The following is a 43,488-nucleotide window of genomic DNA, read 5'->3' as shown; positions in this document are numbered from 1 at the left end:
GCCTGCTGCGTCGCCCGCTGGCGCGGGTTCGGTCTCATGCGTGGCTCCACGTCCTGCCACCGGGCCACTCCCGGCGGGACTCTGTTCACCCCAGTTGGGTTCGCCGAGTCGGGCGAGGTTGATCGCAGCACCCAGATCACGATCGATCCGCGTGCCGCAGTGCTCGCAGTCGAAGACTCGGTCGGCCAGCGTGAGGTTTGGCTTTCGCCTCCCACAACCCGTGCAGGTCTTCGATGACGGAAAATACCGGTCGGCTTCCTCCAGANGGGAACCGTACCAACGAGTTTTGTAGCCGAGCATGCGCCGCACCTCGGCCAGGGCGGCATCAGCCAGGGCACGGTTGAGGCCACGCTTGCGGGCCCCACCAGCGCTACGCATACCGGCGGCGTTCAATGTCTCGACGACTATCACCTGGTGTTGTTGGGCCAGGGCGGTGGTGGCCTTGTGCAGCACGTCACGGCGCACCGCGGCGGCATGAGCATGGGTGCNGCCGATGCGGGCCTGAGTCGTGCGCCACCGCCGCGACGGCTGCCGGCGCGTGCCGGTCTGAAAGTCATACGGGCCGTGTTGGCGGGCCGCGCGGCGCTGCAACGCCCGCAGCCGCGACTGCGCGGCGGTCAACGACTTCGGCGCCGGGATGCGGTCGACCTCCACCCCGTCCGGGGACGCCACCACCAGCAGAGCATCGGCTTTGACCCCGACATCGACACCAACCACCGCATGCGGTGACCGGCGTGCGTGGGCGGGCCGCGTCTTGGNNTCNACGATCACCTGCAGGGCGCAGTGCCAGCGCCCGGCGCTATCTTGACGCACCGTGGCCGACAGGATTCTGGCTGTGCCGGCCTCGATGCGGCGGGCCAGCTTACGGGTCGACTCATGGGTGCGAATCGCGCCCAGCCGCGGCAGGGTGACATGGCGGCGGTCAGCCTCAATCCTGATGGTCCCGGTGGTGAACCGCACCGACTTGCCCGCTCGGGCGGTCTTGAACCGTGGGAAGCCGACCGCGCGCCCTTTGCGCTGCCCTCTGCGGGATGTCGACCACGCCTCCAGGCCGCGGGCCAGCGCGTCCAGGCCGGTGTTGTAGGCCTCNTTNGAGTTCTCACCCCACCACGGCGCACACCNNGCNTTGNGCTGATTCCACACCCGCCGCAGCGCCGGCAGCGACCACCCCAACACCGGCGTCAACTCAGACTCGGGCACCCCGTAGCTGCGCTCAGCGGCCCGCTGATCCATGGTCGCTTTCACCAACGCCAGCATGTGATTATGGGCGAACCGTGCCGCACCAGCATGAGACGCCAACCCGCGCAGCTGTGTTGGTGTCGGATCCAAGGCGAACCGATACGCCTGCGCCNTCCACCCCTCGGGCACCTCGAACCTAGCCACCCGCAACCACCCCGACAGGCTCAGCCTGTTTGGCCGCGGTCACCGCTCGCATCGCCCGGTTGCGCGCTCCACGCCGGCCGTACAAACGTGCACACATCGAAGTCAGCACCTCGATCATGTCGCGCACCANATCATCGACAGTCTCGCCCCGGTCGGCCACCACGATCCGGCGGCCCTGCGCCGACAACGCCGCTTCCAGGTGCTCCACCCCGAAGCGAGCCAACCGNTCACGGTGCTCCACGATCACCACTGAAACAGACGGGTCCGACAAAATCCNGCGCAGCTTGGGGCGCTTGCCGTTCAGGCCCGACCCGACCTCGGTCACCACCTCGCCGATCACGTGACCGTTCGAGGTCGCCCAATCCGCCAAGCGGGCGACCTGCCGGTCCAGATCGGCGCGCTGATCATGCGAGGACACCCGCGCATANGGCCCGACCCGACCTCGGTCACCACCTCGCCGATCACGTGACCGTTCGAGGTCGCCCAATCCGCCAAGCGGGCGACCTGCCGGTCCAGATCGGCGCGCTGATCATGCGAGGACACCCGCGCATANACNACNGTGTGGCCGGATTCCCCAGACGCTGGCGCATCGACCCAGATCGTCCCCGACTCCAACCGGCGAGCCGGCACCGGCATCCGGCCCTCACGAAACCACCGATACGCAGTCTGCGGATGCACACCATTCGCACGCGCCCACTCCGCCAACTTCACCCACTCACTAAAACACACATTCGATCACGTTTACTCACGAATCGCCGAACAGTTCGCAACCCCTTCCGTCGGCGCTGGATCTGATGCCCCACCAGTCCCCCTTGATGTCGAGAACGACGACAGGAAGGTGGGCGCGGTGCATTTGCTCGACGAGGCGGTGCGCGGTGGCGGATTTGCCTGAGCCTCGGTTGGCCAGGATGGCGAAGGTTTCTGTGATGCTGGACAGGGGGAGATGCAGGTTGTCGGCGAGCACGAGGTCGCCCGCGCTGGTGGATCCGCCGACATTCATAAACTCAAGGTTATGCTGCGGGTGTGCAGGGTCGCAGTGGTTGACACGCCGACGCGGCCGCCCAGCCACCGCATCCGCCGGGCAGAAACAACCGGTACACCGACGGACACACGGCGCCCCGCCGGCCGAGCTGGTCTCCCGAACTGGATTACCCCAAACGCGATTTCGTAGAGCCTCTTTCCGGAATCGAACCGGAGACCGGCTGTTTACGAGACAGCTGCTCTAAACCGACTGAGCTAAAGAGGCGTTCGAGAGGGTCATTAAGTGAGGAGATCATCTGTGGGCCAGCGGATCTGGCCGAAATGCTCTCCCGCGACCGCGCCGTCACACTCGCGTCGAGCCGCGGTCCGCCGCGAGGGAATCCGCTACGAGAGCTGGCGAGCTGACGGCGATGAGCACGGGCGACAGGACTTGAACCTGCAACATGCGGCTTTGGAGACCGCCGCTCTCCCAATTGAGCTACGCCCGCCTGACAGGCCGGCCCCATTCCATTGCGGGGGCCGGCCCGATGCGCGCCCTTGCGGGATTCGAAGCCGCACGGCCCACGGGTCCCGGATTCGAGCCCTTGGCCGCGACAACTGATTCCGCGAAGCGCGATCAGATCCACTCTGTAGTTAACAATCCAGCACGCCCTGAAAACGGGCAACGAGAGGTAGTAAACACCCCCGGCCACAGGCATGTCAATGGAACAAAACCCACTACGAACTGCGGCAATGGTGGGTTAAGGGTGTGCTGAATTCTAGGCGTGTCGCGGGACGCGCCTAGCAGCGGTGATATCCTGTAGCAAATTGTTGAAGAAATTTTTCAGGCCTTCCTCCCGACCCGGCCACACGCCTGTTGAAACGCAGACAGGTTGATTGGGTCGGGAGCGCGGCCACAGCTGCAGTTGTGTGACGCGCAGAATCCACGCCGAAGAAACCGATCCGAGGCTGCTCGGTTCGGTGCCGGCGTAGCGCGTCACGAACAAGGACATGCTCTAACGGTAACAGCCAGGGGCCGACATCGGCGGCGGCTCGTCCTGCCGCGCCGCCCGCGCGGGGGCAACTTCGCCGAGCGATTGGTCCCGAGCCGTCGCCGGCTGTAAGCCAGAATTGACTCGTAACGACACTGAAGCCCTTGGGAAATTTGGATGCCACGTGCCCTTTCGGTACTCACCGCAGCTACCGCTGTAGCTGTCATCACCATCTCGTTGGTGGCCTGCGCGAATCGCAAGCCGAACTCGCCTAGCGCACAAAGGGGTTCGCCCAACGCGACGCCCACTGCGTCGACAAGTACTCCCGCAGCGCCCAACGCCGGGCAATCGGGTGTCTCGAATGGCAAGACCTACAACATCACAATGGCCGCCATCGACGGCGCCACCCCTGACGGAGCGGGGCACTGGCACGCGGGAGCCGGGCAGCTTTCGGGCGGTGACCCAGCAGTGGCCGAGGCATTCAACAAAGCCAGCGACGCCTCCGCCCGCGCGCAGATCGACCAGGCCCGCTCCGACGCCGACGGGGTGCGCTCCTGGAACCTCGAGGTGAAATCGGCAGTGACATTCCGGCCAACCGCAATTGGGGAAGTCCTCACCGGTGTCTACTACGCCGACAGGGCTGCTCATCCTATCGATTACGTGAACACGGTCGTCATCGACAGCCGCAGCGCTTCTCCGATCACCTTGAAAGATCTGTTTGTCAACGAGCACGACGGCTTGAACCGGCTGTCCGAACAGACCAAGGCGATTTGGCCCAAGGTTTACGGCCACGGCGACGGGCCGATGCCGGACGAACCCGGGAACCGGCCGATAGAGGCGAATTTCGCTAACTGGATTCCAACCGCCGCAGGCATAGAACTCCACTTCCGTGATGGTCAGCTTGGGCACGGATCGCCCGTGATCACCGTGCCCTGGTCGGCACTGAGCGACGTGCTGGCCGCCGACATGAAGGCGCTCACGCAGGACTGATATCAAGCGGTGCGGCTGCGCGCGATGTCTCGGAGAATTTTCTTGCGTTCCTCATCGGGGAGCAGGCCGGCCATCGGCGTTACCTCACGCATTTCGATGCAGTCGCGGTCAAGTCCAGTCAGTGCCCGGCGAAGGCCGGCTATGTCGCCGTGCTCCACGATTGTTTGCCATCGGTCGATGTTGCGGCGGTGTGGCTGGCCGCGGACGCCGCTGCGCAAGCAATCCAGGTTAGCCAAGATGGTCGCCCGCCATTGCGGCAGCGTAGAGCGTGTGAGATGGGTGGCCAGCTGCCGGTGCAATAGCCAGGAGCGGCGCTCAGAAGGTGTCAGGTCAGCGGTTGTGGCGTGCCGGGTGACTTCCAGGCGGTATCCCATGCAGGAGAGGAGTCGGTCGAGCAGTTCGTCGGTGAAGTCGACTTTGGTGGAAAGGAATTGGCTGATGCTTGGCTGGTGGACTCCGCTGAGGCGTGCCAGTTCGGATTGGGTTGTGCCGGTGTCGGTCATGACCTTGCGCAGCAGGGCGCTTTTGGAGCTCACAACCGCCAGCCTATAGCATTCACTGCTATAGGCGCTGGGCGGGATGGGGCCGCCGCGAAATCACGGACCGGCGAGCGCCCGGCCAAGGTGTCCCGACGCACCTCGGGCTTAGCGCGTGGACGCGCTGTGATGGAGCGCCGTCGATACGCTTTTCTGGTGCCTCTCGTCGGTTGGCTGTCGTCGCGTCGGCGGCTGCGTCGGTCGACCGAACGAGCGCTGGCCGAGGCACGAATCGATCCGCCGCCGCACACCGTCCAGGACGCGCGCGATTGCCGAGCACAGGTATTGCAAGGTTTGTGGCCGCCTGAGTTTTCGGTCGCGAACCCGGGCACGGAGGCGCTGGCGGACCACCTGCGCTCGGACCTCGAGAAGATCGCCGAGAATGCCAACGAGCGGATCCGCAAGTTGCCCGCATCGGGTTGGCATGGGGAAGCCCTCAGGGCCGAGGAGGCCAGACTGGTTGAGGTGGCGCGCACGTTCGCGGTACAGCGCGTCGAATCCACGCTGCGTCAGCTACGTTCGCCAACCCGCTAAGTCCCGGCAAACCGTTGTTCCCGCGACCACGGTGGCGCCTGGCCACGCTGCAGGAATCGACCCGACCGGCGTCTAGCGAAAATTCGCAGGCCCGTCGACGTTGAAACCCGACGCATCGAAGCCGCGAGGACCCTGCGCACCGATCTCGCGGTTCTGGATCGCGCCAGACGCTCGGTGTTGGTCGCAGTGTGTCGCATCGGCGTGGCCACTGGGCAGCCGGCTGGTCGCCGTCGTTTTGATGCTCTGATGTGTCTGACCTAGGTGTTACCGTGAATGCATGACGATGTTCCGTCACGACGATTTGCTCGCCGGGATACCCGCTGGGTCCACGGTGGCTTTGTTGTGCGCGGAAACCATCAGCGTCAATGCCGCTGCCCGGACGATGAAAGAGCGCCTCGGCTTTAGTCAGCCAATGTGCTTCCGGTCATTTCGTCAACCTTCCGCCCCACCAGTGGGTGTGCGCCCCGGCCGGAAGCAAGGGCCTGAAGAAAACTCTCATAAATATCTCAGTCTCAGTGTTTGCGCTGACAGGAACGTCGCCTGACATTCCTGTAGTTCGCTGCACCCAATTCCATTGGGCCACAACGAATCACCGCTGAATTATCGCCTTTACACGCCGCGTTGCATGCTGCACCATCGTTTGCAGCACCGCACCCGGCCAAACCGTGTGCACCGCGACAGTCCAGGCCGATATTGCCTGTGCTGTAAGACCTTTGAGAACTACACAGTGGTGGCATCCGCGCTCGTGGCGGAACAAATGGTAGACGCGCCCGGCTCAAACCCGGGTGCCCATTACGGGCGTGCAGGTTCAAGTCCTGCCGAGCGCACTTCGCGGTGTCAAGCGTCCGTGACGGAATTGTGGGAGACGTGCCGGATTCAGACTCCGGTGCCCGTAATAGGGCGTGCAGGTTCGACCCCTGCCGGGCGCACAGCAGACACATCGGGTCGTTGGTGAAATCGTGTATCACTCTTGGCTTTTACCCTTGAATTCCGGGTTCGAGTCCCGGGCGGCCCACCGATAACAGGACACACACGCGCGCGCCGTTAGCTGAGTTGGGATAGCACCAGACTCTTAATCTGGAGACGGGGGATCGAAACCCTCACGGCGCACGGCAGTTTCAAGTGCATAAGGCCGGTGAGGTGTAACAGGCTGCACATCAGTCTTCCAAACTGAAGGGGCGAGTTCGAGGCTCGTCACCGGCTCCATTGCGGTCGTGACCGAGAGGCTAGGTAGCGGCCTGCAAAGCCGCCGACGCGGGTTCGACTCCCGCCGACCGCTCAACACCGGCGCGGTGGGGCCATGTTTTGTCTCGCAAAGGGAGCCGTCAGGGCGGACGGATCATCCGCGCGCCGACGCGTCTGGCTCAACGAGTCGTACAGCGGGGGTGCAATCGCCCTGGGTGGGGCGATCGACTCCCTCCGTCGATGCCAACGGGATGTAGCGCAACTTGGAAGCGCACCTGGTTCGGGGCCAGGCGGTTGCACGTTCAAATCGTGCCATCCCGACCAAACAGCAAGATCGCAACGCCCCTGTAGCTCAACGGGAGAGCCCCTGCCTTACACGCAGGTCGTTGGGAGTTCGACTCTCTCCAGGGGTACGTCAAACACGCTGCGCGGTAGGACAGTTCGGAAGTCCGCCGGGCTCATAACCCGGAAGTCGCAGGTTCAAATCCTGCCCGCGCAACTAGTTCGCCGAGACCGAACAGACACGGAAAGGAGGTACGAGGCCATGGCGATCCTGATGCCCGATCTGACCGTCGAGGTCTACAACGCCGACTACCGCGTGCTGTCCCGCATTCCGTGGCAAGAGGCGGTCCGGCTGATCCTGCGGGGTGCGGTCTACGTCATCGACGTACACAGCCCCGCGGTGCATATACGCAGCCCGTCGCTGGTGATCGAGCTGCCGATATCGGTGGCACTGCACGAATACGTGCACATCCCGTACAAGCCCGACAACCGGGTCACCCGCGACGGGGTGCTTCGCCGCGATCGCAACATCTGCTGCTACTGCGGTGGACCGGCCGACACCGTGGACCACATTCTGCCTCGCTCGCGCGGCGGCGGGGACACCTGGTACAACCTGGTGGCGGCCTGCCAGGCCTGCAACGGTGTCAAAGACGACCTGACGCCACAGGAGGCTGGGATGCGGCTGATCCGCGAACCCTTCGAACCCAAGGAGCGCGACCGGGTCCGGTGGCGGCGGGTCCCGCAGCCAGCTTGATTCCATTGCGGGCGGGCGGCGCTCGTCAGCACCACTGAAGTGTGTGTGTAATCGCCGCCCGCCCGCACGATGCCGCGTCAATCCCCGGTCGGTTAACCGGTAAACCAGCGGACTGTTAATCCGTGACTGTAGGTTCGAGTCCTGCTCGGGGAGCTGTGATGCCAAGCGTGCGAGGCGAATACGGTTAGTCGCGGCTGCCTGTAAAGCAGTTGTCCTTGGGGCGCAGGGGGTTCGAATCCCCCCGCACGCACGCATGAGACCCATTGACCCGTGGTGTAATCGGTAGCATGGCTGATTCTGGATCAGTCGGTTTAGGTTCGAGTCCTGGCGGGTCAGCCCTTCTCAGATGCCTCGTGGGGTAATCGGTAGCCCACCGGATTTTGGTTCCGGACAGTTCAGGTTCGAGTCCTGACGAGGCAGCCAGGACTGCCGGGGGTCCGTTGGTGTATCGGCAGCACACCTGGTTCTCAGCCAGACGGAACGAGTTCGACTCTCGTACGGACTGCCAGCCGTTGTAGCTCAGCTCAGGCAGAGCGTCCGGTTGAAGCCCGGAAGGTCACAGGTTCAAATCCTGTCAGCGGCACCCATTGTCTCGGCCCGGCATGCTGTGCCCCGTTCGGATATGGGTTAGTCTCCCGCTCTTTCACAGCGGGGGAGCGGGTTCGAGTCCCGCACGGGGTGGCCGGTGTCCGGTAGCTCAGTCGGTTAAGAGCGCCGCTCTGATACAGCGGAGGCCGGAGGTTCAATCCCTCCCCGGACAACCACATAGGTCAGCGTCATTGGCCGTGTAGCTCAGTGGTAGAGCGCCCGCCTGTCGAGCGGGAGGACGCGGGTTCGAATCCCGTCATGGTCGCCCGCCGTCACCAGATCATGTGGGCTGGTGGGTATCAGGCCCATTCGCCTGCTCTGATGGCGCTTCAGGGGGAATTAGCTCAGTTGGGAGAGCGCCCGCCTTGCACGCGGGAGGCCAGTGGGTTCGAATCCCCTATTCTCCACGCGCACAGCCGAATTAGGGCCGCAGGTGCCCTGTTCAGTAAGTGTGCTTTTGGAGGCGTGGCAGAACGGTATTGCAGCTCGTCGCTAGCGAGTCGCCGCTTGACCCGCGGTTGGGGGTTCGAATCCCTCCGCCTCCGCACCTCCGCCTCCGCAACATCGTGCTCGCCGGCCCAATCATGGGCCACTGTGGGCGCGCGACGTCGAAGGCGGCGACCACGCATGGCGGTCGTGGTGTAACGGCAACACAGCGGTCTGTGACTCCGCAATCGATGGGTTCAACTCCCTCCGATCGCCCCAATGCCCTTGTAGCGCAACGGATAGCGCACCGGTTTCCGGGACCGGCGGTTGCAGGTTCGAGTCCTGCCAAGGGCGCTCACATTCCAAAGCCCCTGTAGCTCAACGGATAGAGCGCCAGTCTACGAAGCTGTGGGTGGGAGTTCGACTCTCTCCGGGGGCGCCAAAACGATGCCCCGCTTTCCCAACTGGCAGAGGCGCTGGGAGTGACCAGCTTTTCGGATCGATACCTGGAATGAACCACCGATATCAATGTCGCGGCGACAGAAAACAGGCAGTCAGCACGACTGCTCGCATTCGACACTCTGTAGTGTCCGGAATCCAGGAATTCGTTGAAGCCGCGAAACATTCGGAGGATACCCATGTCACGCATCGCGTCAGCGGCCGGTTCCGTGCCGTTGTCCAGTCGTAGCAGCTGGGGTCGGCGATGTGATTCAGTGATGACCGTGATCAGAAGAGATGATTACCCCGCGTCGAGAGCACAAATCCATGCTGCTCACCGGTTCTGGCGTTCTTGCCGGTGATGCACGCCGTCATCTGCGCATCCACCACGCATGTGAGATCGTAGCGAGAGAGTCGGCTACCGACAGGCAACACCCTGTAGTCTTCTGGCCCGAACCTCTTCTTGACTTCGGCCTCCTTCACCGAATCCCACACCGAGTAATCATCGAACGTCGACAGATCCTTACTGGCGACCTGCGCCGACGCCGCCTCCGACATGGACACGGCGTTGTCCGATGTCCCTGGCAAGCTGCCCCAACATTGTCCGAAATCCGCCGGATACTGCTTCGCCGCCGTGTACATCCGGCACCGATACCCCGCTGGTGCAGCGAACTGGTAACCGTGCGTATACCCCAGGAAATCCAGGGACACGGAATATGGCTCGACATCCACTGCGGCATAGGAGTTCACGTCAGGAAAGCCAGAGTCGGCATGCGCCGCCGGAACCGTGCTTGCGATGAGCACCATGGCCGCTACGGCAAACCTCCACACCCACCACACAAAGACCACATTAGTTGAGCAATGATCCGGTCCCCGTGGCCCAATCGGTAGAGGCGGCCAGCTTAAATCTGGCACATGTGCGGGTTCGAATCCTGTCGGGGACACTGTCGGTGGACACGGCGGCGATCGCGGATCAAGCGACCGCCCCGGAATTTCGGCGCCACCGCCGAGGCCGGCATACCGGTGTCGCTACCAACGGCCGGTGACCGGATTAGCCCGCGTAGCTCAATGGACAGAGCGCCGGTCTTCTAAACCGATGTGGTGTGGGTTCGAGTCCCGCCGTGGGCACCGCCGTGGGCGCTGATGTGCTGAGCCAGGTTGTCGCTGACGCCGTCGTCGGCGATCGCTCGTCCCTCATCGTCGGCTGGAGTCCTAGCGGTTCGACCGATCTCCTTGAACCAGACGAGCGCCATTCGACGCCCGGAGGTGTGTGCCCCGTGCCCACCCTCGTCGTCGCGAATCTGCACGTGGTGGTGTGCTGTGTGCCGTGCCCTGTCACCTGTGCGCGATGCTGGGCTGCGCCGTGAGATGGGAGTTGAACCCGTTGCACTGCCCTTCGTGCACCAGTAGAGCCGGCTTGGCCCGCCGGCGGGGCTTGTGCACGCCTTCGCGATAACTACCTGCGCCACCTCGGTTCGTCAGTCCAGCAGGTCGACCTCCCAGTTGGAGCGCTGGATCCGCACATCGAGCTCACGCAGCTCTCGGGCCAGATCATCGGCGCGTGCCCGCAATTCGGCAACAGGCAAGGCGGACAACATTTTCAGCTCAGAGCGCAGTTGGCGCGCATAGCCGGGCTGGCTTGCTCCTGCGGCCGCGTCTGCCGCAGAAGTCACCACCGAGTGACGCGCCCGCAATGCGTCTCTGCGAGCCAGCGCGTCGGTCAACGTGCCCTCCGCCCCGATGGACGTGGCGGCGTTGGTGCGGTTGATCCGCCGCATCAGGGTCTCATACTCGTCGAGCACCTCGTCGGCTTCGGCGAGCAGAGCCGCGGCATCCTCGGCAGGCTCCTCGCCCTCTTGAAACCGAGCATTGCTGACAATGCGACCGCGCAACCGCTCAATCCGGCGCACCGCATCCGCGCGCAACGATAGAGCTTCCGCCAGCTTCACAACCCTCACCCCCTGTTTCGATACTCGACCGGGCAGACCCTGCGCGCACACCTCGCGGGCTTGGCGGAACGAAACTGCGGGCAGACCCCCGGCGGCCTACTATAGCGGCTCTGATCAGGCCCGCAACGCATTAAATTGCCACCATCAGATGCGGCAGCAGCCTAACCGCGCGCGGGCTACGGATTGGGCCACGCAACGAAAGCGCATGCCGCGGCGATCGCGGCGACATGATCGCCGGCTGGCACGGATGACACGACCCTTCGCCTGTGTGGTGAACTGTCACGTCGCCGTGGGCTCACCACCCAGATGGATGTTCGCGCGCCGGGAGCACGGATTGGTATGTGCAGCACGCTTATAACGTGACGGTCGCGGGTTCGATCCCCGCTCGGCGCACCAAGGTGATCGATGCGGTCGGCCCCGCGCCGACTGCCGTGGCTACACATTGCTCCCACCGGTCCGAGTCCAAGGGTGGAGACGAACCAGGTTGCGGAGGAATGCGGCGGTGTTCGATGAAGCTGGCCTAGCGGTGGGACGCTTTGCGCTAGATGCGAACTCGCACACACTCGTTCGTCATATCGTTGCGGGTCGCGTTCGGTCGTGCGGTAGGCCGGGAGCGGCAGGACTGGATGTGTGGTTATTTGAAGTAGAACCAGCCTCCATGGGCCTTGACTCGATGTGAGCTGTCTGCGTACACGGCGATTTGTTCCGGCGTTGGCCAGTCAGCTTCGGCGAATCGTCGGACTATCTCGGTGCGCAGCTCCACCAACCACTGATAGTCGATTGGACAGGAGTCAGGCTGCTGTGCGGGCCCGGGTTGAACTGCGAGCCACTCGGGGAGCTGGTCATCATCCTTGCCGGACAACAGGATCCACACCACAAGGTGGCGCGGATCGATATCAACAGCGCCGTAGTGGAACACTGCGTCTACGCGAACACCCTCATGTTGTGAGCCGACGAGGAATTCTCGCGCCTCGCCGACAACGCGTCTCGCTATCTGCGGAAGGCTTTGCTTCCCCCTGGCGCACACGGAGTCACGCTATGTGGCGATCGCCGGCTCGTAGGAGCGAATGTGAGCGCCGCGAGTTCGGGCCGTATTCCTTGCTATGCGTCGCTGGTGGTTGTGGCGGCGGCAGCGTCTGTGGGGTGGGTGACGATTGCGGCCTGATCCAGCGACGCCGTGACTCGAGGGAAGTTCTTGCTTGAGAAGGTCTGGGCGATGGTGAGGGCTTCTTGCTCGCTGACGCCGCGAAAACCGGCGACGAGTGTTCCGATGACCACCGGCAGGTTTGGATCGGTGGCGCTGGCATCGTAGGTCAATCCGACCACCGATTCGTGGCCGTCTTTAATGACGAAGTCGGCTTTGCCGTCGAAGAATCCCTTGAGTTCGTTGCCCAGCGCTACGAGGGCCTCATCGACCACGGTGCCCGCGATGTCCTGGAATGGCATGAGTTCGGCAGTGAAGAACACTGGGATCGCCATGGTCTGTCCCCTCCGCAATAAGAGTCGATCCGTACGGTCAAGTTTGAGACTAACAGCGGGGGTGGCTTCGAAATTGGCCGCGACACACGCGCGCGCAGACAAGCAGAAAGCCCCCGGCCGCTTCACGCGATGTGCCGGGGGCTTTCGCCTCCTTGCAAGTCAGGGCTGCATTACAGGCCCATGAGGCCGGCCCAGTGCTGGTCCACACCCACCTGGTCGTCGGCGGCCTGCCGGACAGCGGTGTGGGCGCTTTGAAGGATCTCGGCGGCGTGGGCGCGGATCTGGTCGGCATGGGCGCCGAACTCGATACCGCGGTTGGTTGCCTGACCGGACGACACCTCGTCGAGGATCCGGTATTGCTGGGTCATTCCGTGGGCCAAGTCCTGGCCCTGCATGTTGAGCGACTGCATCGTAGCCAGGGCGCTTTCGATATGCGGAATGTTGTAGAGAACGGTGTCAGCCATGATGTGTTCCTTCTTTCAGGAAGTGTGTCGGATGGGCTTACAGCGACTGGATGCTGAAGATTCGGGACTGGCGTTCGTGCTCAGCCTCATCGGTGCGGTCGGCGAACCCGGACACGGCGAGGAATTTCTCCTTGGCGGTCTCCGAGTGCTGATGAACCTGCTGGCGCAACTCAGCGGCCTTGGCGGACAACGCCGGTCCGGCCATTCCCTGCATGCCCGACATCGCCAGATCGTCGGCGAGGTTGGCCACCTGGTTGTAGACGTTGCTGAAGTCGTCAGCCTGCGAATGACCGGTGGACGCGATATTGCGCATGTCACCAGTCGTCAACTTGATGATCACGTTGAGGACCCCTTCCATTTGGAAATGCGTGTGGGCCTCGAGCCATCCCGACACCCCCTGCGCGTGAGTCTAGGACCCATACACCCCCTCCGCAAAGGGAAACCTCATTTCGGCGCGGCGTGTCGAGAAGTGTTTTAAAGCAATGTTTATCGGGGTTTTCGGCGCGCGCGGCACTTATCGGCCAGCTACCTGCCTTAAGGTAAAGTTGATGAATCAGTGTGCGAGCTGGAGGGGGGCGTCGAGGTCGTGCATCCAACATTGCAGGAAGTCTTAGCAGGTATCGAGGACATCGAAGCGGTCGCCGACCAACGGCGTCGTGCCCTCGATCAAGCCGTCGGCATGTATCTCAACGACGTCGTCGCGCCAGAAGTTGGAGTCCTGGTGTGGCGAGGCAAGGTCGCCGAGATCCAGATTGTCGATCGGTTCTGCAAACGCGACACCGCCGATATTGAGGCGATCCTTAATGCTGTCATTATCAACGCTTTTGAAGCGTGGCTCAGTGATTATCAGCGCCTGCTTGGCGCGGGCGAAAGGACCGCTTAATGACGGGGCAGCCTGACCGGGTCGCGGCCGATATCGCGGCTATTCGGGAAACCTTGGCAGGCATCGGAATTGACGACCAATCCCAGGGAGCTGCCGCTGATGCGATGCGCGCCGCGCTAGCGCAGCGAGGTGTGTACTTGGATTCGATCGCCGATGCCGCGCGCGCCGTCGCGCGTGCGGCTGCGCAGCGGCAGGCTTTGGTGGCTGAGCGGGACGCGGCGACGCCCTCGGATGCCGAGATCCGCGCCGCGCAGGAAGCAGTGATCGAGGCAGCGTCGCAGGCCGCGGCGGCGGCCGGCACCCCGGAACAGGCGCAGAGGTCCCAGGACGAACAGAACGCGATTGACCGTTTGGCGGATCTGCTGAATCAGAAACGGGAGGCGCAGAAGAAGTTTGAGAGCGGGGAGAAGGCGTCGGCGCAGTCGTTAGATGATGCGACGAAGGACCTGCCGAGTGCTCCCGGCTCGGCGGGCGCGTTTCCAGGGGCGTCTGCGTGGGGTCCGTTGATGAGCGTGTTGTCGTCGTTAGGGCACGCCGGGGCGCCTCGGGTGGCGATGCCCGCCGGGGCGGGTGTGCCCGAGGGCGGCGGTGGTGATCCGGTCGCATTTTCTCCGGAGAGCGAGGATCCAGTCGCTGCGCTGCTGGACAGTCTCGGCGACGACGATTCGAGGGAGATCCCAAAGTCGGGTCCGCAGTTGGATGCTGGAGCTGGCCAGACTCATACCTCGGCGGCTGAGGGGGGCGGCCAGCAGATGCCGACCTTGTCGGGGGTGACGACTGCCGCCGACGTGTCAGGCAAAGGGAGCCCAGCGTTTACGGTTGACCCTTCGCCGGGGGGCGCGGCGGGCTCGGCGGGCGCGCCCGGTGCCGGCGGTGTGCCGATGTCGCCGATGATGGGGCCGATGTCCGGTGGTGCGGGCGGCGTTGCGCAGGGCAAACGACGTGACAAAACTTCTATCATCAATAGGGACCCTGATCTCACAGGTGCGGACATCGCGTCCGAGATTGCGACATCGGGGGTCATAGGTCGCGGCGAAAGCCGGCGGCGGTAAACGGGGGGAAGAGTTAGATGACCGAACATGGTGGTCTGAATCCATGGGCCGGTGGTGGCTCTGGCGGACACAATGGGGGCGGGTCGGTGACGGCGCCGAGTTTTGCGGCGGATCCCGGTGTTGCTGGCGGACATACAGCTTTGTTGGATGACGTCTACCGGGCAGGGATGGACCCGGTCGCCGCGTTCGGCGGCGCGTTCGGCCTGAACCGGGTTGTGGGCCACGACAGGGTCAACCAGTTTCTGAACTCGGTTGCCGGTAACCCGCCGGCGGCCACCACGGCACCGCCCGAGCCGCCGGCGCCTGCTCCGCCGGGCGGGCCCGGGCCGCGGCCAGGTGAGTCGCCGCAAACCACCCCGCAAACCTCGCTGGACGGCTCGGCGGGCAGCCCCATGGACGGACCCACCGCGCAGGTCCCCAAGCCCGCACCTTCGGGTGGGCCCAAACCGTCACCCGATGCTGCGCCCGAACCCCCCAAGGCACCTGGCCCCGCGCCAGGGGAGCCGACGGTCCCCAAAGGACCTGTCGGCGCCGCCGGTGACATCGCCGACGACGCCGGCCACGTTGCGGTGAAGGCCGCACAGCGGACCCTGCGCGAGGCGATCGTGGACCGCGGCATCAAGAAAGGGCTCGCCGAAGCGAGCGCTCTGGCTGCCCGCCGCGGCGCCCTGATGGGCGCCAAGCTGGGCGCCCAGACCGCGCTGCGGCTCGGAACGATGTCGCTTCCCGGTCTGGGATTGGCGATCACTGCGGCGTTCTGGGTGTTCGACACCGACGAACGGCGTGCGGTCAACAACCTGATTTCGGAGCTGTTCGGTCCCGGTGGGGCCCCGGACTTGAATGCCCGCCCGGAGCCGCCGCGCACCTACTTTCTGCCGTTGACCCACGACGGTAACCGTGACGGCACCATCGTGCGCATGGATCAGGGCATGGTGCGCACCAACAATGCCGCGTTCGAGTTCCACCCCGAAGACGTGTGGCCCACAGTGTCGCCCGCGATCGAGACGACGACCAACTTTTCGGCTGTCGCAGCGAAAGTCAACGCGCTCGCAGGCAAAGTGGATGGCCTGATTCAGTCGATCCAGGCGGCCTACAAGACGCCGACCGAGGAACCCTACGTGGCGGCGACGTGGGCCAAGGCCAAGCCGAGCGTGACCGCGTTGGAGGAGCTGCGTGACACCGTGCTGCCTGCGATGGGTCGCCAACTGATGGGTGGCGCCACCAACTTCAACGACGCCTACCAAGCGTTCCGGCAGGTAAACCTCACGAACCGGCAAGAGATCAACAACTCGACGTCGGGTCTGATCCCGTTCATGGCCAACCACGTGAACGAAGCCAACATGAGCGATTCGACGGCGAACCTTAAAAACGCTGTCGAGGAGATGAATCGCACCGCTCAAGCGTTGGCGGGCGCAGCGGACCCCTTCACGATCGCCGACTACCACGGATCCGGCACCCCCGCGCAGTCGACCACCGACACCGGCGCGACCAAACCCCAGCCGGAGCCAGCCCCGGCCGCGCCGCCGCCAGCCGCCCCGCCGGCCGCGCCGCCGGCATCGAACAATCCGGACCAGCAGGCCAAAGATTTGGCGTCGCTGCTGCGCAGCGGTCTGCCCACAATGCCGGGTATGGGCATGCCGACCATGCCGTCCATGCCGACAATGCCCGGCCTGGGGAACATCCCCGGCCTGGCCAACGCCGCCCATCCGGGCCAAAACCCGCTGGCGCACCCGGGAGTCACCGACGCCGATCTGAAAAAGGCGCTCGACGACAGGCTCAAAGAAAAGCCCGCCTCCGAGCATGCGCCGACAAAACCCGGCGACGGCCCCGCAACCGGGGTCGCCGCCGATCCCGGCGCCGCGATGACGCCGGCCGGCCACAAGACCCCCGGGCCCGCCCACCCGCCAGGGCCCGGTGCGCCGGGCACGCCCGGTGGCCCCCCAGGGGCAGCCAACACCACCGAAATCGGTGGGCGGAAATGGACTTTCGACAACCCGAAGCTGGCCGCGTTGGCGCACAACCTGGCGGGCACCGACGGCTCGAGCCACAAGAGCATCCGCCAGGCCGCCTCGGAGGCAGGTTTCCGGTTGCCGCCGCCTGGACAGGACATCGGCACACCGGTGGGATCCAGTGACCTTAAACCGGGCAACGTGATCATGGGCGCCAACAACCAGAACGCGGTCTACCTCGGCGAGCAAGGCGGCAAGGACTGGGCCATCACCGAGCAAGGCGAAGTCAAGCCGCTCGACGAGGTCACGACCGGCGGGGGCCCTCACGAAGGCTTGTTCCGGCTCGTCGACGACGGCGCTGCAACGCCTGGCGCCGAAGCGCAAACCATCCAGCAGACCTCGGCGCAGGCCCCGCCGCCGGCCGCACCGGTGACGACTCAGGACACCCACACCGGCGTAATCCCGCAACAGGGCCCGCCGCCCGGGCGGCCCGGCCTGGACCCCGGCGCGGTACCGCCCGGGAACTGAACACCGCTCACCGCCGGCTCGAGACAACAACGGTCGGGTTCGCGCATCAGGAGGTAGTCGATGACACAGGCCGGGCCGTCGCCGCAGATCGGATACCGCGAAGACGAAGCCTTGGGTGTCTACACCAACACCCAAGGGGGACTTCGTGATCAGCGACAAGCGCTACCCGACCACGACCCCTCCGGCATCGGCGACCCAGCGATCTCCTCGGCTCTGCGGGACCACAACGACAAAACCAAAAGCAGCATCGACACCACCGACGACACGCTAGGGAAAGGCAAACGCGCGGTCTCCGATCTCGCCGATACCGACCGCGCCAGCGCCGCGCGCGCCCGCCAGATCGACCCCGGCGGCCTAGCGGCGCTGCGTGATGCGTTGAACCGGCCCGTGGGCCCCGCGTCACCGCTGGCCGCCCCCACGGCCGAGCCGGCTCCCGCGCCCGCGATGACCGCGCCGGCGCCCGCACCGGCGATGCCGCCCGCTCCGCAACTTGCCCCCGACATGGTCAACATCGCACCGGATGCGTTGGCTAAACTGCTCGCCGGCGCCGACCTCTCCGGCGCCGACCCAGCCGGGCGCAGCGGTGATTTCGGACCCGCCGGCGGCCATCAGCCGTTGTCGATCAGCGGCATCGACTTCCGCCAGACAGGCCTGAATGCGCCGCTGACGAAATCACAACTGGTCGCAGTGATCGATAAAGCGTTGGACAACAACGGAATTAGCCGCGACCCACAAGTACGCGCGCATTGGCGCGACATCATGTACAACCAAGGCATGAGGGAATCCAGCGGTGTTCCCGACGCGGTCAACCACGAAGACTCGAACGCGGTAGGCCCCATCCAGGCAGACGGTGCGAGGTTGAACTGCAGCCGCGGCCTCTGGCAGACCACCGCAGAGACATTCGCGCGCTACCACGTCGGTGGAACCTCGAACAACATCTACGACCCGGTGGCCAACGCTTCGGCGTCGGTGGCTTACCAGATGGCCGGGCACGGCATAGGAGCAGACGGCAATGGTTTGGCGCACTACCACGCCCAACGCGCAGCTGCAGGATACGGCGCCTACTGACGGCTCAGCACGCCTACGAATGGCCCCAGCAAATCAGCACAAAGACGAGGAGCACGCCGTGACCGCAAGCACCGACCATGCCGACATTTGGGCATATGAATCTGCTAGCTGTGAACCCACCCCATGGGAGAGCTGGATCGACGCGGTCGAATCCGCGCTCGGGCATGACCCCGACGGCGACCAGGCTGTCGACGGATACTCGCTGGATGGTTTCTACGACATGTGGAAGAAGGGCCTCACACCTTCCGAGGCTGCCAGTTCAGTGCCCGCCCGATAGGCCGTTGTGGACGGTGATCGGTGGCCCGTTTCCGACGAGCCGTACAGCCCGGGTATAGCTCGCCTCAACAGTCCAGTGAACGCATCAGCAAGGGAGCCAGCATGACTGCCGCAAGCGACGACGAGCTCGACCAGATGGAGCGGATGATCCTGGAAGCGGCGGCCGACACCTCGCGCAACGAGCAGGAGCCGTGCCGGGACCAATGTCGGTACTGCGGAGACGAGATCGTTCTGCTGCCCGACTACGACGCCGACGCGCCATGGCGCTGGACCCATGCTGAAACCAAGGACTACCGCTGCATGACCTTTGCTGCACCGCAGTAGATGTCCGCAATAGGAACGAGGACAACGATGCGAATCACTGAGCGCCGCGAGTACCGCCGACGCGGGGCGTGGATGAACTGTCGGCCTCAGGCCCACGAGCCTGGCCGGTCGTCGCGTCTGTTGCGCGAGGAGCTTCCCTGGCTAGGCTCGCGGTTGCCGTCGTTGTGGACGAACTCGTATTTCGTGGCAACGGTGGGGGGTGCGCCGTTGTCGGTGATCAAGCGGTATGTCGAGACGCAGAAGGACCGCTGAATCATGCTGGCGGGTCGCCGTTTTCGAGTCGAGTTCAGCGACGAACAAGCTGAGTTCGCCGAACAGATCGGTGCGGCGTGCCGCGCGGTGTGGAACGCCGGCCTAGAACAGCGCCGCGAGTACCGCCGACGCGGCGCGTGGATGAACTATCGGCCTCAGGCCCACGAGCTGGTCGAGGCCAAGACCGAACAACCGTGGTTGAAAGTCGTTCCGGGGCATTGTCTGCAGCAGACGTTGATGGACCTGGACCGAGCGTGCCGCGAGCATGGCACGTTTCGGGTCCATTGGCGCTCTGGGAGGCGGTGGGCTCCGTCGTTCCGGTTCCCCGAGGGCAACAAGATGGAACTGCAGAAACTGAATCGGCGCCACGCGAGGGTGAAGCTGCCCAAGCTGGGGTGGGTGAAGTTCCGGGCATCGCGCAGCCTGGAGGGAGAAGCTATCCGCTCGGCCACCCTGTCGAGGGAAGGCAAGCATTGGTTCGTGTCGTTCCTCGTCGAGGACGGCATGAGCACACGCGAAGAACACGGGGCACCCGGCACGGCGGTGGGGGTCGACCGTGGCGTGGTGGTGGCGGTGGCCACCAGCGACGGTGAACTGATCGACCAGACATTCGTCACTGACGGTGAACATCGCCGCGCGGTAGCTCTGCAGCGCAGGCTGTCGCGCGCGGCCAAGGATTCGGCCAACCGTGCCAAGACCCGGTCGAAATTGGCGACGCTGCGGGCTCGTGAGCGTCACCGCCGGCAGGACTTCTGCGTCCAGACGGCTGCCCGGTTGGCGCACACCAACGCGGTGGTAGTGGTCGAAGATCTCAAAACCCGCAACATGACCCGGCGGGCCAAGCCCGTCGAAGATCCCGACAACCCCGGCCAATACCTTCCGAACGGGGCCGCCGGCAAATCAGGCCTGAACAAGGCCATCCTGGGAAAGGGGTGGCATCGGTTCGAACAATCGTTGACCTCTGTGGCCCGCTACAGCGGGACACAGGTGATCAAGGTCCCGGCAGCATTCACCTCGTTACGGTGCTCGACATGTGGGCATGTGGACCCGAAAAATCGTGAGAGCCAAGCGGTTTTCCGGTGCACCAACTGCCCACACGGACCCGTGCATGCCGATGTGAACGCCGCCAAAAACATACTGGCCGCAGGGCTTGCGGTCACCGCCTGCCGAGCAACCACCACACCTCCGGGTGCGGTGGTGACGTCGACGCAGGAACCAGCAGGAAACCGCGAGGAATTACTGCTCCAACCCACCCAACAGGTTGGAATCCCCCGGCTTTCAGCCGTAGGGAGGACGTCAATGGTACGCCAATTTCCAGTGGGCCGAACGGCCTTAGACGACCAATCCGCCAGTTGTACCGAAACCTCATGCCCCGCAAGCAACGACGGAGTACGGAGCATGTGAAGGATTAACCGATGACCGATGCCTACGCGCAGCCGCAGGAGGTTGACGATGTGCTGCTGGCTTTCCCCGCAAGGCTGGGCGAGCTGCTGCCGCCATCGGAAGTGATCCCAGCCGACTACCCGCACCGGCACGAATGGTTGCGATTTCAGAGCATGTGGTTCGCCGGTACGTTGCCAGCGGACTGCCAGCTCGAAGCGGTCGAGGGCGTCGACGCCGCGGTTGCGGGGCGGCATCTTGAAGCGATCCAGCAGTCTTTCGAACCGAAGCACGAGCACAAGGCGGATGCTGTTGCTTGGTTGGCGAGTCGGTGGTTCCTGCGAGCCAGTACACCGGACAGCTCCTACAGCTGCCCTGAAGTAAGTCCCCGGGCAAGTCGATGACGGTGACAGCGGATTCCGAAAGACATGAGCGACGGACCGAACTCGATTGGGCAAGCGAGTTCGTCGGCAGGCTCCCGGAGCTTGGCCGCCAATCAGCCCTCAATCCAATGAAACTCATGAGTCAGGAAGTGGCCAGGGCCGGGGCGGGGGCCGATCTCTCTAGCGTCTCCCACAACAGGCGGCGGCGCGGCGGGTGCCTGCCTGTGTCAGGAATCGTGACGAGGTCCCGAGTAGTCCGGTAGACCCTTGTGGGCGGTAATCGGGTTGCGAGTAAACGAGAATGAAGCTTTGGGTAGATGATCTACGGCCGCCGCCTGATGACACCTGGGTCTGGTCGAAAACAAGCCAGAACGCCATCGACACACTGATGTTGGCCGGGCTGGGCGAGATTACGGAAATTTCGCTTGACCATGACCTTGGCGGCGACGACACCACAAGGCCGGTTGTGTTGTGGATGTGCGAACACAACAGATGGCCCGAAAACGTTGGCATCCACACGGCGAATCCAGTAGGTCGCGAATGGCTCGCGGGCATGGTCGCCCGCTACAAGCCCGACGAGTCGTAAGTAAGTCATGTACCGCGGAGAGCGGATTGTCCGATATTCGCCTGCGGCGCAATGGTATTGGGCAATCGTTCCGGGTGTTCTGTCGGGAGTTGACGTTGCCTGCCGGGGCGGGCTTCGCGGTCGGAGGTCAGGGTTTGTGGCGCGGAGTGCTGCGGAGGTCGGTGCGTGCCCCCTGTCCTGGGCGCTGCCAGTTGTCGACCGTTTCGGGTAGCCAGCCGAGGTGGTGGATGTCTGCGCCGTCGGTCAATTCACCGTCGGGTTGTGGCAGTCGGCCCTCGGCGTGGTAGCGGCGTACGGTGCTGTGCGCGAGGCCGCGGCGGTTAGCGAAACCGCGCAACGACAGCAGCTTGATCACGCCTCGACTTTACAACACAATTGACTTTACAGCTATTATGCTGTAAAGTGCGCGGTATGCGCAACCCGACTGCCCCTTTCAAAGCCGGCGACTACCTGAGCGCCGGCGACGCATGGCAGGACGCCGTCCACCGGCTTGAAGCCTTCGACGACGGCACGAAGGTCGTCGCGAAAAACGCCGTCATCGAGCTCATCGAGCTCCAGAACGGCACGATCACCTGCCACCAGGTGGCGGTGATCGCAAGAGCCATCGCCAACGCCCTGGAAGGCAACACCTACGGGGAGGTGCTGTGATGACGGTCGAAGCGTCGACTCACCGCACAACCGTCGAGTTCTGGCACCCCAGCTACAACGAGCCATGCGAGCACGGCCCACTGAGGCCCGATGATGCGTGCTGCGCAGAACACCGCATCCTGGTTACACCCGCTGGGCGCAGCGGCTGGCCGACCGACCTCAACGACCTTGGGTACCTGCGCATGCGCGCCTACACGGCAACGAACTGGTTCGACGTTCTCGAGGTGCTGGACTGGCGCGGCAAGCACGACCCGATGCGGCTGTCCCGGCGAGGTGTCGAATACACGCTCGTCATCGACAATGGCGGCCAGCCCCTGACGATAACCACCGACACGATCGCCTTCGTCGATGCGTAAACCCACCCTGCGCCAAATCGAAGCCCTAACCGCCGTCGCCGCAGGCCGCATCGAGTGGGGCAACGCCTACCCGGAAATCGCGCGGAGAGGACATGTCGCACCGCTGGTCTTCCTGATCGACGGCCACAGTGTCTACGGAGGGCAACACGCCACCTACTCGCGGTTGTCAGAGTTGGGCTGGATTGTCGAACGCACCGACCTGCTCCCCCTCAAGACCGTCCCCGCTCAGACGCGCGTTTCCCGCACCATTACCGGCGCCGAAACGCTCATAGAACTCCCCGAACACTCCGCCCCCGCCGACGACGGCTGGAGAGCCAACGTCGAACTCACCGATGCAGGTCGCGCAGCCCTACGCTGGGCAGATCGGCCGAGTAGGTGAGGGGTACCCGCAATGCGCGCGATCGGCGCCTGGATAGTCCGCCGCAGGTGAGGACTACTGAGTGATGGATGGCCCTAGCGTGAACTGGGAGCGCTGGATCAGCGACGTCGAAGACCTGCTCGGTCACAGCGCAGTGGGCGACTTGTCCCACGACGGCCATTCCATACACAGCTTCCAAAAGATGTGGAGAGCAGGATGGACCGCGCAAGCAGCTGTAGAGGCTGTGTGGGCAGGCAAGCCGCTGCGATGAACTAAACGGTCCAATATCGGTACGACGCAAGGAGATCCGACATCCCGATGGGCACAGTGAGCCAACTGCCGAGCGCAGCAGAGCCGATCCGCGAACTACACCGACAAATCGAGGAATTGGCGGCACACGCCGCCACTGCCTACATCCGCACGGCACCGATCCGAGTAGAGGACCGCAACGGATGGCCATGCCACATCTGGTACGAGTCGAAAGATATCAACGTCGTCTCGATGGATGGCTCAGTGGGAATCGAGCCGACCGAACACTTCGACTATTACCCCGACACAACCTTCTTCACCGGCCGCAACCAGGCCCGCGAGATCGCTCAGGCACTCCTTTCCGCCAGTGCATACGTGGCCGATCATCCACCGGCAGACGAAATGTCCAGTGACGGCGCGAATCGTCAACCAGGAGAGGAAATCCCGTGAGTATCTACGTACACGCGCCAGATGGCGGCGGCATTGCTGGCTCACTCTGTGAGCAAGATGGCGACTTGACCACCTTCCGAGCGAATGTCACGTGCCCTGATTGCGAAGACATTCTGGACGCCGCGTACTCAGCGAACGACTGGCCACGACTGATCCAAGGCTTCGAGCAGCAACTACGCGCACAGCAGGAGTTGTACGCGCGAGCCGGAGCAGCGCATTCGCGGTATTTCGGCAATGTCGTTTGCGACCTGACCTAACAGGCGAAGTCCAATGCCCAGATTAATGAGCGTGGCGCTGACCACCGACCAAGTCCGACGCCAGGAGAAGACGGTCACCCGTCGAGTGGGCTGGAGGATGCTCAAGCCTGGCGACTTGGTCACCTTGTGCCCAAAGGTTCGCGGCCGACGCGCGGGCGAGGCCCTCGAGCGGATCGTGACCGTCGAGATCGTGTCGACGCGTCGCGAGCAACTCAACGCAATCACACCGAACGATGTGCTGGCCGAGGGCTTTCCGGGGATGGCGCCGGCGGAGTTCGTGGAGTTCTTCACGTCGACGCACTCTGGTGTCACACCGGAAACGGAAGTGACTCGCATTGAGTGGACGTACCCGCGGGTCTGCCGGGGCTGCGGCTGCGACGACTACGCCGCGTGCGACACGATGCACGGCCCGTGCGCATGGCTGCACACCTACGACGACAACACCGGGATCTGCACCGCATGTGCGGTATCTGCTTGACCTACGAAACCGAGGCCTCAAAATCATGAGCGACGACGAACGCATCACGGCCGCCGAGGCTTTTCTAGCGGAGATACAGCACGCGGCACTCGTCGCTGAGGCTGAGGACCTGGCCGCCGGCATGCGTCATCTGTCCGTCGTGACCGGGGATCTCGAGTCCGAGGACGACGTCCGCCGGCTCGAGCAGCTGACCACCGCCGCCTGGCGTGGCCGTGACGGCGCCCGCCTTACGCGCTCCGGCGGCGGGAACGACTACGTCACCTTCTACGTCGACGGTCCAACAGCGGATCGGTTCGTCGAGGACCTCGCCCGACTAGCTGAAACGCTCAACCCCGGCTGGTGGCGGATCATCGACTCACCTCACCCGTTCTGAATTCGGCGGGACGGACGAAAGACGCTGAAATGATGGCCCGAGAGGATGTCGCCGAAACGATGTTGTGCGCGCGCTGCCAACCGAACCGAAAGATCCCGACCCCACGTGGTGTGGTCCCTGACCGCGTCCAGGGCCATGAACAGAACCGGCATAACCACGGATAGCGAAACCGTCAGCCCCAAAGAAACGAGGAGCCAGTCATGCTGACCATCGATTACGCGCTTGCCTACTCTTTCGTGGACCCATCGGACCCGGAGGTGCCATACCGACTCGAGTTCCGGTACGAGTACACCGAAGGTCAAGACCCCAGCATCTACACGAGCAATCCACCCGGACAGCTCTTCGCCGTCGTCAAAGGCGAGCATCCAGATCGTGGTAAAGCGATTCCACTTAGTCGCTATGGAGTGCGACTCAATGATGCGGATAGGGCCGTTGACCGCAACAACTGGCCGTGGTTCACGGAGAACAAGATTGATCTAAGTGTGATCCGCTCGCGAGTCCAGGCCGCCGGTTTGGCCTAAACAGAGGCTGCGCGATGGCGTCTCCGCAATAGCGTTGTGCAGCAGGAGGTTTCGGTGTCCGGTGATGGTGAGCAAGTCGGCCTCGATTTATGGCCACAGGAGCATGATCTGCCGCCGCGTTGGGATGGCCTGCCCGTGGAATGGGGCGAGTGGGAAGACACAGCAGGAGTATTCGTTTGTCCACCACCGCGCAAACCCGACCGCTGCGATCACTGCGACAGCACACGCGCGCCTTTAATCAGCGCCGGACGAATCTGGACCGATCCGAAGACGGCGCCGCCGGCGGTCGGCCAAGCGCGCTTTCGCCACGGCCGACATTTAGTCGGCAGCATTACCGCGTTCCGCTGCCCTGACTGCGGACACGACAGCGTGCTGGACCCAAACGGGCAGCATTGGGACCTCGACCCCACCGACTACACCGATGGCGGGTCTTGGGACAACACACGCTCCGAACGTCTGCAATAGGTGCCGTGTTGCTGCCATATTCGGCGGGCGCAACCGATCACACTCGCAAGATCCGCTCCGGCAGGAGTATGTCCGCTACCACGAAGGGGGCCAGATGCCCATCACCGGCGACGACCAAGTCGGAACAGTAGCTCCGAGCGCAGAAGGACGAGCAGATCTCGTCGACAAAGTGTTCGTGTACGCACACCACAGCAGCGTCCACGACGGCATCAACGTCGAGATTGAAGCTCCAGCGGGAACCCGCATCACCGTGCACCTCCACGACGGCATCCTTGCTGACGTGATCGTGCCGCAGTAACGCTCCACCGAACGCCGTTCGCTGGCCCGACGGGCCGGCCCGGGAATATCCGCTGTGGCTGTGATCGGGGCGCGGTAGTCGGTCACAAGTCGGTTTCGAGCTCGCTACGGGGCGGCGTCGTCGGAATCCGGTTCCGGCGGCTTGAGCACATCGGTTGTTAAGGTCAGGAGCACCCACCCCCACGACCCCCAGGGGTTTGATGACCGCAGACGATGCACCTCAACCGAAAACTACCGGCGCCCAACCGGTGCCAGATGCGATCCGCGGGCAAGACGGTGAAGCCGCGCCTGCCCAGCACATTGCCCGATCCTCACAGTACACAAACAAGACCGCTCCGATGATCGGGCCTCAGGAGCCTGCAGCTGTTAGCCCCAGGACCACCGCAGCAGGCAAGGACCGGACCGGGCCTGGCCGCCAGCAGCGTCGGCCCCCGCCCTCGAGTAGGCAGCCTAAAGGGCAGGCGCCGTGGCCACCGCACGGGCGTTATCGCGGTGACGGAGCTTCACGCGCTGCGGGACCCGGCGGTTTCGAGTCCATCGTGGTGGCGGCTCCGTCTCGACTTGCCGGGGGACGCTGGCCACGTGTGGTCGACAAGGCCAATGCTTTCGCGCGGACCCGCACCATCACGCCATCGCGGGGATGGCGTAAGTGGTTGTATGAGGCCAGCTTTCATACCATCAACGTCGGAGAGTCCGCCGGCGAGATCGAGCTGCGGCAGCTGATCGGCGTGGTCAAGTCGCCGATGGCGGGGACACACGCGATCACGGTGGTCGGAGGTAAAGGCGGCGCCGGCAAGACGTCGGTCACGACCGGGCTGGCCTCAATGTTTGCCGACATCCGCAAAAAAGATCCGGTGCTGGCCGCCGACGCCGACCCTACTCAGGGAGCCGACCTGCCGGACCGGATCGCGCCGGACGCCCCCGCCTCGTTCGGTGACATCGTGGCCGCAAATCACCTGCGCCGCAAGGCCGATCTGCAGCGGTACGTCGGGCAGAATCCGGAGTCAGGGCTTGATGTGCTAGCGGGTCAAGCCCGCGGCGGGGCTCACCGCGGCGATCTGGGTGCCCAAACGTATATCCAGGCACGTGAGCGGTTGGACCTTTACTACAACTTGCTGGTCACCGACACCGGCGTCGATTTTGGGCATCCGGTGATGCCTGCGGTCCTGAAGGGCACGGATTCGCTGGTGATGATCGCCTCGGCGATACCTGATGGGCTTGCGGGAGCGTGGAGAGCTCTCAATTGGCTCGATGACGCCGGGTATGACCGGTTGTGGCCCCGAATGGTGGTTGTTATCAACCATATTCGCGCGTTCGACGGCCGCCGCGATCGCGTCGAGACTGCTCGGATGGTGGCGGACGCGAAGGAACAGTTCGCTAGCAGAGTTCCACAGGAACGGATATTCGAGCTTCCCTACGACAGGCATATTGCTGAGGCTGGGGTGCTGGAGCTCGATCAGCTGGCCGCCAAGACCCATCGTGAGTTCCTGAGGATCGCTGCCGCGATCGCCGCCGGATTCAGGTCGGTGTCCTGACTGATTCGGCGCGCAGCGTCATGTGTGGGCGTCTCAAAACAGGTTGCTCAGCGCGGCCGACACCTCGGCGGCCTGGTCGCGTGCGATCCACACGTCGGCCGCGGTAGTGATGGCCATCCCAAAGCGGCGCCGATGGTGATCGAGCTGGTGTTGGGCGCGCAGCCAGACTTCGCTTTGCGGGACTGCCAGCGCATCGGCTAGGGCGTGACCAGATTCGGGGCGGGGTGCTGCCGGGCCGAGTGAGTGGTCGCGCCCGTAGATGACCCGGGCCGCCCCGGGTGAAACCAGCGTGGTGTCGGTGGTCAGGCCCAGGACGGCGCGGGCTTGCAGCTCGAAGGCCGAGAGGCGCTGGGTACGCAGCGTCACCAGGGTGCGCTCGTAGGGCTGGGCGCTGACGTCGCTGAAGTAGACCTCGTCGCCGCGGACCATCAGTTCGACACCGAATATGCCGCGCCCGCCGAGGGCTTTGACGACGCGCGCGGCGATCGATTTGGCCAGTTCCAGTGCGGCCGGGCTCATCTCTTGCGGCTGCCAGAATTCCTGCACGTCACCGATGGGGTCGTCGTGGCCGATCGGCGCGCAGAAGTCGGTGGTCGGCCCATCTGGCCCGTCGGTGCACACCGCGAGCAGGGTGACGTGAAAGTCCATGGCGGCGCTGGTTTCTGCCAGCACTCGGTTGGGGGTAGGCGCGCCTGCGGCGGATATCGCGCGCTGCCAGGCCGTCTCGATGTCTTGCGGTCCCAAGATCACCGAGCGCCCCGCGCTGGCCACCAGCGCCAGGGGTTGTACGCGTAGCGGGTAGCCGACGTCGTCGGCCACTGCCCGTAGTTCGTCGAGCGATCCGGCGAACCAGAACGGGACGGTGGGCAGCCCGAGTTGGTCGGCGGCCAGCCGCCGAAGGCCCTCGCGGTCCGCGGTGAGCCGCAGACTGCGCGCGGTGGGAAAGACCTGCGCGAAATCGGTTTCGGCCGCAAGAGTCAACGCATCGATGGTGACCATGTCGGTGGCTGTGACCACGTAATTCGGTTGTAGGCGGCCGATCACTGCGGCCATCTCGTTGGTGTCGGTGATGTCGAGGACCTGCGATTGGTCGGTGATTCCTTGCGTGAGACCATTGGCGTCCGGTTCCACTGCGATCACCTCGGCGCCGAGTCGCTGAAAGGCGGTCGCCAGCTCGGGGCTGAATTCTCCAGCCCCCAGCAGCATTACCCTGGTCCAGCGGGTGCGGCGTTCATTGCCGGGCTGGCTTTGATATCCGTCGCGTGCGTGGTGTGCCGGCGGCTGTCTGTGTGTGTCGATCCATTCGTCGTTCGTCACACGCTCAGCCACGGTCTCGCCCTTTTCGTCACGCATGCATACACACATCAAGATCGACCTGTTGCTGGTTCAGGATAGGGGCGTGGTGGCACTTGGGGCCGGCGACACACTCGGTAAGCCACGTTTGGGCGCTGGGGGGCGTCGTTACATGTCCGCGACGTAGAGCTTCGATGTCCAACCGTGAAGTTGTCATCGAGCATGACGCAATGCATATGGCGGGGGTGTCCGTGTCGGTGTGCGCTCCGAACTCACCAAATTATAAACTTGCGTTTATGGATGTGTGGGTGCTGACGACAGGTGTGGTGCAGTGGGGATGTTGACTGAGGGTGACAAGTGGAGGGCGCCTCGGCGCCGCAGGTTGAGCCCGCCGGTCGTGCTGGCCAGTGTGGGTTTGCTGACGGTGGTGGCATTAGTTGTCGCCGTTGTGATGTGGTTGGTTGGGGACCGTCCGGCGCCGCGGCCGGCGCCGCCGCCGACTGGGGCCAGGCCGCTGACGGTGGTGGAGTCGGCCGGCGTCACGGCGCTCATTGACCAGCAGAATGCTGGCGCGCACAGCCTGTCGGGCAAGATTTCGGTGAACGGTCGAACGTTGGGGATTCAGCTGGGCTACCTCGCCGATGGGAGCACCGGCAGTGGCACGCTGACTGCCGGGGGTTTGCGTGGCGATGTCCTGATCGACGCCGCAGTGGTGTATCTACGTGGCGGCCAACCGTTTTGGGCGGCCTTGGGGGTTGCCGGCGCGCCGCCGCCGGGATGGGTGGTCCTGCCGCCGGACTTCCTTGGGGGCAAAGTGTTCGTCAGCCCGGCGGCGTGGACGGCGGCGCTGCTGCCCACGCCGGCCGCGCGGCTTGATGGGCAGACCTACTACAGCGGGCGCGGTGACGCGTCGGCCACCATCGGGGACAAGGGCATCACCCATTTCGCCGTCGCGGGTGTTACTGCCGATGTTCGGGCGGTACCCGCGGCCGAAGTAACCACTGCTGCAGGACAATTGGGCAATGGGCGCGGCCCGGGGATCCCGTTGGGACGCGACCCTGCCGGAACCTGGGTCCTGCCCCCGCCCCCGCCGGCGGCGACGACGTCGACGCCCACAACGACTGCAACGCCGACCTCGACAACCCCTACGCCCTGACGCTGGCCCTGGCCTCGATGTCGGAGCCTGTTGTCATGATGGCCCCGCAAGGGGGAGCGACATCGACTGTCGGGGGGAATAATGTCGTTGATTGACGTAGTCGAGGCCAGTGCCGAGGACCGTGAACTCATTGAACGCGCCGAGGCGGCTGTGGTGTTCGCACGCCGAATGCTCGAGCCCGGGACTGCCGTGATTCTTGACGTCGAGACGGTTTCGCTGGGCGGGCCGATTTGTGAGATCGCTATGGTCGATGCGGCATCGGGAGTGACACTGGTGGATACGCTGGTCAATCCCGGGGTACCGATCGAAGCGGGCGCCTACGCGGTCCACGGCATCAGCGACGCCGAGGTCAATGCGCCGGCGGTGCCGTCCTGGCCAAGTGTGTGGGAACGGTTGCTGCCGCTGGTTGCCGGGCGAATGATCCTGGCATACAACGCTGACTACGACCGCGAGGCCGTTACGGCGGACTGTCGCCGCTATGGGCTCGCCGATTCGTGGCTCACGGATCAGCGAAGCTGGGCCGATGTGATGGTTCCGCGGTCCGACCACCTATATATGAACCGGTTCCTGCGCAACGACGGCGGGCACCGTGCACTCGGCGATGTTCATCAGACCCGCCGGCATCTGCTGGCGATGACGGTGCCCACGCCCTGGCCGCCCGACGGGCGTTGAGCCCCTTGGTGTTTCGAGCCGAGCCTTGCGCGCCGCGGTTATTTGTAGCTGACGGCGCCGAAGTGCACCGGGCTGACAAAGCCGTCGACAAGCCACTGCTTGTTATTGCTCAGCGTCAGGCGCAAAGTGGCGTCGATGGTGTTGAACGTGGTGGTGCTGGCGGAGGCCTTCGCGGTGACCAGGGCGCTGACGCTGTCGCCGGGCTTGGCTTGTGACGGGTCGATGCTGTCCTTGCCGAGCTGGATCGACTTGACCTCCACGGAGGTGTAGGGCGACGCCGCGATCGGGGTGTCAGTGAAATTGGTGGTGACGAAACGGCCCAAAACCCCGGCGTTGTTGGCGGTGTAGTAGGCCGTCATGAAGTTCGCCACCGTGGTTCCCAGCGGTCCTTTGAGGTCGACGCCGATCGTGTAGTACGGCTTGACTTCGAAGTTGCGTGCGGTGTCGTTGACCGGCCTCGGCCACTGCAGGGCTTTGAAGCTGCCGCCCGACTCCACCACGGTGACCTTGTAGTAGCTGCGCGTCGACGCGCCCGCCTCGGGTAGAACGATGGTGGCGCCGAACACCCACTCCCACTCGGTTTGATCACCTGCCGGGGTGACTTTGACGTCGCTCGGGTTGATGTAGAGCACCGTGAACGGGTTCGGGTTGAGCTCAGGTTGCCCGGGCAGTGCCGTCATCGACGCAAGCTTCTCGGCGTCCTTGGCGTCGCCGGCTGCCCACACGAGGAAAAAGTTCTGGGCAAAGAACTGCGACTTCGTGAAGTGGTTGATTTCGCGCTGAACATCAATGCGCTGCTGCACCCTATGCAATAGCGCAACTTGACCGACGCCGATCACCACGGTCATCAGTAGCGCCAGCCACGCGGCTGCGATCGTTGCGATAAACCCCCACTTGATCGCCGGCTCCGTCAACTGGATCCGAGGCTTGCGGATCGCCATGTGTTTTCCTCCCGAGTGACGACCAACTGGCCGCTATCATAAAGTCAAGTTGATGCATTAAGACGGAAAGGCGCGACACGTGGCACACCCCGGCGGGCCCGCGGCCCACCAGCCGCAGCTGTCTGCAGCGCAGCGCGCGCGCCTAAATGCTCAGGTCGATGAGGTCCTGACGAATGCCGCGCTGTCCGATGATGAAGCTGCCGATCTGATCGATTCCGTGGTCGACGCTGTGGTTCCCCAACGCGCGCAGGCGGCCTCATCGAGCGTCGACACAAGCGATGAAGAAGAGTCACCTGGCCCGGCATGGGCCGCCGATCAGTCACCGTCGGCGCCGAAGGCGGAGTCGGCGCTAAGCGGTGGCGGCGGCACCATGCCGCTGCCTGTCGCGCCGCGCAAGCCGTCGAGCGAGGACGACGATGACGAACGGTACCCGCTGTGGCGTCCACCCACCCGGCCGACAGTGGACGTGCCGGCCGACGTCGCCGACATCGCCCCGGTCGCCGCACCCGCTGCCCCTGACGAGACCCCGACACCGCCACCTGCAGCGGATCCGCAATCAGCGCCGCCTCGGCCGGGGCCAAGCGCCAGCCCGCCCAGCCGACTCTCGGCCGTCACGCGCCGCTGGTCGGCCCTGCCGTCATGGGCCAAGGTCGCAGTGGCCGTCGCCGCGGTCCTGGTGCTGGTGGTGGGACAGCAGATCAGCAGTCACAGCGCGCATCGCCGCGAAGCTGACCGCGCCATTGACGGTCCGGCGCCCAGCGCAGTGACACCTCCCCTGCAGGCGGGAACGCCGACCGAGCAGCCGCTGCAGCCCGGCTGCCCGCCCAACGCCGGCGCACAATGCCGGCCAGTGGATTCGTCATGCGGAGCCGGTAGTTCAGATCCGTCGCTGGCGTTTGGGACCGACCCAAGTCAAGCCTGGATTTGCGCGCGATCCCACAACATCGACATGCAGCAGATCATCATCCAATTCCCCAAGCCGGTCGTGGTGACGTCGATCTTCGTGATTCCGGGGTTCGCGCACACCGAGAAGAACGGCCAGGACCATTGGGTTGAGCATCGGCTGGTCACCGCAATTTTGTGGCGGATCGGCGGCGAGCAGATCGAGCAGGCCATCTCACCCACCCCGCAGGGCTCCACACAGAAAGTGCCGGGAATCGCGACCCAAATCATCACCGGCACAATCCAATCCAGTCAGCGGCCGCCCGCGACCGGCAAGGGGCCAGGCCATCTACCTGGCATCCTGGGAGCACCGGACAATTCGAAAGTCGATGAGACGATCGCGATCAGCAAGATCACGATCAACGGCTACTCGGCGGGGCAGACGTGAGCAGCATGGGGCCGGCTCCAAGGGTGGTGGGGCATCGTCGCGTCGACACAGAAAGGCACAACCGGGGGGAGGAACGGCGTCGGTGGACCCTGATTTGGTCAGCTATTTCATCAACGGGCTGCGTTATTTGAGCCAGGACAACCTGGCCGCTGCCCGCGATAACTTCCTGTACTGCACCGAGCTCGACAGCACTCAATGCGACTTGTATCGAGCACTGGCGATGCTGGAAGGCCACATGGGCGATGGTCCGGCGTCTGCCGACCTCGTCGAAAAGATCTATCGGTCATTGCCGACCTGGGGTCGAGTACTGGCCGCGGTCGGTGATGAGACAGCAACGGTCTACCCTGCCGACTACTTACCGGTGTCGGTGGACCTGCGGTATTTGGGCTTGAAGGTTGAAAGCTACACTCCGACAGGCATTCACATCGGCCAGGCGTGCGCGCTGGCCGACCAGCGCCGATTCGACGAAGCGTTGCAGGTGATCAACGCAGCGCCGGTAATGACCCCGATGGTGCAGCTGGCCACGGTGTTGATCTACTTCAAGGCAGCCCGTTGGCAGGACGTGATTGATCTTGGCCAAAACCTCCTCAACCCTGTCCGCCACGACGGACATGACAGATCACTGGGCACGACCGACACCTATCTCCAAGCGGTTGCCTACCTGCTGACCGGTATCAGCTACGCGCATTTGGGGAACTTCGTGACCGCCGTTGATCGGCTGCGCACCGCCGACACGAAGCAGGTCGCAGACGACGGCCGGGAATTCCACTACATCGGCGTGGGCGCTGAGGTCTGCTACTACCTGGGCCTGATCGAGCGCGCCAAAGGCGAGGACGACAACGCCCGCGTGTACTGGAATAACGGGCTGGCATATGACCGCACACCCAAACTGGTGGCGGCCCTGGCCGATCCGACGGTCACTTTGCGGCAGACCACTGCGAAGCTGATCGACCAGCGCGGATCGTACTGGGACATCAACACCGAACCCGACCTCAACGAGGTCCGCAAGGCCGAACTCGTCGAGAACCAGAACGCGCTGCTCGAGGAGGCCGACGCCGAGCTGATGGCTCAGATCGGTATGGAGGAAGTCAAAGGGCAGGTGCGCCGCCTCAAGGCAGCCGTCGCGTTCGAACAAGAGCTCGCCCGCCGCGGCCGCGACCTCGACCGCAAGGCACTCCACCTGATCTTCGCCGGCCCGCCAGGGACGGGCAAGACGACGATCGCTCGGGTGATCGCGAAAGTGTTTGCAGGACTGGGCGTCTGCCCGTCCGACACTGTGGTCGAGGCCTCCCGAGCTGACTTGGTCGGCAGCCACGAGGGAGAGTCGTTACGCATGACCCGGGAGGTCCTTGCGCGCGCCGACGGCGGGGTGCTGTTCATCGACGAGGCCTACGAGATCGTCCAGGCCCGCAACGACGGTCAGGTGGATCCCTTTGGCACTGAGGCGATGACGGAACTGATGCGTCAGATGGAAAACAAGCGCGACACCCTGATCGTAATTATGGCCGGCTACGAGGCAGATATGAATCGGCTCCTGGCAACCAACGAGGGCCTCAACTCGCGGTTTCCCCGCCGGATCACGTTTCACTCCTACACGCCCGAGGAAATCGGCGACATCGCAGTCAGGCTGGCAGAAGCCCGCCACAACATTCTTCCCGCCGACGCCCGCCAGATGTTCGTCGATGCCGCTCATCGGTTGCAGGGCAACAATCATGCGGGCAAAAAGATGCTCGACGTGGCCGGCAACGGGCGATTTGTACGCAACGTCGTGGAATTGGCGGAGGAGTTCCGCAGTGAACGGTTGCAGGAGACCAATCTGCGGGCGCTGTCCGACGACGAGCTTTTAGCGCTGACCCCGGCCGATATCGGGCCGGCCATGGACAAAGAGTTGATCAAACACTTCGGCGCCTCCGCGCCGAAGATCGCAGCGCCGCCGGCGGCCGACCAAACGCGGTGGCTCAACGGGGGGGATGTTAACTAGATGGCTCGGTTTAGTACCACCAAGGCGCAGCTGTCAGGTTATCGGCTCATGGTGCGCCAGATCGACCAGGCATTTAGCAGTCGCACATCATTGCTTCAGAATTCGCCGCTGTCGACTCAGACACTGATGATCATCGTCGGGTTGTTCGTGGCCTGCCTGATTCCCGCGTGCGGGTTCTTCATGTCTTATTTCTCGCCGCGCGCCGACCAGAACGGGGCGAACATCATCATCACGAAATCAGGTGGCCTCTATGTCATGTTCGACGGCGCCCTGCACCCAGCCACCAATTTGGCATCAGCGCGGTTGATCGTCGGCAAACCAGACAACCCGAAGGTGGTCAAAGACAGCGCGTTGGCCGGCCAGCCCCGCGGCCAGTTGATGGGCGTGCCGTCCGGGCCCAACAATCTCACCCAACGCAGCGACGACACCGCCAAGTGGACCGTATGCGACAAGCACACCGACGAGACCGATCTGTCGCTGACCAAGGCCGACAGCCTGACGACGACTCTGTTCGCCGGGACCGACTCGATGACCTCAACCGTGGCGCCGTTGAGCGCCAACGACGCGGTGGTGGTCAAACTGGCTTCCGATCCACACCAGCTGTGGGTGGTCTACAACGGTTCGCGCGTCGGGGTCGGCACCCAGGATATGGCCACACGCGCAGCGTTGGGGCTGACCCCACGGATGGTTGATGCCGCGATCCCCATCTCGGAGGGACTATTCAACGCGATTCCCGCCGCCCCGGCTCTCAAGACGCCCTACATCGCCAACCGAGGACAGGTCAACCCGGCTTTGCCGCAGGTAACCAACGGCGATGTGATCATCACCGGCTCCGTCGACGGCACTCGCCGCTACCAGGTGGCACTCGAAGACGGGGTCCAGCAGATCAGCCAATTCATCGCACAGCTGCTGATCAACACCGGCAGTAAGGAAGTCACCACACTGGATGCAACGACCGTGTCGGCGGCGCCGCTGGCCAGCGACATCGACGTACGGCTGTACCCGGATCACGCGCCGAACTTTCGTGAGCCCCATGTGCTGTGCTGGTCATGGGAGCGCGGAGCCAAAGACCTTCGGGCGTCAACGACAATCCTGACGGCCGAATCGCTGCCGATTGCACCCGAGCGCGCCAATCAGGTTGTGGACCTGCTCAAGCCGACAGGAACAGTGGTCACCGCGTCGGCATCGCTGACAACCCCGGGCAAAGGCTGGTTCGTGCGGGTGACCGGTGCATCGCCGACGTCACACGCCAACGAGCAACTGATGTGGATCGACGACACCGGGGTTCGGTATTTCATCGGCCCGGCCAGCCAAGGCAAATACGACTCCACCATCAAAGCGCTCGGCATTGGTACACGTGACCCGCTGCCGATCCCCTGGCAGATCGCCAAACTGTATGCACCAGGCTCCACGCTGTCACGCGAAGCCGCGCTGACCTACCACACGCTGCTACCTGACGACCTGCATCAAAAAGCAATCCCGGAAAACCCGCCGCAGGCCGTCGGCGCTGATCAAGCTCCGGTCGCCGTGGGCAGATAACACGCACGCGATACCGAGATCGGCGCCACGCCGCCACGCCGCTCGGGCACGAAACATACTGCAACACAGGGGGAAATGAGACACATGGCAACGATCACCTTCACGCCGGCGCCGCGGAAGATCCCACAGATGAGCGCCGAAAGCGTCGACGTGCCGCCGCCGGATCCGCTGCCCGAACAGGCCCGGGGGCCGATGCTGATGCGGATCGTGCCGTTCCTCATCGGCGGCATGATGCTCGCGTTCATCGTGATGATCGTCATGTCCGGTACCCGGATCATGTCGCCGGTCATGCTGATGGCACCGATGGGCATGATGATGGCCGCACTGGCATACCTCGGAGTAGGCGGCCCCGGGGGAGGCCCGCTCACCAACCTCGACGAGAACCGCAAAAACTACTGGCTCAAGCTGCGTGAACAGCGCAAGCTCGCTCACAGCCTCGGGCAAATCATCCACGACCTGCACGCCGGCACATATCCGCATCCGTTGACCCTGTCGGCGCGCTGCGGCCGCCCAGGAATGTGGTCGATCCGCCCAAGCGATTCCAAACTGCCACCGGGCGCCAAGCAGGAAGACAGCCCGGCAGCGTTGCGGCCCTGGCTGACTGCCCGCGTCGGAGTCGGGCTGACCGAGGTCTTGCCCAAGATTGAAGAGCCGGAAACCGAAATCCCTGAAAAGCTCGAGCCAGTCACAACAGGAGCATTTCGACGGTTCTTGCGCACGCAGAAATTCGTCACCAACTGCCCACTGGGAATCAGTTTCGCCGAGCAGCCCGCATACAGCTTCCGCGGCGACCCCGACGCCGTGTTGGCGTTAGGCAGGGCGATGATCTGCTCGCTGGCCTTCAACCATTCGCCGAACGATCTGGCCATCGGCGTGATCTGCGACCCTGCAGTGCGCAGCCGCTGGGATTGGGTGAAATGGCTTCCCAGCGCGCAGGATCCGCGCCGCGACGACCGCGCCGGCTCGGCGCGCTACGCCTGGCCGTCGCTGGCGGCGTTCGTCGCCGACACCGAACTCGGTCCAGGCAGCAGCGAAGGGCCGCACCTGGTGGTGTTCATTGACACCCCGGGCAACGACGTGTCGTTGCCGCCCGGGTGGACCCGTGCGGCCACCACGCTGGTGGTGCTCAACGCGCCCAGCGAGACCCTGACCACCAAGCAGGGCAGATTCCACGTCTCCGATCGCCGCGAATTCTCAACCCCTCGGCAGCTGCGCATCGCGCACGCCGACGCCTTGACGATCACCCAGGCCCGCACGATCGCGCAAAGGATGAGCCGACACCGCCCGCCGCACTGGGCCGCATCGGACACAACCGTCAAGACCGAAGTGGCTAAGCAGTCCTATTTCGATGTTCACGGCATCACCGATCTTGAGACCTGGGATCCGCGCCCGCTGTGGGCGGCCAACAGTGTCGACTCGCATTTCGAGATCCCGGTCGGATTCGTTCACGACGGACAGCAGCTCACGCCGGAGATCTTCTCCATGGATTTCGCCGAGGCGTCTCTGAGGGGCACCGGCCCCCATGGCTCCATTCAGGGTAAGACCGGATCCGGCAAGAGTTTTCTGCTGATGGGATTGGTGGGGTCGCTGTGTGTGAGGTTTGGGCCCGACAAGGTCAACCTCATCTTGATGGACTTCAAGGGCGGCGCAACCTTCCGAGGCTACGAGAAGTTGCCGCATGTCATCGCCAACATCAGCAACCTCGAGAATGCCGCTGATCTGGTCGGCCGCACCGCCGCAGTCCTGCTTGGGCTGATCAAAAAGCGCGAGGTCCTGATGTATGAGTGCGGCGCCAAGGACATCGTCGAATACCGGCAAATGCGCGCCAAGAACCCCGAAAAGCATCCGCCGCTGCCTGAAGTGTTCGTCATCATGGACGAATTCAAGGAGTACATGACGAATCATCGGGAGGACTTGGAGACCTACATCAAAATCGGCACGGTCGGGCGCGCCTGGGGAATTCACGTATGGCCGTGCTCCCAGGACATCGACCAAGCGTTGTTGCGCGGTTTGGAGTCGCACCTGACATTCGGTATCTCGCTGCGCGCCAGCGACGCCGCCCACTCCCGGTTCGTCATCGGCGGCGTAGACGAGGCCATAAACCTCCCCATGGGGCAGGGGATGGCGATCGCCTACCGAGAGAACCGCCCCGACGGCGATGAACGCGAGCGGGTCCGGTTTCAGGGATTCAACGTCGAGCAGCGCTACATCGCCCCGCGCCGCCACACCCGCAAGCGAGCTGAAGCGGTCACGTCCGCCGCTGTGTCAGGGCGCCGGCTGGCCCAGTTCAGTTTGGAGAACTCGTTCAGCGTCGACGGTGAAGCCGTTGAGAGTGCGGCCAAGGATCTCGGTGCCGCAGTCGACCTGGACTCACTGCCGAAGATGAAAGACGCACTGGTTGACCGGATCGCGCAGTTCGACGACGTTAAAGCGCTGCAGTTGTGGCAGCCCACGCTGCGGGCCCCGATCAGTTACGCCGACGTCACCATCGAGCCGAGCCGATCCTCAAGGCTGGCAATACAAATCGGAATCACCGACGCGCCGTTCGAACACACGCGGCTGCCGTACTTCATCTACCCCCAGGACGCCGGCGCTCACGTGCGGATCCTCGGTCAGGCCGGATCCGGGCGCTCCACCGCGGTGCAAGCCATCGTCGCCGGTGCGTTGCAGGCGTACCCGCCGCAGTTCTGCTCGTTCTATCTCGTCGACTACACCGGTGCGAAGCTCTCGGAGATCGCCGAATTGCCCAACGTGGGCGGGTACGCCCGCAGGACAGACGAGGACCAAATCAACCGATTCATCGGTGAGTTCTTCCGGCTGCTGGTGATCCGGGAACGGGAATTCGGCCGGCGTGGCGTGACCAACCTCGACGAGTACTTCAACGACCGGGCCACCACACCGGCCGAGGGCGACCCCTACGGTCACCTGTTCCTGGTGATCGACGGGTTCACGCGTTACCTGAACGACAACGAACACGCCAAGGAATCGCTGTTGGAGTTGCTAGAAAACGGCCCCCGCTACGGGCTGCACCTGATCGTCACCGCGTTGGCCAACCAACACATTCCACCGAAGATGCACAGTTATTTCGGGACGTCGGTCCACTTGGCTGTGCAAGACCCCAACGAGTCGTTCGTGACCGCCACAGCCAAGTCCTTGGTGAGAGATCTGCCCTCCGACGAGCCGGGCCGCTGCGTAGACATAGACCGGCTGCTCGAGGCCCGCATCCTGGTGCCCCAATTCGAACCGATCGAGCCGACCAAGTACGAGCGCGGCATGCCGGTGTACGACTATCGAGCCAACTACGCGTCGGGCATAGCACGGTTCGTGGAGGAAATGCAGGCCCGCTGGCCCCGGCCTGACAAGCGGGCCATCCCGATCCAGCCCGCCCCCCCGCACATCGAATACCAGGTCATCTGGGATCTCTATAACGAGTACGCGCGTAAGCTCGCAGAGCTCAACCCGCCCGAACCTGGCCGGCGCGCGGCGATGGACAAACACTTGCCAATCGCGATCAGCGTTGAAGACCTCAGGGTGGTCACCGTGCCTGATCACACCTCACCGCATCTGCTGGCCGTTGGCGACCCGCTCATGGGTAAGACAACGTTGTTGCGGGCGTTGATCAATTCAGTTGTGCACCAGTTCAATCCGGATGAGGCGCAGTTCGTCATCATCGAGTCCAAATACGATCTGCTGGCCGAGCAGGAACAGCTGGCCGCCAACGGCTACTTGATGGACTACGCCGACCAGAACACGTTGGCCGCGGCGCTAGAGAAAGTTACAGCTGTGATCGAGCCGCGTAAACCCGCCAAGGAGCAGGGATTGTCGACGACGGCGATCAAGAACCGCAGCTGGTACAGCGGGCCCGAAGTGTTCGTCCTCATCGACGGTGTGGAGGCCTTCACCGGAACAGGTTTCGGGATGGGCGGTGCGCCGCTGGATCCCCTCGTGGAGCTGATGACTCGCAACGACCTCGGGTTGCACGTCTACGCCACAGGACCAGCGCAAGGATTCCCGTCCACCCGCCAGTCCAACAAGCTGTACCAGGCGCTGGCCCAGCGCAACAGCCCAACACTGCTGTTCTCCGGTCCAGTCAGCGAAGGCACAATCTGGCCCAGCTCTGGAATCAAATTCGCCCGGCGCCGGCCCGGGCAAGCGATGCTCTACGACCCCCTCTACCCGACAACCCCGGAGATCATCCAGGTCGGCATGGCGCGCCCCTGGGGCTAAGCCCGCAGACCACAGCCGACGCTGCCGGCCAAGCCGCGCGCGTGCGTGCCGCGACGAAGGCCCCTGGGCCCCGTCTCGCCGCGGCCCAAACACGGTGAGACGCCGTCGTCAGTTGTGAACCGCTTTATCACTGTTATTTGCCAATGGATTTCGGGGTCGGTGGGGGTGTCGGCGTTTAGCGACGCTCGAACCGGCGACCATAATTGTCAAGATGTGGATTGTCGAACTCGGACAGATCGGCCGCGCCGGTCAGCCCAACACCCGAACGTTGAGCCGCAATGTATCCCCCTCGCGTCGCGACGCCGAACGCATCGCCGAAAAGCTGCTTGTCGAGCGCGGCGTGCAAAGCGATGTAGCAGCCAGGATGGCGAAGATCGCCGACAAATGGACCGACGACTTCCCGACCCGAACGACGGTACGAATCTTCGAGGAATAATCACTGCTGGTTGAAAATCCAGCCGGCGCGCCGTAGGCCCAAACGGGACCTGACGAAAACCTCTCGACTGGTATTTCTTGGTGGGCTCGGTGGGGTTGGGCAACGTGATCGCGCGAGTTTGGGAACGCGGCGCAGTGCCCAATTATGGGCCGCGACTGACGCGGGAATCATCCGTGCGCACACCGGTCTCAGAGTGGGCTAAGCGCGGATAGACGCATGCTCCGAGCCACTGATAGTGAATCCGCTATCATCAAACCATGCCGGGGCCTAGCGACCAATCGCCGAGCGGGACCGCGGCTGCACTCCTGCGCGAAGCCCGCCAGCGGCGGGACATGTCGCAGCGCGAACTCGGACGAGCCGCTGGCGTGCCGCAGTCAACCGTGGCGAACATTGAATCCAATAGGCAACAGCCCTCTGTTGCAATGCTCGAGCGCCTGCTCGATGCGGCCGGGTTTCGGCTCGAACAACAGCTAGTCAACACGGTGCGACCCGGTGAGCTGCTCGAGCGCTACCGCGACGAGGTAGCACGCCTCCTCGCCCGCTATCCCATCACCCGCGCCTGGGTCTTCGGTTCCGTGGCACGAGGCAATGACCGCCCCGACTCCGACCTCGACATCTTGATCGAGCTGACGCCCAACGCATCCTTCGCCGATTACGTCGGACTCGACGACGACCTCGCCGCGCTCCTAGGATGCCCAGTCGACGTCATCACGACCAGGGAACTGGGGTCCAATGACATGTTGCGGCGTCGGGTGAACCGTTATCGACGACGGCTGGAAGTCGCCGCGTGAAATAGACGGTCGGCGCAAACGGACCACCCGGACAACTCGTTTCACCGACTCATTCGCACAACCTAAAATCCAGTGTCACGATCTGGGGTTGACCCCTGATGGTGGACACCCGACTGGTGGGACCGTTGGTCCCGCGGGAAGGATGTCCGTATGTCGGGCAAGCGTCGCAAGTACACCCCGGAGTTTCGGGAGCAGGCTGCTCGCCTCTGGGGTTGACCCCTGATGGTGGACACCCGACTGGTGGGACCGTTGGTCCCGCGGGAAGGATGTCCGTATGTCGGGCAAGCGTCGCAAGTACACCCCGGAGTTTCGGGAGCAGGCTGCTCGCCTGGTGATTGAGACTGGCCGTCCGGTGGCTCATGTGGCCGCTGAGATCGGTGTTGGTGAACAACTGTTGGGACGTTGGGTGCGCCTCCAACGTGAAGCGGTCACGGCTGGCGATACTAGCGCGGTGCTTGATGCTGATGAACGCGCAGAGTTGGAACGGCTGCGCCGCGAAAACGCTGAATTACGGTTGGACCGGGAGTTTTTGAAAAAAGCCGCGGCCTTCTTCGTCTCCGAACACAACCGGTAGAAGCCTACCGGGTGATCGAGGCGGAGAAGGCCACCTACCCGATCAAGCGGATGTGCGAACTGCTGGAGGTATCCCGCTCGGGGTATTACCAATGGCGCAAATCCCGCAACCGTGGGCCCAGCCCGGCCCAGCAGCGCCGCAGCGAGCTGGACGCCAAGGTCGCCGAGTTCCACACGGCTTCTGACGGCGTGTACGGCGCCCCGCGCATCTGCGCCGACCTGCGCGCCGCCGGTGAGCGGGTGTCACGCAAAACGGTGGCGGCCTCGCTGCGTCGCCAGGGCCTGGCCGGGATCTGCCCGCGTCGATTCGCGCCGGCCACCACGGTCGTCGACCTGGATGCGCCGGTACCCAACGACCTGGTGAAGCGCAATTTCGACATCGGGGCGCTCAACCGGGTGTGGACGAGCGACATCACCTACCTGCGCACGGGTGAGGGCTGGCTCTATTTGTGCGCGGTGCGCGATGGCTGCTCACGGCGGGTGATCGGCTGGGCCATCGACGAGTACCTGCACACCGATCTGGTCCAGGCTGCCGTGCAGATGGCCGTGACGATGCGCGGCGAGCTCGGCGATCAGGTGATCTTGCACGCTGACCGCGGCTGCCAATACACCTCGGCACAGCTGGCGCGGTTCGCCCGCGAGCACAACCTGGTCCGCTCCTCAGGCCGCACCGGAGTGTGTTGGGATAACGCTGCAGCTGAGTCTTTCTGGGCCACATTAAAAGTCGAGTTCTACGACCGCTACATATGGCCGACGAAGGCAGCCGCCAAGCTCGCAGTGGGCGATTGGATCGAACGTGTCTATAACCGACGCCGACGCCATTCAGCCCTCGATATGATGGCCCCGGTCGACTTCGAAGACCGACTCACTCAGACGGCAAAAGCCGCCTGACCCTGTGTCCACTAAACGGGGTCAAGCCCA

General features: G+C 64.0%; 45 protein-coding genes, 28 tRNA genes and 2 pseudogenes. 60 read left to right on the top strand and 15 right to left on the bottom strand.

Annotated elements, in window-relative coordinates:
• The 5 genes and pseudogenes from tnpB to H7I87_RS01120 form a co-directional block, all read right to left on the bottom strand.
• A partial coding sequence (gene tnpB / locus H7I87_RS01140; RefSeq protein WP_264002508.1) for an IS607 family element RNA-guided endonuclease TnpB occupies positions 1–1,368 on the bottom strand: 1,368 nt, incomplete at its 3' end.
• Between the two features lie 7 nt (positions 1,369–1,375).
• Positions 1,376–2,094 (bottom strand): annotated as a pseudogene (locus tag H7I87_RS29105) (IS607 family transposase).
• A gap of 34 nt (positions 2,095–2,128) precedes the next feature.
• On the bottom strand, positions 2,129–2,383 hold the full coding sequence (locus tag H7I87_RS01130) for a helicase HerA domain-containing protein (RefSeq protein WP_083071636.1): 255 nt from the start codon (positions 2,381–2,383) through the stop codon (positions 2,129–2,131).
• A 171-nt stretch (positions 2,384–2,554) separates the two neighbouring features.
• A tRNA-Thr gene (locus H7I87_RS01125) sits at positions 2,555–2,629 on the bottom strand.
• 150 nt (positions 2,630–2,779) lie between these two features.
• A tRNA-Trp gene (locus H7I87_RS01120) sits at positions 2,780–2,852 on the bottom strand.
• Positions 2,853–3,719: 867 nt separating this feature from the next.
• On the opposite strand from H7I87_RS01120, the gene H7I87_RS01115 reads away from it, so the two are divergent.
• Positions 3,720–4,325: a DUF3298 domain-containing protein gene (locus H7I87_RS01115; RefSeq protein ID WP_244179146.1), complete on the top strand. Its 606-nt coding sequence runs from the start codon at positions 3,720–3,722 to the stop codon at positions 4,323–4,325.
• A gap of 2 nt (positions 4,326–4,327) precedes the next feature.
• Here H7I87_RS01115 and H7I87_RS01110 read toward each other — a convergent pair whose 3' ends face one another.
• Positions 4,328–4,861 (bottom strand): helix-turn-helix domain-containing protein, encoded by a 534-nt coding sequence (locus tag H7I87_RS01110; RefSeq protein WP_244179145.1) that lies wholly within the window; start codon positions 4,859–4,861, stop codon positions 4,328–4,330.
• Positions 4,862–5,017: 156 nt separating this feature from the next.
• On the opposite strand from H7I87_RS01110, the gene H7I87_RS01105 reads away from it, so the two are divergent.
• The 26 genes from H7I87_RS01105 to H7I87_RS00980 all read left to right on the top strand — a co-directional run bounded on the left by H7I87_RS01105 (position 5,018) and on the right by H7I87_RS00980 (position 9,072).
• Complete coding sequence (locus H7I87_RS01105) at positions 5,018–5,395, top strand: hypothetical protein (protein ID WP_083071634.1); 378 nt, start codon at positions 5,018–5,020, stop codon at positions 5,393–5,395.
• Between the two features lie 277 nt (positions 5,396–5,672).
• The gene (locus H7I87_RS01100; protein WP_139800157.1) at positions 5,673–5,939 is read left to right on the top strand and encodes a hypothetical protein; all 267 of its coding nucleotides are present in this window, start codon (positions 5,673–5,675) and stop codon (positions 5,937–5,939) included.
• A gap of 195 nt (positions 5,940–6,134) precedes the next feature.
• Positions 6,135–6,222, top strand: a tRNA-Leu gene (locus H7I87_RS01095).
• 14 nt (positions 6,223–6,236) lie between these two features.
• A tRNA-Leu gene (locus H7I87_RS01090) sits at positions 6,237–6,324 on the top strand.
• Between the two features lie 13 nt (positions 6,325–6,337).
• Positions 6,338–6,410: transfer RNA gene (locus H7I87_RS01085), tRNA-Lys, on the top strand.
• Positions 6,411–6,433: 23 nt separating this feature from the next.
• A tRNA-Lys gene (locus H7I87_RS01080) sits at positions 6,434–6,505 on the top strand.
• Positions 6,506–6,526: 21 nt separating this feature from the next.
• Positions 6,527–6,601 (top strand) — tRNA-Gly (locus H7I87_RS01075).
• 2 nt (positions 6,602–6,603) lie between these two features.
• Positions 6,604–6,674, top strand: a tRNA-Cys gene (locus tag H7I87_RS01070).
• A 153-nt stretch (positions 6,675–6,827) separates the two neighbouring features.
• Positions 6,828–6,904 (top strand) — tRNA-Pro (locus H7I87_RS01065).
• A gap of 17 nt (positions 6,905–6,921) precedes the next feature.
• A tRNA-Val gene (locus H7I87_RS01060) sits at positions 6,922–6,993 on the top strand.
• Positions 6,994–7,005: 12 nt separating this feature from the next.
• Positions 7,006–7,079: transfer RNA gene (locus tag H7I87_RS01055), tRNA-Met, on the top strand.
• 45 nt (positions 7,080–7,124) lie between these two features.
• Positions 7,125–7,616: an HNH endonuclease gene (locus tag H7I87_RS01050; RefSeq protein WP_083071633.1), complete on the top strand. Its 492-nt coding sequence runs from the start codon at positions 7,125–7,127 to the stop codon at positions 7,614–7,616.
• Between the two features lie 81 nt (positions 7,617–7,697).
• A tRNA-Asn gene (locus tag H7I87_RS01045) sits at positions 7,698–7,769 on the top strand.
• Positions 7,770–7,781: 12 nt separating this feature from the next.
• Positions 7,782–7,866, top strand: a tRNA-Tyr gene (locus H7I87_RS01040).
• 14 nt (positions 7,867–7,880) lie between these two features.
• Positions 7,881–7,952 (top strand) — tRNA-Gln (locus tag H7I87_RS01035).
• 11 nt (positions 7,953–7,963) lie between these two features.
• A tRNA-Gln gene (locus H7I87_RS01030) sits at positions 7,964–8,039 on the top strand.
• Positions 8,040–8,050: 11 nt separating this feature from the next.
• Positions 8,051–8,124: transfer RNA gene (locus H7I87_RS01025), tRNA-Glu, on the top strand.
• Positions 8,125–8,199 (top strand) — tRNA-Phe (locus tag H7I87_RS01020). It abuts the tRNA gene before it with no gap.
• Between the two features lie 26 nt (positions 8,200–8,225).
• Positions 8,226–8,297, top strand: a tRNA-Glu gene (locus tag H7I87_RS01015).
• Positions 8,298–8,302: 5 nt separating this feature from the next.
• A tRNA-Ile gene (locus tag H7I87_RS01010) sits at positions 8,303–8,380 on the top strand.
• A 17-nt stretch (positions 8,381–8,397) separates the two neighbouring features.
• Positions 8,398–8,469: transfer RNA gene (locus H7I87_RS01005), tRNA-Asp, on the top strand.
• A 68-nt stretch (positions 8,470–8,537) separates the two neighbouring features.
• A tRNA-Ala gene (locus H7I87_RS01000) sits at positions 8,538–8,611 on the top strand.
• Between the two features lie 52 nt (positions 8,612–8,663).
• Positions 8,664–8,749: transfer RNA gene (locus H7I87_RS00995), tRNA-Ser, on the top strand.
• An 85-nt stretch (positions 8,750–8,834) separates the two neighbouring features.
• Positions 8,835–8,909, top strand: a tRNA-His gene (locus H7I87_RS00990).
• A gap of 2 nt (positions 8,910–8,911) precedes the next feature.
• Positions 8,912–8,984 (top strand) — tRNA-Arg (locus H7I87_RS00985).
• A 13-nt stretch (positions 8,985–8,997) separates the two neighbouring features.
• A tRNA-Arg gene (locus H7I87_RS00980) sits at positions 8,998–9,072 on the top strand.
• A gap of 284 nt (positions 9,073–9,356) precedes the next feature.
• Here the strand turns inward: H7I87_RS00980 and H7I87_RS00975 are convergent.
• The gene (locus H7I87_RS00975; RefSeq protein WP_139800156.1) at positions 9,357–9,875 is read right to left on the bottom strand and encodes a hypothetical protein; all 519 of its coding nucleotides are present in this window, start codon (positions 9,873–9,875) and stop codon (positions 9,357–9,359) included.
• A gap of 62 nt (positions 9,876–9,937) precedes the next feature.
• On the opposite strand from H7I87_RS00975, the gene H7I87_RS00970 reads away from it, so the two are divergent.
• Positions 9,938–10,012: transfer RNA gene (locus tag H7I87_RS00970), tRNA-Leu, on the top strand.
• Positions 10,013–10,122: 110 nt separating this feature from the next.
• Positions 10,123–10,196: transfer RNA gene (locus H7I87_RS00965), tRNA-Arg, on the top strand.
• A gap of 350 nt (positions 10,197–10,546) precedes the next feature.
• Here H7I87_RS00965 and H7I87_RS00960 read toward each other — a convergent pair.
• A complete protein-coding gene (locus H7I87_RS00960; RefSeq protein WP_083071631.1) occupies positions 10,547–11,017 on the bottom strand; it encodes a DIP1984 family protein in 471 nt (156 codons plus the stop codon).
• Positions 11,018–11,335: 318 nt separating this feature from the next.
• Between H7I87_RS00960 and H7I87_RS00955 the strand changes: the two genes are divergently transcribed.
• Positions 11,336–11,413 (top strand) — tRNA-Ile (locus H7I87_RS00955).
• A gap of 238 nt (positions 11,414–11,651) precedes the next feature.
• On the opposite strand, the gene H7I87_RS00950 is transcribed toward H7I87_RS00955, so the two are convergent.
• The 4 genes from H7I87_RS00950 to H7I87_RS00935 all read right to left on the bottom strand — a co-directional run bounded on the left by H7I87_RS00950 (position 11,652) and on the right by H7I87_RS00935 (position 13,300).
• Entirely contained in the window at positions 11,652–11,936 is a 285-nt protein-coding gene (locus H7I87_RS00950) for a hypothetical protein (RefSeq protein WP_085241420.1), read from the bottom strand.
• 182 nt (positions 11,937–12,118) lie between these two features.
• On the bottom strand, positions 12,119–12,496 hold the full coding sequence (locus H7I87_RS00945) for a hypothetical protein (protein ID WP_083071630.1): 378 nt from the start codon (positions 12,494–12,496) through the stop codon (positions 12,119–12,121).
• 170 nt (positions 12,497–12,666) lie between these two features.
• On the bottom strand, positions 12,667–12,960 hold the full coding sequence (locus H7I87_RS00940; protein WP_083071629.1) for a hypothetical protein: 294 nt from the start codon (positions 12,958–12,960) through the stop codon (positions 12,667–12,669).
• Positions 12,961–12,997: 37 nt separating this feature from the next.
• Positions 12,998–13,300 carry a hypothetical protein gene (locus tag H7I87_RS00935; RefSeq protein ID WP_139800155.1) on the bottom strand — a complete coding sequence of 101 codons (303 nt, stop codon included), beginning with the start codon at positions 13,298–13,300 and terminating at the stop codon, positions 12,998–13,000.
• A 216-nt stretch (positions 13,301–13,516) separates the two neighbouring features.
• On the opposite strand from H7I87_RS00935, the gene H7I87_RS00930 reads away from it, so the two are divergent.
• The 10 genes and pseudogenes from H7I87_RS00930 (at position 13,517) to H7I87_RS00885 (ending at position 21,641) form a co-directional block, all read left to right on the top strand.
• The gene (locus H7I87_RS00930) at positions 13,517–13,843 is read left to right on the top strand and encodes a hypothetical protein (RefSeq protein WP_083071627.1); all 327 of its coding nucleotides are present in this window, start codon (positions 13,517–13,519) and stop codon (positions 13,841–13,843) included.
• Entirely contained in the window at positions 13,843–14,895 is a 1,053-nt protein-coding gene (locus tag H7I87_RS00925; RefSeq protein ID WP_083071626.1) for a hypothetical protein, read from the top strand. The genes H7I87_RS00930 and H7I87_RS00925 overlap by 1 nt, the downstream gene beginning before the upstream one ends.
• A gap of 143 nt (positions 14,896–15,038) precedes the next feature.
• The gene (locus tag H7I87_RS00920; protein WP_139800154.1) at positions 15,039–17,372 is read left to right on the top strand and encodes a hypothetical protein; all 2,334 of its coding nucleotides are present in this window, start codon (positions 15,039–15,041) and stop codon (positions 17,370–17,372) included.
• A gap of 60 nt (positions 17,373–17,432) precedes the next feature.
• Positions 17,433–18,440: a transglycosylase SLT domain-containing protein gene (locus H7I87_RS00915; protein WP_083071624.1), complete on the top strand. Its 1,008-nt coding sequence runs from the start codon at positions 17,433–17,435 to the stop codon at positions 18,438–18,440.
• A 58-nt stretch (positions 18,441–18,498) separates the two neighbouring features.
• Complete coding sequence (locus H7I87_RS00910; protein WP_083071639.1) at positions 18,499–18,717, top strand: hypothetical protein; 219 nt, start codon at positions 18,499–18,501, stop codon at positions 18,715–18,717.
• 101 nt (positions 18,718–18,818) lie between these two features.
• Positions 18,819–19,040 carry a hypothetical protein gene (locus H7I87_RS00905; protein WP_083071623.1) on the top strand — a complete coding sequence of 74 codons (222 nt, stop codon included), beginning with the start codon at positions 18,819–18,821 and terminating at the stop codon, positions 19,038–19,040.
• A 102-nt stretch (positions 19,041–19,142) separates the two neighbouring features.
• Positions 19,143–19,292 (top strand): annotated as a pseudogene (locus tag H7I87_RS00900) (IS200/IS605 family transposase); the annotation flags it as partial.
• A gap of 3 nt (positions 19,293–19,295) precedes the next feature.
• Complete coding sequence (locus tag H7I87_RS00895; RefSeq protein ID WP_244179144.1) at positions 19,296–20,696, top strand: RNA-guided endonuclease InsQ/TnpB family protein; 1,401 nt, start codon at positions 19,296–19,298, stop codon at positions 20,694–20,696.
• 11 nt (positions 20,697–20,707) lie between these two features.
• The gene (locus tag H7I87_RS00890; RefSeq protein WP_083071622.1) at positions 20,708–21,076 is read left to right on the top strand and encodes a hypothetical protein; all 369 of its coding nucleotides are present in this window, start codon (positions 20,708–20,710) and stop codon (positions 21,074–21,076) included.
• Between the two features lie 280 nt (positions 21,077–21,356).
• Positions 21,357–21,641 (top strand): cyclic-phosphate processing receiver domain-containing protein, encoded by a 285-nt coding sequence (locus tag H7I87_RS00885; RefSeq protein ID WP_083071621.1) that lies wholly within the window; start codon positions 21,357–21,359, stop codon positions 21,639–21,641.
• A 127-nt stretch (positions 21,642–21,768) separates the two neighbouring features.
• Here H7I87_RS00885 and H7I87_RS00880 read toward each other — a convergent pair whose 3' ends face one another.
• Complete coding sequence (locus H7I87_RS00880) at positions 21,769–21,996, bottom strand: hypothetical protein (RefSeq protein WP_083071620.1); 228 nt, start codon at positions 21,994–21,996, stop codon at positions 21,769–21,771.
• A 56-nt stretch (positions 21,997–22,052) separates the two neighbouring features.
• On the opposite strand from H7I87_RS00880, the gene H7I87_RS00875 reads away from it, so the two are divergent.
• From H7I87_RS00875 to H7I87_RS00825, 11 genes are all read left to right on the top strand, one after another.
• Positions 22,053–22,289 (top strand): hypothetical protein, encoded by a 237-nt coding sequence (locus tag H7I87_RS00875; protein ID WP_083071619.1) that lies wholly within the window; start codon positions 22,053–22,055, stop codon positions 22,287–22,289.
• Positions 22,289–22,645, top strand: a complete 357-nt coding sequence (locus H7I87_RS00870) for a hypothetical protein (RefSeq protein ID WP_139800153.1) — start codon at positions 22,289–22,291, stop codon at positions 22,643–22,645. The genes H7I87_RS00875 and H7I87_RS00870 overlap by 1 nt, the downstream gene beginning before the upstream one ends.
• Positions 22,638–23,024 carry a hypothetical protein gene (locus H7I87_RS00865; protein ID WP_083071618.1) on the top strand — a complete coding sequence of 129 codons (387 nt, stop codon included), beginning with the start codon at positions 22,638–22,640 and terminating at the stop codon, positions 23,022–23,024. Before H7I87_RS00870 ends, H7I87_RS00865 begins: the two co-directional genes overlap by 8 nt.
• Positions 23,025–23,321: 297 nt before the next feature.
• Positions 23,322–23,702 carry a hypothetical protein gene (locus H7I87_RS00860; RefSeq protein ID WP_083071617.1) on the top strand — a complete coding sequence of 127 codons (381 nt, stop codon included), beginning with the start codon at positions 23,322–23,324 and terminating at the stop codon, positions 23,700–23,702.
• Positions 23,699–23,959 carry a hypothetical protein gene (locus tag H7I87_RS00855; protein WP_083071616.1) on the top strand — a complete coding sequence of 87 codons (261 nt, stop codon included), beginning with the start codon at positions 23,699–23,701 and terminating at the stop codon, positions 23,957–23,959. The genes H7I87_RS00860 and H7I87_RS00855 overlap by 4 nt, the downstream gene beginning before the upstream one ends.
• Before the next feature lie 25 nt (positions 23,960–23,984).
• Positions 23,985–24,437, top strand: a complete 453-nt coding sequence (locus tag H7I87_RS00850) for an ASCH domain-containing protein (RefSeq protein ID WP_224164055.1) — start codon at positions 23,985–23,987, stop codon at positions 24,435–24,437.
• A gap of 25 nt (positions 24,438–24,462) precedes the next feature.
• Positions 24,463–24,810: a hypothetical protein gene (locus tag H7I87_RS00845; protein ID WP_083071614.1), complete on the top strand. Its 348-nt coding sequence runs from the start codon at positions 24,463–24,465 to the stop codon at positions 24,808–24,810.
• Between the two features lie 200 nt (positions 24,811–25,010).
• Entirely contained in the window at positions 25,011–25,331 is a 321-nt protein-coding gene (locus tag H7I87_RS00840) for a hypothetical protein (RefSeq protein ID WP_085241486.1), read from the top strand.
• A 36-nt stretch (positions 25,332–25,367) separates the two neighbouring features.
• A complete protein-coding gene (locus H7I87_RS00835) occupies positions 25,368–25,796 on the top strand; it encodes a hypothetical protein (protein ID WP_308010093.1) in 429 nt (142 codons plus the stop codon).
• A 94-nt stretch (positions 25,797–25,890) separates the two neighbouring features.
• Positions 25,891–26,094: a hypothetical protein gene (locus tag H7I87_RS00830; protein ID WP_139800152.1), complete on the top strand. Its 204-nt coding sequence runs from the start codon at positions 25,891–25,893 to the stop codon at positions 26,092–26,094.
• A 583-nt stretch (positions 26,095–26,677) separates the two neighbouring features.
• Positions 26,678–27,628: a MinD/ParA family ATP-binding protein gene (locus H7I87_RS00825; RefSeq protein ID WP_158084977.1), complete on the top strand. Its 951-nt coding sequence runs from the start codon at positions 26,678–26,680 to the stop codon at positions 27,626–27,628.
• A gap of 33 nt (positions 27,629–27,661) precedes the next feature.
• Here H7I87_RS00825 and purT read toward each other — a convergent pair whose 3' ends face one another.
• Positions 27,662–28,993 carry a formate-dependent phosphoribosylglycinamide formyltransferase gene (gene purT / locus H7I87_RS00820; protein WP_317187594.1) on the bottom strand — a complete coding sequence of 444 codons (1,332 nt, stop codon included), beginning with the start codon at positions 28,991–28,993 and terminating at the stop codon, positions 27,662–27,664.
• Between the two features lie 310 nt (positions 28,994–29,303).
• Between purT and H7I87_RS00815 the strand changes: the two genes are divergently transcribed.
• Together H7I87_RS00815 and H7I87_RS00810 are read left to right on the top strand one after the other, a co-directional pair.
• Positions 29,304–30,077, top strand: coding sequence for a hypothetical protein (locus H7I87_RS00815; protein WP_224164054.1), 774 nt, complete (start codon positions 29,304–29,306; stop codon positions 30,075–30,077).
• An 81-nt stretch (positions 30,078–30,158) separates the two neighbouring features.
• Positions 30,159–30,749 carry a 3'-5' exonuclease gene (locus H7I87_RS00810; RefSeq protein WP_083071609.1) on the top strand — a complete coding sequence of 197 codons (591 nt, stop codon included), beginning with the start codon at positions 30,159–30,161 and terminating at the stop codon, positions 30,747–30,749.
• 38 nt (positions 30,750–30,787) lie between these two features.
• On the opposite strand, the gene H7I87_RS00805 is transcribed toward H7I87_RS00810, so the two are convergent.
• Positions 30,788–31,690: a conjugal transfer protein gene (locus tag H7I87_RS00805; protein WP_083071608.1), complete on the bottom strand. Its 903-nt coding sequence runs from the start codon at positions 31,688–31,690 to the stop codon at positions 30,788–30,790.
• Between the two features lie 79 nt (positions 31,691–31,769).
• On the opposite strand from H7I87_RS00805, the gene H7I87_RS00800 reads away from it, so the two are divergent.
• The 7 genes from H7I87_RS00800 (at position 31,770) to H7I87_RS00770 (ending at position 43,458) form a co-directional block, all read left to right on the top strand.
• On the top strand, positions 31,770–33,020 hold the full coding sequence (locus H7I87_RS00800; protein WP_139800151.1) for a hypothetical protein: 1,251 nt from the start codon (positions 31,770–31,772) through the stop codon (positions 33,018–33,020).
• Between the two features lie 82 nt (positions 33,021–33,102).
• Positions 33,103–35,001 (top strand): AAA family ATPase, encoded by a 1,899-nt coding sequence (locus H7I87_RS28910; protein WP_158089861.1) that lies wholly within the window; start codon positions 33,103–33,105, stop codon positions 34,999–35,001.
• Positions 35,002–36,540, top strand: coding sequence for a type VII secretion protein EccB (eccB, locus tag H7I87_RS00790; RefSeq protein WP_083071605.1), 1,539 nt, complete (start codon positions 35,002–35,004; stop codon positions 36,538–36,540).
• Positions 36,541–36,624: 84 nt separating this feature from the next.
• Positions 36,625–40,767: an FtsK/SpoIIIE domain-containing protein gene (locus H7I87_RS00785; protein ID WP_083071604.1), complete on the top strand. Its 4,143-nt coding sequence runs from the start codon at positions 36,625–36,627 to the stop codon at positions 40,765–40,767.
• A 211-nt stretch (positions 40,768–40,978) separates the two neighbouring features.
• Positions 40,979–41,203, top strand: coding sequence for a hypothetical protein (locus H7I87_RS00780; RefSeq protein ID WP_083071603.1), 225 nt, complete (start codon positions 40,979–40,981; stop codon positions 41,201–41,203).
• Positions 41,204–41,460: 257 nt separating this feature from the next.
• The gene (locus tag H7I87_RS00775; protein ID WP_083071602.1) at positions 41,461–41,994 is read left to right on the top strand and encodes a helix-turn-helix domain-containing protein; all 534 of its coding nucleotides are present in this window, start codon (positions 41,461–41,463) and stop codon (positions 41,992–41,994) included.
• A gap of 274 nt (positions 41,995–42,268) precedes the next feature.
• Positions 42,269–43,458 (top strand): IS3 family transposase gene (locus H7I87_RS00770; RefSeq protein ID WP_095955826.1). Its coding sequence is split into 2 segments (ribosomal slippage): positions 42,269–42,539 and positions 42,539–43,458, totalling 1,191 coding nucleotides; the frame shifts between segments, so codons are not numbered across the junction.
• The last annotated feature ends 30 nt before the right edge of the window (positions 43,459–43,488 follow it).

Source organism: Mycobacterium timonense (assembly GCF_025821985.1).
In the GTDB taxonomy this organism is placed as follows: Bacteria; Actinomycetota; Actinomycetes; order Mycobacteriales; family Mycobacteriaceae; genus Mycobacterium; species Mycobacterium avium.
Note: the sequence above shows the minus strand (reverse complement) of the source record. Positions and strands in the feature narration are given on the sequence as shown.

Excerpts from the sequence above, each read along its gene's own strand:
- H7I87_RS01130 (WP_083071636.1), bottom strand. The coding sequence starts at position 2,383 with ATGAATGTCGGCGGATCCACCAGCGCGGGCGACCTCGTGCTCGCCGAC.
- H7I87_RS01115 (WP_244179146.1), top strand. The coding sequence starts at position 3,720 with ATGGCCGCCATCGACGGCGCCACCCCTGACGGAGCGGGGCACTGGCAC.
- H7I87_RS01100 (WP_139800157.1), top strand. The coding sequence starts at position 5,673 with ATGACGATGTTCCGTCACGACGATTTGCTCGCCGGGATACCCGCTGGG.
- H7I87_RS01050 (WP_083071633.1), top strand. The coding sequence starts at position 7,125 with ATGGCGATCCTGATGCCCGATCTGACCGTCGAGGTCTACAACGCCGAC.
- H7I87_RS00975 (WP_139800156.1), bottom strand. The coding sequence starts at position 9,875 with ATGGTGCTCATCGCAAGCACGGTTCCGGCGGCGCATGCCGACTCTGGC.
- H7I87_RS00945 (WP_083071630.1), bottom strand. The coding sequence starts at position 12,496 with ATGGCGATCCCAGTGTTCTTCACTGCCGAACTCATGCCATTCCAGGAC.
- H7I87_RS00940 (WP_083071629.1), bottom strand. The coding sequence starts at position 12,960 with ATGGCTGACACCGTTCTCTACAACATTCCGCATATCGAAAGCGCCCTG.
- H7I87_RS00925 (WP_083071626.1), top strand. The coding sequence starts at position 13,843 with ATGACGGGGCAGCCTGACCGGGTCGCGGCCGATATCGCGGCTATTCGG.
- H7I87_RS00915 (WP_083071624.1), top strand. The coding sequence starts at position 17,433 with ATGACACAGGCCGGGCCGTCGCCGCAGATCGGATACCGCGAAGACGAA.
- H7I87_RS00905 (WP_083071623.1), top strand. The coding sequence starts at position 18,819 with ATGACTGCCGCAAGCGACGACGAGCTCGACCAGATGGAGCGGATGATC.
- H7I87_RS00895 (WP_244179144.1), top strand. The coding sequence starts at position 19,296 with ATGCTGGCGGGTCGCCGTTTTCGAGTCGAGTTCAGCGACGAACAAGCT.
- H7I87_RS00890 (WP_083071622.1), top strand. The coding sequence starts at position 20,708 with ATGACCGATGCCTACGCGCAGCCGCAGGAGGTTGACGATGTGCTGCTG.
- H7I87_RS00885 (WP_083071621.1), top strand. The coding sequence starts at position 21,357 with ATGAAGCTTTGGGTAGATGATCTACGGCCGCCGCCTGATGACACCTGG.
- H7I87_RS00875 (WP_083071619.1), top strand. The coding sequence starts at position 22,053 with ATGCGCAACCCGACTGCCCCTTTCAAAGCCGGCGACTACCTGAGCGCC.
- H7I87_RS00870 (WP_139800153.1), top strand. The coding sequence starts at position 22,289 with ATGACGGTCGAAGCGTCGACTCACCGCACAACCGTCGAGTTCTGGCAC.
- H7I87_RS00865 (WP_083071618.1), top strand. The coding sequence starts at position 22,638 with ATGCGTAAACCCACCCTGCGCCAAATCGAAGCCCTAACCGCCGTCGCC.
- H7I87_RS00860 (WP_083071617.1), top strand. The coding sequence starts at position 23,322 with ATGGGCACAGTGAGCCAACTGCCGAGCGCAGCAGAGCCGATCCGCGAA.
- H7I87_RS00850 (WP_224164055.1), top strand. The coding sequence starts at position 23,985 with ATGAGCGTGGCGCTGACCACCGACCAAGTCCGACGCCAGGAGAAGACG.
- H7I87_RS00845 (WP_083071614.1), top strand. The coding sequence starts at position 24,463 with ATGAGCGACGACGAACGCATCACGGCCGCCGAGGCTTTTCTAGCGGAG.
- H7I87_RS00840 (WP_085241486.1), top strand. The coding sequence starts at position 25,011 with ATGCTGACCATCGATTACGCGCTTGCCTACTCTTTCGTGGACCCATCG.
- H7I87_RS00830 (WP_139800152.1), top strand. The coding sequence starts at position 25,891 with ATGCCCATCACCGGCGACGACCAAGTCGGAACAGTAGCTCCGAGCGCA.
- purT (WP_317187594.1), bottom strand. The coding sequence starts at position 28,993 with ATGTGTGTATGCATGCGTGACGAAAAGGGCGAGACCGTGGCTGAGCGT.
- H7I87_RS00810 (WP_083071609.1), top strand. The coding sequence starts at position 30,159 with ATGTCGTTGATTGACGTAGTCGAGGCCAGTGCCGAGGACCGTGAACTC.
- H7I87_RS00805 (WP_083071608.1), bottom strand. The coding sequence starts at position 31,690 with ATGGCGATCCGCAAGCCTCGGATCCAGTTGACGGAGCCGGCGATCAAG.
- eccB (WP_083071605.1), top strand. The coding sequence starts at position 35,002 with ATGGCTCGGTTTAGTACCACCAAGGCGCAGCTGTCAGGTTATCGGCTC.
- H7I87_RS00785 (WP_083071604.1), top strand. The coding sequence starts at position 36,625 with ATGGCAACGATCACCTTCACGCCGGCGCCGCGGAAGATCCCACAGATG.
- H7I87_RS00780 (WP_083071603.1), top strand. The coding sequence starts at position 40,979 with ATGTGGATTGTCGAACTCGGACAGATCGGCCGCGCCGGTCAGCCCAAC.
- H7I87_RS00775 (WP_083071602.1), top strand. The coding sequence starts at position 41,461 with ATGCCGGGGCCTAGCGACCAATCGCCGAGCGGGACCGCGGCTGCACTC.